Here is a 46,460-nt window from a genome sequence, read left to right on the forward strand (position 1 = left end):
GGCCCCGGCCGCGCCCGCCGTCCCGGCGCCCGCGGCGCCCGCGCCCGCCGCCCCGGCTCCGGCGGCGCCGCCCGGGCCGAGGGCGAGCGCGGTGAGCGGGAACAGCATCGACAGCGCGGCGGCCGCGCCCGCGAGCGTGCGGACGCCGCGCCCCTCCCAGTCGGCCCCGTACGCCCCCGCCGCGACCGACTCCAGCTCGGCGACGAACGCCGCGGCCCCCATCGGGCGGTCCCACGGGTTCTTGGCCATGCCGCGCTCGATCAGCGGGCGCAGCGGCTCGGGGACGTCCCCGGCCGGGACGGGCGCCGTGAGGTGCAGGCCCATGAGCCCGGCCCCGTCCGCGGCGGCGTAGGGGCGGCGTCCCGTCACGCACTCGAAGAACACGCACGTCGCCGCGTACACGTCGGTGGCGGGGGAGGCGGGCTCGTCCCGCCACTGCTCGGGCGCCATGTAGACGGGCGTTCCGGAGCGCCCCGACGCGCCCGCGTCCACGGCGATCCCGAAGTCGATCAGCTTGCTCAGCCCGTCGCCGCGCACGATGACGTTCGCGGGCTTGTAGTCGCGGTGGACGATCCCGAGGTCGTGCGCGGCGGCGAGCCCCAGCAGCGACCCCTTGAGGACCGCCAGGGCCGCCTCCGGCTCCAGCGGCCCCCGCTCGGCGAGGACCGCCTTCAGCGGCGCGCCGTCCACGGCCTCCATCACGATGGCCGCGCCCTCCGGCCTCTCGACCAGCCCGAACAGCTCGGCGACGAAGGGGTTGCGGAGCCGGCTCAGCAGTGCCGCCTCGGCCCGGAACCGCTCCCGGAACTCGGCGTCCCCCGCGAGCCGCTCCCCGAGGTACTTGATCGCCGCGGGCCGCCCGGTCGCGTCATGCCGCGCCAGCACGACCCGCCCCTGCGCCCCCTCGCCGAGCACGCGCAGCTCGCTGTACCCCGGAACGCGCCAACCGCCCATGAACCGCCCCCATCAGCCGCCGTGACCCATGGGGGTTATACCGGATCGCCGGCCCCGCCCACGAGGCGGTCAGGCGGCGATGGGCTCGGGCCGGGTGTCGTTCGGGTCGCCGGCCTCGGCCGGTGCGGGGACCGCGACGGCGGGGGCCGGGCGGAACCGGACGAACCGGGCGCCCGCGGCGATGAGGAGGGCGAGGACGACGACGGTGCCGACGCCGACGCGCAGGGAGGTGGCGTCCGAGAGGAAGCCGACCACGACCGGGCCGAGCAGCAGGCCGCCGTAGCCCATCGCGCCGACCTGGGCGACGGCCGCGGCCGGACGGTCCGGCGCGGCGGTCCCGGCCAGCGAGATCGTCGTCGGGACGACCGTGCAGACGACCAGCCCGGTCACGAAGAACCCGGCGATCGCGACGGCCGGGTTCGGCGCCAGCACGACGACGGTCATCCCGGCCGCGGTGCCGAGGCCCGCGCCGGTCAGCAGCCGGCGGGTGCCGACGCGCATCCGGACGCGGTCGCCGACCAGCCGGCCGAGCAGCATCGCCAGCTCGAACACCGGGTAGCCGACGGCGGCCACGGCCTCGGTGGCGCCCAGTTCGTCGTGCAGGAGCAGGCCGCTCCAGTCGGCGATCGAACCCTCGGTCATGAACGCGATGAAGCCGAGGACGCCGATGAGGTACACGGCGGCGGGCATGCGGCGCCCCCTGCGGCCCGTCCCGGGCGCGGCGGGCGCGGCGGGGTCGGGCAGGTAGGTGCGGCCGAGCGCGAGGCCGGCGGGCAGCGACAGCAGCGCGGCGGCCAGCACGGTCCCGGTGAACCCGAACCCGGCGGCGGCCGTGGCGACGCCGAACAGCCCGCCGCTCATCGCGCCGACGCACCAGCCGGCGTGCATGCCGCTCATGACGGACCGGCGGTACGCCTGCTCGACGACGCTGCCCTGCGCGTTCATCGCGATGTCGGTGATCCCGAACGTCATGCCGAACAGGGCGACGGCCGCGAGCAGCAGCCCGTAGGTGGGCGCGAGCGCCACCGCCGCGTACGAGAGCGCGGTCAGCGGCAGCGCCGCCCGCAGCACCGTGCGGCTGCCCGCGCGCGCCATGACGCCGCGCAGCGCCTGCATGGCCGCGATCGCGCCGAGACCCCAGACGAGGACGACGATGCCGATCTCGCCCTCGGTGGTCCCGAACTTCCCGGCCAGCGCGGGCATGCGCGCCACCCACACCCCGGTCAGCAGACCGGCCAGTGCGAAGGTCAGGAACGTCCCGGAACGGGCACGGAACAGCATGGTTCACCTCTTTCTGGTCTCGGCGGGGCGCACCCCGGTGGTGCCGCGCAGGCGTTCCTGCACGGCCGCTTCGTGCGGGTTCTCCGCGTGGTGGGAGTGCTCCGGGACTCGGGGGAGCCCGGAGGGGGCCGTGTGGCCCGGGTCAGCGCTCCAGCAGGGCGAGCAGCCGCTGTTTCAGCGCTTCGAGTTGTCGCTCGTCGTACAGGCCCGGGGCGTGGCTGACGACTTCCCAGAGCCCCTCGGCCGCGAGGCGGACGACCATCGCGATGCCGGGGTCGGGGTCCTCGGCGGGGTCGCGGCCGTGCCAGCGCCGCATCGCCTCGTTCAGCGGCTCGGCCTGCTCCGGGTCCGCCGCGGCGGCCGTGATGGCCGACCAGCGCCGGTAGGCGCGGGCCTCGCCGGTGAGGATCTCGAACGTCGCCTCGACGTAGGCGCGGGTGTAGGCGCCGGGCGCGCCGTCGCCGTAGGAGTCGATGTAGGTGGCGATCAGGTCGTCGAACTCCTCGATGACCCGGGCCACCATCGCCCGGACGAGGGCCTCCTTGGTGGGGAAGTGGTAGAGCAGCCCGCCCTTGCTGACGCCGGCGCGGTCGGCGACCGCGGTGAGCGTCAGCGCCTGCGTCCCCTGCTCGGACAGGACGGCCTCCGCGGCGTCCAGCAGCGCTTCCCTCGTCATGACCCCTCCACTGTACCGGCTGGACGGTACACCGGGTGAACCGGCCCGGTGGCGGCGCTATTCCCGGCCCGGCCCCCGGCATCCGCGCTACCGCGCGGGCAGCGGCGGGGAACAGCGGGGGCGCGGATACTGTTGACCGCGTGGTGACCTACCTCGACCATGCGGCGACGACCCCGATGCTGCCCGAGGCCATCGAGGCGATGACGGCGGAGCTACGCGAGCTGGGGAACCCGTCCTCCCTGCATGCGGTGGGGCGGCGCGCCCGCCGCGTCGTCGAGGAGTCCAGGGAGATCATCGCCGAGGCGTTCGACGCCCGGCCGAGCGAGGTCGTGTTCACCTCCGGCGGCACCGAGTCCGACAACCTGGCGGTCAAGGGGCTCTACTGGGCGCGGCGCGCCGCCGATCCGGCCCGCGTCCGCGTGCTGGCCGGCGCCATCGAGCACCACGCCGTCATGGACGCGGTGCAGTGGCTCGCCGACCACGAGGGCGCCAAGGTCGACTGGCTGCCGGTGGACGAGTTGGGCCGCGTCCAACCCGACGTCCTGCGCGAGGCGCTCGGCTCCGGGGACGACGTGGCGCTCGCCACGGTCATGTGGGCGAACAACGAGGTCGGCACCGTCCAGCCCGTCGCGGAGCTGGCCGCCGCCGCCCGCGAGCGCGGCGTCCCCCTGCACACCGACGCCGTCCAGGCCGCCGGGCACCTGCCCGTCGGCTTCGCGGCGAGCGGCGCGCAGGCGCTGACCGTCACCGGCCACAAGCTCGGCGGCCCGATCGGCGTCGGGGCGCTGCTGCTCGCCAAGCCCAAGGAGCCGGTGTTCCTCGACCCGGTGCCGCTCCTGCATGGCGGCGGGCAGGAGCGCGACGTCCGGTCCGGGACGCTCGACACCCCCGCCATCGCCGGGTTCGCCGCCGCCGTCCAGGCGGCCGCCGCGCACCGGGAGGCCGAGGCGCGCCGGCTGGCCGGCCTGCGCGACCGGCTGATCGAGGCCGTCCGCGCCGCGGTGCCGGACGCGGTCCTCAACGGCGACCCCGCCGACCGGCTGCCCGGCAACGCGCACTTCTCCTTCCCCGGCTGCGAGGGCGACGCCCTGCTCATGCTGCTGGACGCGCGCGGCATCGCGTGCTCCACCGGGTCCGCGTGCTCGGCGGGAGTCTCGCAGCCCAGCCACGTCCTGCTCGCGATGGGCGCGAGCCCCGAGCGCGCCCGCGGCTCGCTGCGCTTCACCCTCGGCCACACCTCCACCGAGGCCGACGTCAAGGCCCTCGCCGACGCCATCGGCCCGGTCGTGGAACGCGCGCGCCGCGCCGGTCTCAGCTGATCTGCCCAGGTTTGACCGTCCGTTGAACGGGGACAGCGTCGGCCGTGACGACGGACGTGCGCGACGGGATCAAGCAGGCGGCGGGACACCCCTGGTTCCACCGCATGTCGAGGGTGGGGCTGGTCGCCCGCGGCCTGCTCTACCTGCTCATCGGATGGATCGCCCTGCAGGTGGCCCTCGGCGGAGGCGGCGAGGAGGCCGACCGGCAGGGCGCGCTGCAGACCGTCGCCGGGAAGCCCGGCGGCCTGGTCGTCGTCTGGCTGATGGCCGCCGGTTTCGCCGCCCTCGCCCTCTGGCAGTTCGCCGAAGCCGTATACGGGCGTCCCGTCCCGGACGGCGACAAGCCCACCGAGCGGCTGGCCTCCGCGGCGCGCGGGATCGTGTACTCCGTCGGCTTCGCGGGGACGCTGGCCTTCGTCTTCGGGCACCACGGGAAGTCGAGCGACCAGCAGTCCAAGACCCTCACGGCGCGGCTGATGGGCGAGCCCGGCGGCCGCTGGCTCGTCCTGGCGGTCGCCGCCGGGTTCGTGGTCTGGGGCGCCGTGGTGATCGTCAGCAGCGTCCGCCGCAAGTTCCTGGAGGAGCTCAAGACCGCCGAGATGAGCGATGCGGCGCGCCGCGTCGTCCAGCCGCTCGGGATCGTCGGCAACGGCGCCCGCGGCGTCCTCGGCCTCGCCGTCGGCGCCTTCCTCGCCCACGCGGCCGTCACCTTCGACCCCGGGAAGGCCCGCGGCCTGGACGGCGCCCTGCGCGAGTTCGCCGACACCCCCGCCGGGCCGTGGGGCCTTGCCGCGGTCGCCGCGGGCGTCCTGACCTTCGGCCTGTACTCCTTCTGCGAGGCCCGCTGGCGCAAGGTCGACGCGACCCGCTAGGACCGCCCGCGAGGGCCGGCCCGCTAGGGCTGGTACGGGGCGAGGGCCTTCCAGCCGGGGTCGGCGGTGGAGGCGACCTTGGCCTTGCCCTCCGGCCACCCGGCCGCGAGCTGGTCGAGCTCGGACACGACGCCCGAGTCGGGGTCGGCGTACAGGTGGAAGACGCGCAGGCCGTCGCCGGTCTCCCGGACGGCGAGGACCGCGCGGTCGCCCAGCTTGGCGAGCTTCTTCTCGAACGCGCGCAGCGCGCCCGCCGACGGCTCGACCGGCAGCCGGTCGGGGTTGCTGTTGGCGTACGGGACGGTGATCGCCACGTGCAGGTCGCAGAGCGGGTAGTCCTGCCGGTGCAGCGGGAACCGGGCGCCGAGGCGGGCCGGGTGCCCGCGCGGGGTGCGGCCCTCCCCGGTCAGCCAGGCGGGCTCGGCGAACGGCTCGGCGACCTGCTCGACGACCGCGGGCAGCATCGACGGCGGCAGCGAGTCGATCGGCGCCTCCTCCGCGGTCGCGACCTCGCCGATCCAGCGGGCCACGTCGTCCTCGCCGAGCGCCCAGTACAGGACGTTCAGCGCCACCTGGAGCCGCTGCTCCTCGGCGACGAACAGGAAGTCGGGGTGGTAGGCGCTGATGTGCACGCGGGCGCGGTCGGTGTCGGCGCGCATGCCCAGCCGGACGTACTCCAGGTCGAACTCGTGGTCGCCGAGGATGAGGTCCTGGGAGAGCATCTCCGGGTCGGCCTGGCGCGCCGGGTGGAAGGTCCAGCCGCCGGCCGCGGCGCCGGCGGGCGCGGCGCGCGCCCACCGCTCGGTCACGCCGCGCAGCTCCGGGTCGCCACCGCCGGTCACGGTCAGTGACGGGTTCCGGTCGTCGGCGCCGCCGATCTCCCACTGCAGCCCCGGATGGATACGGTGGACGCGGCGGGACAGCTCCTCGATCGTCTCCGCCGACAGCCCCTCGCCGGGCACGGCGGACTCCGCCGCGGCGGGCTCCGGCCCGGCGGCCAGGGAGGCCTCGATCGTCGGGCGGGCCTGCGCCCACCACTCCCAGAACTCGCTGATGGCGGGCGGTACGATGGCGGACGCCTCGCGCGGACGGCGGAAGATTCCCATAGCGGCCCCAATCGTACGCGGAAATGCGGGCGGCGGACCGGGCCACGCCGCGTACCCTCGAAGGCACCATGACTCTTCGCGTTCTCGCCGCAATGTCGGGCGGCGTCGATTCCGCCGTGGCCGCCGCCCGCGCCGCCGAGGCCGGGCACGACGTCACCGGCGTCCACATGGCCCTGTCCAGCAACCCGCGGTCCTACCGGACCGGCGCGCGCGGCTGCTGCACCCTGGAGGACTCCCGCGACGCCCGCCGCGCCGCCGACGCCATCGGCATCCCGTTCTACGTGTGGGACCTCGCCGAGCGGTTCCACAAGGACGTCGTGGAGGACTTCGTCAGCGAGTACGCGGCCGGCCGCACCCCGAACCCGTGCCTGCGCTGCAACGAGAAGATCAAGTTCGCCGCGCTGCTGGACCGCGCCATGGCCCTCGGGTTCGACGCCGTCTGCACCGGCCACTACGCCCGCCTCGAGGACGGCGTCCTGCGCCGCGGCGTCGACCCCGCCAAGGACCAGTCGTACGTCCTCGCCGTGTGCACCCCCGAGCAGCTCGCGCACGCGATGTTCCCGCTCGGCGACACCTCCAAGGCCGACATCCGGCGGGAGGCGGAGCGGCGCGGCCTCCAGGTCGCCGACAAGCCCGACAGCCACGACATCTGCTTCATCGCCGACGGCGACACGCGCGCCTTCCTCGCCGAGCGGCTCGGCACCGCGAAGGGCCCGATCGTCGACACCGGCGGCAACCGCGTCGGCGAGCACGACGGCGCCTACGCCTACACGATCGGGCAGCGCAAGGGCCTGCGGATCGGCACCCCCGCGCCGGACGGGCGGCCCCGGTACGTCCTCGACATCTCCCCGGTCACGAACACCGTGACGGTCGGGCCGCGCGAGGAGCTGGACGTCCACGAGATCACCGGCGAGCGGCCGGTGCGGCTGAGCGACGTGCCGGACGGCCCGTTCGACTGCCAGGTCCAGCTGCGCGCGCACGGCGAGGTCCACGACTGCACGGCCGAGCTGCGCGGCGGCGAGCTGCGCATCAGCCTCGCCGCCCCGGCGCGCGGCGTCGCGGCCGGCCAGGCCGCCGTGCTGTACGACGGCGACCGGGTCCTCGCGTCGGCCACGATCTCCGTGGCCCGGCTCTCCTCCCTCGGGCGCTGAGCGCTCCGCCGTACCGTGCCCCCCGGGGGATCACATCGGGCCGGGGTGTCTTATGGTCGCGTAGGCGAGCATTGGGAGGCGTGTTGTGGAGTTCGGTGTTTCGACGTTCGTGACCGATGACGGGATCGGGCCGGCGGCCCTCGGGCGGGCGCTGGAGGAGCGCGGGCTCCGGTCGCTGTACCTGGCCGAGCACACCCACATCCCGGTGAAGCGGGAGTCGCCGTGGCCGGGCGGGGCGGAACTGCCCCGGATGTACTACCGGACGCTCGACCCGTTCGTGGCGCTGACCGCCGCGGCGGCGGTGACCGAGCGGCTCCGCGTCGGGACGGGCATCGCGCTGGTCGTCCAGCGGGACCCGATCATCCTGGCGAAGGAGACCGCCTCCCTCGACCTGGTCTCCGGCGGGCGCGCGGTGCTCGGCGTCGGCGCGGGCTGGAACCGGGAGGAGATGCGCAACCACGGCACCGACCCGAGGACGCGGATGCGGTTGCTCCGCGAGCGCGTGCTCGCCGTCAAGGAGCTGTGGACGAAGGACGAGGCCGAGTTCCACGGCGAGTTCGTCGACTTCGACCCGGTGTTCTCCTACCCGAAGCCCGTCCAGGACCCGCACCCTCCCGTGATGATCGGCGGGGCCGGGCCGACGACGTTCGACCGCGTCGTGGAGTTCGGCGACGGCTGGCTGCCGATCTACGGGCGCGACACCGGCGTGCTCGCCGCGAAGATCGCCGAGCTGCGCGAGCGGGCGGGCCGCCGGGTGCCGGTGACGGTGTTCGGGGCGCCGGGCAGGCGCGAGGCGATCGAGGAGCTGGCGGCCGCGGGCGTCGACGAGGTCCTGTTCAACCTGCGGACCGAGCCGGAGCCCGACACGCTCCGCTACCTGGACCGGCTCGCGGAACTGGTGTGATCACCGCGCCGCTAGGCTCTCCCGTGTGACGAGTTATCCCTGGCGGGCCGGGACGGCGACCGGCATCGGGTCCTACCCGGGGGACGACCCGGCGGAGGCGCTGCGGGTCGTCCTCGGCGAGCTGCCCGAGCTGCCGCACCTGCCGGAGCTGCCCGCGCGCGGGCCCGGCGCCGACCTGACCGGGCGGACGGCCGGGCTGCTGATCGACATGCCGGTGCGGGTGGAGCCCTCCGGATGGCGGTTCGCCGACCGCCCCGGCCGCGACACGATGCGCGCCCGCGACCACCTGGCCCGCGACCTCGACGCCCTGGAGGAGGTCGCGGGCGGTCACGACGGGCCGTTCAAGATCCAGGTGTGCGGGCCGTGGACGCTGGCGGCCACGATCGAGCTGCGGCACGGGGACCGCGCGCTGAAGGACCCGGGTGCCGTCCGCGACCTGGCCGCCTCGCTCGCCGAGGGCGTCGCCGCGCACGTCGCGGACGTCCGGCGCCGGCTGCCCGCGGCGGAGATCCTGCTGCAGCTGGACGAGCCCGGCCTGCCCGCCGCGCTCGCCGGCACCGTCCCGACCGCCAGCGGGTTCTCCCGGCTGCGCGCGATCGAGGAGCCCGTCGCGCAGGAGGCCCTGCGCGGCGTGATCGACGCTGTCGGCGCGTACACGGTCGTGCACTGCTGCGCCCGGAACGTCCCCTACGGGCTGCTGCGCGGCGCCGGAGCCCATGCGGTCTCCGTCGACCTGGCGCTGGTGCCGGAGCGCGACGACGACGCGGTGGGGGAGGCGATCGACGCCGGGACGGCCCTGTTCCTCGGCGCGGTGCCCGCCGCCGACGCCGCGCTGCCGTCCCTGCGGGCGACGGGCGAGCCGGTGCGGGAGCTGTGGCGGCGGCTCGGATTCCCGGCCGCGCGGCTGGCGGAACAGGTCGTGATCACCCCGGCCTGCGGCATGGCGGGCGCGTCGCCCCGGTACGTCCGCGACGCCCTCAAGCGCTGCCGGGACACGGCGCGGATGCTTTACGAAGCCGCCGCGTGAGGCGCGACGTAATGTCGGACCCGTTGGCGACAATAGGGGCATGACCATGAGCGACGGCGTTCCCACCGAGGCACGGCAGCGGCACCGCGAGCTGAGCGAGGAGCTCGAAGAGGCCAACTACCGGTACTACGTCCTCGACCAGCCGACGCTCACCGACGCGGAGTACGACCAGCGGATGCGGGAGATCCGCGCGCTGGAGGAGCGGTACCCCGAGCTCGTCACGCCCGACTCGCCGACGCAGAAGGTCGGCGCGCCGATCGTCACCGACTTCAGGACCGTCCAGCACCTGGAGCGGATGCAGAGCCTCGACAACGCGATGAGCGACGAGGAGCTGGTCGCGTGGGACGAGCGCGTCGTCAAGGAGGTCGGCGAGGTCGCCGGCTACCTGTGCGAGCTGAAGATCGACGGGCTGGCGATCGCGCTGACCTACGAGAACGGGCGGCTGACGCGCGGGGTCACCCGCGGCGACGGGCGCACCGGCGAGGACGTCACCAACAACGTCCGCACGATCGCCGACGTCCCCGACCGGCTGGCGGGGGAGGGCTGGCCGGACGTCCTGGAGGTCCGCGGCGAGGTCTTCCTGCCGGTCGACGGGTTCGAGCAGGTCAACGCCGCGCAGGTCGAGGCCGGCAAGGAGCCGTTCGCCAACCCGCGCAACGCGGCGGCGGGGTCGCTGCGGCAGAAGGACCCGCGCGTCACCGCGCACCGGCCGCTCGGCATGCTCGTCCACGGGTTCGGCGCCTGGCGCGGCGGCGAGCAGCCGGAGAGCCAGTCCGGGGCGTACGAGCTGATGCGCGGCTGGGGGCTGCCGATCAGCGACCGGTACAAGGTCGTCGGCGGGCTCGACGCCGTCCGCGAGTACATCGCCGAGTACGGCGAGAACCGGCATGACACCCCGTACGAGATCGACGGGGTCGTGGTGAAGGTCGACCAGTTCTCGCTTCAGCGGCGGCTCGGGTCGACGAGCCGGGCGCCGCGCTGGGCGATCGCGTGGAAGTACCCGCCGGAGGAGGTCAACACCAAGCTCCTCGACATCAAGGTGGGCGTGGGGCGCACCGGGCGCATCACCCCGTACGGCGTGATGGAGCCGGTGAAGGTCGCGGGTTCGACCGTCGACCGGGCCACGCTGCACAACGCGGGCGAGGTCAAGCGCAAGGGCGTGCTGATCGGCGACACCGTCGTGCTGCGCAAGGCCGGCGACGTTATCCCCGAGATCCTCGCGCCGGTGACCGCGCTGCGCGACGGCTCCGAGCGCGAGTTCGAGATGCCGACGCACTGCCCCGAGTGCGGGACGGAGCTGGCCTACGAGAAGGAGGGCGACGCCGACATCCGCTGCCCCAACGCGCAGTACTGCCCCGGGCAGCTGCGCGAGCGGGTCTACTTCGTCGCGAGCCGCAACGCCCTCGACATCGAGGCGCTCGGATACGTCGGGGCGACCGCGCTGACGCAGCCGCTGGAGCCGGAAGAGCCGCCGGTGAAGAACGAGGGCGACCTGTTCCACCTGACCGTCGACCAGCTGCTGCCGATCAAGAGCCTGGTGCTCGACCCGAAGTCCGGCACGCCCAAGATCGACCCGAAGACCGGCGAGCCGAAGGTCGTGTCGTTCTTCGCCACCAAGGACGGCGAGCCGAAGAAGACGGTCGAGATCCTCTTCGAGGAGCTGGAGAAGGCCAAGAAGCAGCCGCTGTGGCGGGTGCTGGTGGCGCTGTCGATCCGGCACGTGGGGCCGTCGGCCGCGCGCGACCTGGCCCGCGAGATGCGCTCGATGGACGCGATCGCGAACGCGACCGAGGAGGAGCTGGCGGCGGTCGACGGGGTCGGGCCGACGATCGCGGCGTCGATCAAGAAGTGGTTCGCGGTCGACTGGCACCGGGAGATCGTCGACAAGTGGCGGGCCGCGGGCGTCCGGATGGAGGACGAGGGCGCCGCCGGCCCGCGTCCGCTGGAGGGCGTCACCGTCGTGATCACCGGGTCGCTGGAGGAGTTCAGCCGCGACTCGGCGACCGAGGCGGTGCAGCGGCTCGGCGGCAAGGTGTCCGGCTCGGTGTCGAAGAAGACCGGATTCGTGGTCGTGGGCGACAATCCCGGGTCAAAGTACGACAAAGCCGTCAAGCTGGGCGTACCGGTCCTGGCGGAGGAGGGCTTTCGCGTGCTGCTCGCCGAAGGGCCGGATGCGGCCAAAAACGTGACTTTGCGCGCCGATGAATGACATGGCGTGATCGTGGGGGTTCCACCAGCGGCGCATTACTCAGGGGTACACTCCAATCACCCAACGGTGAGCGGGCGGTGCGGAACGGCATAACGGAACGTACGCAATCGGTTTCGCGAAGTTGAGCGGAGGCCGTACCCTCCCTCTCATCACGACCTGTACCTGAATCTCCGGACGTAACACCCGGGGGGCGTCCCCCGAGGTCGGGGACGCTCCGGTGCCGGGGGACGGCCCCCCGAACCCCCCGAGGATGTGATGAAGGACCCGAACAACACCCGGAACACGGCCCCGCGCCGTGGTTCCCCGTTGTGGATCTACTTCGTCGTGGTCATCCTGCTCGGCGTCGCGGCCGGCGGGGCCGCGTTCTCCGGGCTGACCGCCGCCGACCTGGACGCCCTCGTCAGCACGCCGGTGTTCTGGATCCTCGGCTGCTTCATCGTGTTCGGCGAGCTGCGCCCGATCATCACGCCCGGCTCCACCGAGAACAACGGCGCCACCACCTCCACCACGTTCTCGTTCGCCGCGCTGCTGTACGCCGGGCTGCCCATCGCCGCCGCCCTCCAGGCCATCGCCGTCGTCACCTGCGGGATCTTCCGCGGCCGCGCCCCGCACCGGATCGCCTTCAACGCCGCCCAGTACACCCTCAGCCTCGCCGCCGCCCAGCTCGTCCTCGCCCTGTCCGGCGACCTCGCCACCCCGTCCGACCTGTGGGTGCCGCACGGCTCCGACCTGCCCGCGATCGCGCTCGCCGGCGCCGTCTACTTCGCCTGCAACGACACCCTCGTCGGCTCCGCCGTCGCCCTGCACGCGCGGATCCCGCTGGTCAAGGCGCTCCGCACCGACCTCGCCTACCAGGTGCTCGTCCATCTGGCGCTGCTCGGCCTCGCCCCGCTGATGGTCGTCGCGATGGACCGGTCCGCCCTGTTCGTGCCGCTGATCGTCCTGCCGTTCATCGCGGTCTACATGAACGCGTCGGTGTCCGTCCGGCGCGAGCACCAGGCCCTGCACGACGGGCTGACCGGGCTGCCCAACCGCAAGCTGCTGATCGTCCGCACCGAGGAGGCCCTCGCCATGGCCCGCGGCGCGGAGCACCGGCGCCGCCTCGGCCGCCGCAAGGCCGCCGACCCGCCCGACCACCGCGCCGGGCTGTTCCTCCTCGACCTCGACCGCTTCAAGGAGGTCAACGACACCCTCGGCCACCCCACCGGCGACCGCCTTCTCCAGCTCGTCGCGCACCGGCTCACCCACAGCGTCCGCCCCGGCGACCTCGTCGCGCGGCTCGGCGGCGACGAGTTCGCCGTGCTGCTGCCGTCCGTCCGCGACGAGGCCGCCGCCCGCGAGGTCGCCGCCCGGCTGCGCGCCGCCCTCAGCGAACCCGTCCGGCTCGACGGCATGTCCTTCGACATGGAGGCCAGCGTCGGCATCGCGCTGTTCCCCGACCACGCGCCCGACTTCGAACTGCTCCTGCAGCGCGCCGACGTCGCCATGTACAACGCCAAGGAGGCCCGCACCGGCGTCGAGATCTACTCGCCCGGCAAGGACCGCAACTCCCCGGCCCGGCTCAGCATGCTCGGCGACCTGCGCCGCGCCATCGACCGCTCCGAACTCGAACTCTTCTACCAGCCGAAGGTCTCCCTGCGCGACGGCCACCTCGTCGGCATGGAGGCCCTCCTCCGCTGGCGGCACCCCGACGAGGGCGTCCTCGAACCCGAGGCGTTCCTGTCCATCGCCGAGCAGACCTACCTGATGCGCTCGATCACCCACCACGTCGTGACCGGCGCGCTCGCGCAGACCGCCGCCTGGTGGCGCGAAGACCTCCCCGTCCAGGTCGCCGTCAACGTCTCCGGCCGCGACCTCCTCGACACCGGCCTCGCCGAGACCATCGAAGAGGGCCTGCTGGCCCGCGGCCTGCCCGCCGCCGCGCTCCAGCTGGAGATCACCGAGCGGATCCTCATGAACGAGCCCGCCTACGCCTCCGACACCGTCGGCGCCCTGGCCGACCTCGGCATCCCCCTCAGCCTCGACGACTTCGGCACCGGCTACTCCTCCCTCGTCCGGCTCAAGCGCCTCCCCGTCGAAGAGATCAAGATCGACGCCTCCTTCGTCCGCCGCCTCGCCGAATCCCCCGACGACGCCGTCATCGTCCGCTCCATCATCGACCTCGTCCGCACCCTCGGCCTCCGCTCCATCGCCGAAGGAGTCGAAGACCCCGCCACCGCCGAAACGCTCCGCGACATGGGCTGCGACGCGGCCCAAGGCTGGCACTTCGGCCGCCCCATGGACGCCGCCACCGCCACCGACTGGCTGCGCCGCCACGCGCAGATAACACCGGAGCCTGCTGCTTGATTTGGGGGGGCGACCCCCCAATCCCCCCGTCAGCGACGCAGGCGATCCTCGCGCCGCTGTTGCGGTCGCTGTGCCTGTTGCGGTTTGTGGGGCGTCGCTGCGGTCGCCTGCGTCGCCGGGCATGCCCGCTCCGGGCGCTAGAGCGCCCTCCGCGTGCCTGCCCGTGGCGGTCGCTTCGGTCTGCGGCCAGGCTCGGGTCTGGTCCGAGAGGGTGTGAATTGTGCTCGTCCGAGGACCGGTCCACGGGTGCGCTGCGGCTCGGGTCGAGGGCGTGCGGGCGTGTTGTTGTCGTTGGGGACCCCGTGCGAGCCGGCCGGCCTTGTGCCACGGGTCGGTGTGCGGCTGTGGTCGGCCGGCTCGCCGGTCTGGGGGGTCAGTAGCCGCGGTGGCGGGGTTCGTAGTCGTCCTCGTAGTACTCCTCGCGTACGCGCGCTGCGGGGCGGCGCGTGGCGCGGCGGGCGGACGCTATGCGGACTATGCCTATGATCAGGCCGATCAGGCCGCCGATCATCAGGATCACGCCTACCAGGCGGATGTCGATGCCGCTGAGATCGTAGTTGACCGCATAGGCCAGGACCGCGCCGATGATGATCAGGGCGATGCTGCCGCCGATGGTCACGGCGGTCTCCTCTCGTCGTCCCGGGGGTGGACGTGAGGAGCGTTCCCCCTGTGCGGAGATGAAACGGCGCGCCGGGATCTCATGGCCGCGTAAACCGGTCGGGCGGCGGGGGGTGCGGCCCATAGGATGGCGGTGAACCCAATTCATCGCAGGAACGGTTTCTCTCATGTCCGCCATCACCCGTGACGAGGTGTCGCACCTCGCCCGGCTGTCCCGGCTGGCGCTCGGCGACGATGAGCTCGACCATCTCGCCGCCCAGCTCGACCAGATCATCTCCGCGGTCGCGCGGGTGCAGGAGGTCGCCGCGCAGGACATCCCGCCCACCTCGCACGCGCTCCCGCTGACCAACGTCTACCGGCCGGACGAGGTACGCCCGTGCCTCACGCCCGAGCAGGCCCTCTCCGGGGCGCCGGCCGCCGAGGAGCAGCGCTTCCGGGTACCGCGGATCCTGGATGAGGAGGCGTGATGGAGCTGGTCAGGAAAGGGGCGGCGGAGCTCGGAGAGCTGCTCGCCGCCGGCGAGGTGTCGGCCGTCGAGGTGGCCGAGGCGCACCTGGACCGGATCGCGGCCGTCGACGGGCAGGTCAACGCGTTCCTGCACGTCGACCGCGACACGACGCTGGCGCAGGCGCGGAAGGTGGACGAGCGGCGCGCGGCGGGGGAGGAGCTCGGCCCGCTGGCCGGCGTGCCCATCGCGCACAAGGACGTGTTCACCACCACCGACATGCCGACCACGGCCGGGTCCAAGATCCTTGAAGGGTGGCGGCCGCCCTACGACGCGACCGTGACCGCGCGGCTGCGGCAGGCCGGGCTCGTGATCCTCGGCAAGACGAACATGGACGAGTTCGCCATGGGGTCGTCCACCGAGAACAGCGCGTACGGCATCTCCAAGAACCCGTGGGATCTGGAGCGCATCCCCGGGGGCTCGTCCGGGGGGTCGTCGGCGGCCGTGGCGGCGTATGAGGCGCCGCTGTCCACGGGTACCGATACCGGGGGCTCGATCCGGCAGCCCGCCGCGGTCACCGGGATCGTCGGGGTGAAGCCCACGTACGGCGGGTCGTCGCGGTACGGAGTGATCGCGTTCGCGTCGTCGCTGGACACGCCCGGCCCGTTCGCCCGCAGCGTCCTCGACGCGGCGCTGCTGCACGAGGCGTTCAGCGGGCACGACCCGATGGACTCGACCTCGGTGGACGAGGCCGTCCCGCCGGTCGTGGAGGCCGCGCGGCACGCCGACGTCGACGGCCTGCGCGTGGGCGTCGTGAAGGAGTTCGCCGGCGAGGGGTACGAGGCGGGCGTCTCCGCCCGCTTCACCGAGGCGGTCGAGCTGCTGGAGTCGCTGGGCGCGAAGGTCGTCGAGGTCTCCTGCCCGCACTTCACCTACGCGCTGCCGGCGTACTACCTGATCGCGCCGTCGGAGTGCTCGTCCAACCTGGCCCGCTTCGACGCCATGCGGTACGGCCTGCGCGTCGGCGACGACGGCACCCGCAGCGCCGAGGAGGTCATGGCGCTGACCCGCGCCGAGGGCTTCGGGCCCGAGGTGAAGCGGCGCATCATGCTCGGCACCTACGCGCTGTCGTCCGGCTACTACGACGCCTACTACGGCAAGGCGCAGCAGGTCCGCACGCTGATCAAGCGCGACTTCGAGGCCGCGTTCGAGCAGGTGGACGTCCTGGTGTCGCCGACGACGCCGACCACCGCGTTCCCGATCGGCGAGCGCGCCGACGACCCGGTCGCGATGTACCTGGCCGACCTGTGCACCATCCCGGCGAACCTCACCGGCAACGCCGCGATCTCCGTGCCCTGCGGCCTGTCGGACGGCCTGCCCGTCGGCCTGCAGATCATGGCGCCCGTGCTCGGCGACGACCGCGTGTACCGCGTCGGCGCCGCCGTCGAGCGGGCACTTGAGGACCGCTGGGGCGGCCCCCTGCTGGCGAAGGCCCCGGAACTGGCGGAGGCGAAGTGACCACCGAGACGCTGATGGACTACGACGAGGCGCTGGCCAAGTACGAGCCGGTGCTGGGGATCGAGACCCACATCGAGCTGGGGACCGCGTCCAAGATGTTCTGCGGGTGCCCGACGGAGTTCGGCGCCGAGCCGAACACGCAGGTGTGCCCGGTGTGCCTCGGGCTGCCCGGGTCGCTGCCGGTGACGAACCGCGCCGCGATCGAGGGCATCATCAAGATCGGCCTGGCGCTGAACTGCGAGATCGTGGAATGGTGCCGGTTCGCCCGGAAGAACTACTTCTATCCGGACATGCCGAAGAACTTCCAGATCTCGCAGTACGACGAGCCGCTCTGCGTGGACGGGTACCTGGACGTCGAGGTCGACGGCGAGACGTACCGGATCGAGATCGAGCGCGTCCACATGGAGGAGGACACCGGCAAGTCGCTGCACGTCGGCGGCTCGACCGGGCGCATCCACGGGGCCGACTACTCGCTGGTCGACTACAACCGGGCCGGCATCCCGCTGGTGGAGATCGTCACCAGGCCGATCGTCGCGACCGGTGACAAGGCGCCGCTCGTCGCGCGGGCGTACGCGACCGAGCTGCGCGAGCTGGTGCGGTCCCTGGGCGTCTCGGACGTCCGCATGGAGCAGGGCTCGATGCGCTGCGACGTCAACGTCTCCCTGATGCCGCGCGGCGCGCGGGAGTGGGGGACGCGGACGGAGACGAAGAACGTCAACTCGCTGCGGTCGGTGGAGCGGGCCGTCCGGTCGGAGATCGAGCGGCAGGCCGGCGTGCTCGCCGGCGGCGGGCGGATCGTCCAGGAGACCCGGCACTTCCACGAGGACACCGGCCGCACCACGAGCGGGCGCAGCAAGGAGGAGGCGCAGGACTACCGGTACTTCCCCGAGCCCGACCTGGTGCCGATGGCGCCGTCGCGGGAGTGGGTGGAGGAGCTGCGCGCGTCGCTGCCCGAGCTGCCCGCGGCGCGGCGGCGGCGCATCCAGGCCGAGTGGAACCTGTCCGACCTGGAGCTGCGGGACGTCGTCAACGCCGGCGCCGTCGACCTCATCGAGGCGACGGTCGCGCAGGGCGCCGACCCGGCCGCGGCCCGCAAGTGGTGGATGAACGAGCTGTCGCGGCGCGCGACCGAGCAGGGCGTCGAACTGGCCGACCTGCCGATCACCCCGGAGCAGGTCGCGCGGGTGCAGGCGATGATCACCGCCGGGGAGCTGAACGACAAGCTGGCCCGGAAGGTGTTCGAGGGAGTCCTCGCCGGGGAGGGCACGCCGGACGAGGTCGTCGCCAAGCGGGGCCTGAAGGTCGTCAGCGACGAGGGCGAGCTGTCGTCGGTGATCGACCAGGTGATCGCCGACAACGCTGACGTGGCCGACAAGGTCCGGGCCGGGAAGGTCGCCGCCGCCGGCGCCCTGGTCGGCGCCGTCATGAAGGCGACCCGCGGGCAGGCCGACGCCGGCCGGGCCCGCGAACTGATCCTGGAGAAGCTCGGCGCGTCCTGACGCGCGGCCGCCGTCCCGCGGCCCGGCAGGGGCGGGACGGCGGTCACCCGACCGGGACGCTGAGGACGCGGTCGTCGTCCCGTGCGGGGTCGCCGCGGCCGTCGCGGTTGCTCGTGGTCACCCAGAGGGAGCCGTCCGGGGCCTTCACCACGGCGCGCAGGCGGCCGTAGTCGTTCTCGAAGTGCGCGACCGGCCGGCCCGCCTTGCCGTCGTCCAGCGGCACCTCCCAGAGGCGTTCGCCGCGCAGCGCGCCCGCCCACAGGGAGCCGTCCGCGAAGGCGAGCCCCGACGGGGACGCCTCGTCGGTCGTCCACGTCAGCAGCGGCTTCGTGAAGCCCTTGCCGTCCTCGGCGCCCTCGACCTCGGGCCAGCCGTAGTTCTTGCCCTTCTGGATCAGGTTGATCTCGTCGAAGCGGTTCTGCCCGAACTCCGTGGCGTAGAGGCGGCCCTCGTCGTCCCACGCGAGGCCCTGGACGTTGCGGTGCCCGTACGTCCAGACGCGGTTGCCGAACGGGTTGCCGGGGGCGGGCTTCCCGTCGGGGGTGACGCGAAGGATCTTGCCGGCGAGGGAGTCCCGGTCCTGCGCGAGAGGGCCGTCGCCCGTCTCGCCGGTGGTGATGTACAGCATCTTGTCGGGGCCGAACTTCAGCCGCCCGCCGTTGTGGTTGGGGCCCTTCGGGATGCCGGTGACGATCGGCTCCGGCGTGCCGAGGCGCCCGTCATAGGTGGCGCGGACGACACGGTTGTCCGACGCTGCCGTGTAGTACAGGTAGATCAGGTGGTCGGTCGCATACGACGGGGACACCGCCACGCCCAGTAGCCCGCCCTCGCCTTGCGGCTCCACGCCCGGCACCGTCCCCACCGCGGTCTTCTTCCCGGACGGCGCCACCCGCACCAGCCGCGCCGATTCGCGTTCGGTGACCAGCGCGTCGCCGCCGGGCAGGAACGCCACCGCCCACGGCACCTCCAGATCCGCGGCCACCGTGCGCGGCTTCCCGTCCGTCCGCGCGGGCGCGCCGGACGGGAGCGGCGGAGGTGTGCTCGCGCCGCCGCCGTCACCGTCCCCGCCGGACGAGGACGAGCAGCCCGCGAGGAGCACCGCGGCCGAGACCAGGACGATCGTGTGCAGTCGCATGAACGCCTCCCGTAGATAGTACGGATCCGGCGGGCAGGTCGTTCCCCGTCACCGAGCGTCATCCCGGGGCAAGTCTCCGATTCGGTGACGATCAGTTTTCGGACCTCCCAAACGGATCCGCGACAAGGTCGTTTGTCGCCGGGAGGAGGCTCAGCCTCAATCGCTCCGTGACCTACCGAACGTACATTGAGCGACACGGTGATCCCGTAGTGCAGCAATGTCGCTGATCCCAGGCACGCGGCCCGGCGGGCAAGCTCCCCCCGGCAGGCCGGTCCGCTCGCCGCCGCTCCGCGCCGACCCTGCGCGGGGCACGATCTTCGACCTCCCGGCCGTTGTACGAGCGGCGAGGGTCGCGGACCCACTCTCCCCCCGGCATGCGGCGTCACCGTCCACGGGGGCCGGTACGCCCCACCAGGGGGCAGGAAGGGACACGGCGCGATGAGCGGCGACTACGCCAGGCGGATACCGCCGCGCGCGCTGCCCGTCGCCCTGGCCGCGCTCGTCGGCGTGCTCTACGCGGCCGGTTCGCTGCTGGGCTGGGGCGGCCGGGCCTTCAACGCGTGGGCGGAGGCCGCCGCGGCGGGCGCCGCCGCGGTATCGCTGCTGCTGGCGTCCCGGCGGCCGGACGGGGTCCCGGCGGAGCCGGGCGTCCCCGGCGGGCTGTGGCGGGCGTCGCAGCGCTGGTTCGGGATCGCCGCCACGTCGTGGTTCGCCGGCGCGGTCGGCAGCGCCCTGTCGGACGGCGCAGGCCGCAGCGCCCTCTCCCTGTCGGTGCCCGACCTGTTCTACCTGGTCGCGCTGGTCGCGCTCGTCACCGGGCTGGTCGTGCCCATCAGGCTGCCCCGCGACGGCGGGACGTGGCTGCGCTACGCCGCCGACACCTACGTCTGCGCCTGCGCGCTGTTCGTGCTCGGCTGGGTCGCGCTGTTCGGCTCCCTGTACCACCGGTCGGGGGAGTCGCCCACCGAGTTCTCCCTCGAACTGCTGTACCCGCTGATCGACATCGTGTTCGTGTGCGGCGCGCTGCCGTTCGTCCTCGGCGCCGCCCGCGGGCACCGGCGGCTCGCCTGGATGGGGTACGGCGCGCTGACCGCGATCGCGGGCGCCGACATAGTGACGACGTTCGTCCGGCTGGACGGCGGCGGTCCGGGCGACGACCCGTCCGACATCCTGCGCCTCGCCGGGCTGCTGCTCCTGCTGCTGGTGCCGTGGACGGGCCCGGCCGCCGACCCGGACCTGCCCGTCGACGACATCCCCGAGGGCGTGGAGGTCGAGGGCGAGGAGTGCGGCCGCATGATCGGTCCGGGCATAGCGCCCGCCGCCGTCGCCGCCGCGGCGGCGCTGTTCATCGCCGGCCACTCCCTCACCGGGAAGAACGGCCTGGAGCCCGGCGTCTCGATCGCCGCGGGCTCGGCCGCGCTGGTCCTCATCGCGCGCCTCGCCGGGCTGCTGCGCGAGAACGACGCGCTGCGGCGGGCCGTGGAGACCGGCGAGGAGCACTTCCGGGCGCTGTCGGAGAGCATCAACGACGCGGTGCTCATCTGCGACCTCGACGCGACCGTCCAGTACGCCAGCGCGGGCGCGCTGCGCATGTACCACTACACGTCCGACGAGCTGCTCGGGCGGCCCCTGAACGATCTCGTCCACCCCGAGGACGTGCCGCACGTCCAGGCGGTGTTCACCGAGTTCCTGGACGAGCAGGCCGGCCTCGCCGGCCCCGACGACGTGCTGCGGGTGTCGTGCCGGGTCCGCGCGGCGGACGGCACCTGGCTGCCGACCGAGTCGACGATCTCGCGGTACAGCGGCTCCGACGGGACGCCCGCCCGGCTGCTGGTCACGACGCGGGACCTCAGCGAGCGGGCCGCGCTGCAGCGGCAGGTCGCGCACCTGACGTTCCACGACGGGCTGACGGGCCTGCCGAACCGGTCCTACTTCGAGGAGCGGACGCGGGAGGTGCTGTCCCGGCAGCCGTCCGGCGGCAGGGTCGCGGTCGTGTTCGTCGACCTGGACGGGTTCACCGCGGTGAACGACTCGGAGGGCCACGCGGCCGGCGACCAGGTGCTCGCGCAGGCGGCCCGGCGGCTGCGCGCGAACGTGCTGTCCGACGACACGGTGGCGCGCTGGGGCGGCGACGAGTTCGCCGTCCTCGTGCAGCTCCCGCCGGACGACGGTGAGACGCGCGCCACGGTCGAGCTCGCCGGACGGCTCCTGCGCGTCCTTTCGGCCGACCCTTACCAGGTCGGCGACAAGCACATCGTGCTGACCGCGAGTGTCGGCATAGCGTTCGCCGGGGACGAGGAGGAGCCCGCGGCCGACGCGGACGGGAGCCGCCGGATCCGCCGCACCGCCGCCGACCTGCTGCGCAACGGCGACCTGGCGATGGCCCGCGCCAAGGAGGTCGGCGGCGGGCGCGTCGAGGTGTACGCGCCGCACATGCACGCCGACGTCGTCCGGCGGCTCGAACTGGGCAGCGACCTGCAGGCGGCGCTGGCCGAGGAGCAGTTCGCGGTCGAGTTCCAGCCGGTGGTGGACCTCGCCACGTCCCGGGTGACCGGGGTGGAGGCGCTGCTGCGCTGGTGGCGCGGGAACGAGGCGGTGCCGCCGGAGGAGTTCATCGGCCCGGCGGAGGAGTCCGGCCTGATGATCCCGCTCGGCGACTGGGTGCTGCGGGAGGCGTGCCGCGAGGTCGCCCGCTGGCGCGGCGACTCCTGGGACGTGGGCGTCTCGGTGAACTTCACCGCCCGGCAGATCGCCGCGCCGCGCTTCGTGGAGTCGGTCGCGGCGGTGCTGGAGGAGACGGGGCTGCCGCCGAGCGCGCTCACGCTGGAGGTCCGCGAGGAGGTCCTCGTCGAGGACGCCGGGCAGAACGTGGCGCGGCTGTCGGAGCTGCGCGACCTCGGCGTCCGGCTGGCGATCGACGACTTCGGCACGGGGTACGCCTCGCTGGCCTACCTCGGCCAGCTGCCCGTGGACGTCATCAAGATCGACCCGTCGTTCGTGGCGGGCCTCGGCTCGGACGACACCCGGACGCTGCTCACCCGCACGATCGTCCGGCTCGGCAGCGACCTCGGGCTGACCGTGGTCGCGGAGGGCATCGAGCGGCCCGAGCAGCTGGAGCTGCTGCGGGAGATGGGCTGCCCCCGCGGCCAGGGCTTCCTCGTGGCGCGCCCGATGGCGGCCGGGCGGGTCGAGTCGCTGGTGCGGACGAACCTCGCCGGGCGCAACCGCCCGGGGGACGTCGCGCTGCCGCTGCCCGGGTGACGCACGCCACAGACGTCTCATATCCTGAGATTTACTGTCCACGGATTTGACCGTGGGCCGGACATCGGCGAAAGTAGGCCCGTGCAGAGCACTTCCACCATCCTCGTAGTACTTGGTCGGCGCGCAGGCTGACCAAGCTTCTCGTCCTGCGCGCCTCCCCTCGACCGCTTCACGGCGGCGGGGGTTTTTTGTTGCCCGGCGAGCCAAGACTCACTCCCCAAGGAACCGCAGAATCATGACGACCGAACAGATGACGGGAGCCCAGGCGCTGGTGCGCGCCCTGGAGAACGTCGGCGTCGACACCGTGTTCGGCATTCCGGGTGGCGCGATCCTCCCGGCGTACGACCCGCTGTTCGACTCCGAGAAGCTGCGCCACATCCTCGTCCGGCACGAGCAGGGCGCGGGCCACGCCGCCCAGGGCTACGCGATGGTGACCGGCAAGGTGGGCGTCTGCATGGCCACCAGCGGGCCCGGCGCGACCAACCTCGTCACGGCGATCTCCGACGCCTACATGGACTCGGTGCCGATCGTCGCGATCACCGGCCAGGTCGCGTCCTCCCTCATCGGGACGGACGGCTTCCAGGAGGCCGACATCGCCGGCATCACGATGCCGATCACCAAGCACAACTTCCTGATCACGAAGGCCGGCGACATCGCCCGCACGATCGCCGAGGCGTTCCACATCGCGAGCACCGGGCGCCCCGGCCCCGTCCTGGTCGACATCGCCAAGGACGCCCTGCAGGCCACCGTCGAGTTCGAGTGGCCCGTGCAGCTCCAGCTCCCGGGCTACCGGCCCGTCACCCGGCCGCACTCCAAGCAGGTGCGCGAGGCGGCACGGCTCATCGTCAACGCCGAGCGCCCCGTCCTGTACGTCGGCGGCGGCGTGCTCAAGGCCGGCGCGTCCGCCGAGCTGAAGGTCCTCGCCGAGCTGACCGGCGCGCCCGTCGTCACCACGCTGATGGCCAAGGGCGCGCTGCCCGACAGCCACCCGCTGCACATGGGCATGCCCGGGATGCACGGCGCCGTCGGCGCCGTCGGCGCGCTGCAGCGCTCCGACCTGCTGGTCGCCCTCGGCGCCCGGTTCGACGACCGGGTCACCGGCAAGCTGGACGGGTTCGCGCCGCACGCCAAGGTCGTGCACGCCGACATCGACCCGGCGGAGATCTCCAAGAACCGGCACGCCGACGTCCCGATCGTCGGGGACGCCCGCGAGGTCATCGCCGACCTGATCGTCGCCGTGCAGAACGAGCACGAGCAGGGCAACAAGGGCGACTACACCGACTGGTGGCGGCAGCTCAACGCCTGGCGCGAGACGTATCCGCTCGGCTACGACACGCCCGCCGACGGGTCGCTGTCCCCGCAGTACGTCATCGAGCGGATCGGGGAGATCGCCGGGCCGGACGCCTACTACGTCGCGGGCGTCGGCCAGCACCAGATGTGGGCCGCGCAGTTCATCAAGTACGAGCGGCCGGGAGCGTTCCTGAACTCCGGCGGCGCCGGGACGATGGGCTACGCGGTCCCCGCCGCGATGGGCGCCAAGGCGGGCGCGCCCGGCGCGACGGTCTGGGCGATCGACGGCGACGGCTGCTTCCAGATGACCAACCAGGAGCTGGCGACCTGCGCGCTCGAAGGCATCCCGGTCAAGGTCGCCGTCATCAACAACGGCAACCTCGGCATGGTCCGGCAGTGGCAGACGCTCTTCTACAACGAGCGCTACTCCAACACCAACCTGCACGCGGCGAAGCGGATCCCCGACTTCGTCAAGCTCGCCGAGGCGCACGGATGCGTCGGCCTGCGCTGCGAGCGGGCCGAGGACGTCGACGAGGTCATCAACAAGGCCATGGAGATCAACGACGCCCCGGTCGTGATCGACTTCGTCGTGCACGAGGACGCCATGGTCTGGCCGATGGTCGCGGCCGGCACCACCAACGACGACATCAAGATCGCGCGGGACATGGCGCCCGAGTGGGAGAACGGAGACTGAGCCCGATGAGCCTGCACACCCTCTCGGTGCTGGTGGAGAACAAGCCCGGCATCCTCGCCCGGGTCGCCTCGCTGTTCTCCCGGCGCGGCTTCAACATCGAGTCCCTCGCCGTCGGCGTGACCGAGCACCCCGACATCTCCCGCATGACGATCGTGGTGAACGTCGCCGACCTGCCGCTCGAACAGGTCACCAAGCAGCTCAACAAGCTGGTCAACGTCCTGAAGATCGTCGAGCTGGACCCCTCGGCGTCGGTCCAGCGCGAGCTGGTCCTGGTCAAGGTGCGCGCCGACGCCGAGACACGCTCGCAGGTCCTGGAGACCGTGAACCTGTTCCGTGCCAAGGTGGTGGACGTCGCGCCGGACGCGGTCACCATCGAGGCGACCGGCAACCGTGACAAGCTGGACGCGTTCATCAGGGTCCTGGAGCCGTTCGGCATCAAGGAACTGGTGCAGTCGGGCATGGTGGCCATCGGCCGCGGCGCCCGGTCCATCACCGACCGCTCGCTGCGGGCCATCGAGCGCAGCGCGTGAACCAACGGGAAACAACGAAAGGCGACAGCACTGTGGCTGAGATGTTCTATGACGACGCCGCCGACCTGAGCGTGATCCAGGGCCGGCACGTGGCGATCATCGGCTACGGCAGCCAGGGGCACGCGCACGCGCTCTCCCTGCGCGACTCCGGCGTGGACGTGCGGGTCGGGCTCCGCGAGGGGTCGGCGAGCCGGGAGAAGGCGGAGGCCGAGGGCCTGCGCGTCGTCACCCCGGCGGAGGCGGCCGAGGAGGCCGACCTCATCATGCTGCTGGCCCCGGACCACCACCACCGGGAGATCTTCGAGAAGGACATCAAGCCCGCGCTCGTCGAGGGCGACGCGCTGTTCTTCGGCCACGGCTTCAGCATCCGCTACGACCTCGTCCAGCCGCCGGAGGGCGTGGACGTGGCGATGGTCGCACCGAAGGGCCCGGGGCACCTCGTCCGCCGCCAGTTCGTCGCCGGGCGCGGCGTGCCGGTGATCGTGGCGGTGGAGAAGGACCCGTCCGGCAACGCGTGGCCGCTGGCCCTGTCGTACGCCAAGGCGATCGGCGGGCTGCGCGCGGGCGGCATCAAGACCACGTTCACCGAGGAGACCGAGACCGACCTGTTCGGCGAGCAGTCGGTGCTGTGCGGCGGCGTCTCCGAGCTGATCAAGACGGGGTTCGAGGTGCTGACCGAGGCCGGCTACCAGCCGGAGGTCGCCTACTTCGAGGTCCTGCACGAGATGAAGCTGATCGTCGACCTCATGTACGAGGGCGGCATCTCCAAGATGTACTGGTCGGTGTCCGACAACGCCGAGTACGGCGGCTACAGCCGCGGTCCGCGCGTGATCACGCCGGAGACCAAGGCCGCGATGAAGAAGATCCTCGGCGAGATCCAGTCCGGGCAGTACGCCAAGGAGCTGGTGGACGAGTTCGAGGGCGGCCAGAAGCAGTTCCAGCAGTACCGCGAGGAGCTGGCCGAGCACCCGATCGAGAAGACGGGCGCCGAGCTGCGCCCGATGATGAGCTGGCTGAACGACTGAGCCCGCTCCGCTGAGGCGCGGCGCCGCGAAGGCGCGGGGGCGGCCCGCCCCCGCGCCTTCGCGCGTCCGGGCGCCCCGCGCGTCCGGGCGCCCCGCGCGCGTCAGAGGCGGAACCGGCGCAGCAGCCTGGCCAGGGGCGAGGCGGCGCCGGGCGCCTCGGTCACGAACAGCGCCAGGTGGCCGCCCCTGGTGAAGTAGACGGCGACGTCCTTCTGCCCCGCCGCCCGCCGCTGCGGCCCGGTCCGCAGGCCCTCGGCGCGGACGGAGCCGAAGCGCGCCTCGCGGGTGACGCCGAGCGCGGTCGCCGCCACGTGCACGTCCCAGCGCCCCGGCTCCACGGCGGCGGGGTCGGCGACCGCCTCGAAACCGCGGCCGCCGTCCGGGCGGGGGCCGGCGGGGAAGCCGTGCTCCTTGCCGGACGTCCGCTCCCGCAGGACGACGTCCACGGCGGTGTGGTTCGTCTCGACGCGCTGCAGCGCGGCCACGCCGCGGATGCGCACCCTGCGCCCCTGCCAGGAGACCGCGTCGAGCCGGTGCTCCACGCCGACCTCGGCGGTGATGTCGGCGTCCTGCCTGGGGACGCCGCGCAGGTACGGGTACATCGCGTAGATCCGGCCGCCGACCACGACGGCGCCCGCCGGGCTGCCCTCCACCTCGTCCCGGATCAGCCGCTCCAGCTCCTCGCGCAGCCCGTGCTGGATGCAGAACGCCCGGAGCCGCGCGGACGCGGGCATGGCGGCGCGGGCGGCCTCGCTCAGCCCCTCCTCGCCGATGAGGCGGCGGGTGCCGTCCATGAGCCGCTCCCGCTGGGCGCGGTCGAGGCCGAGGTAGCGGTGGTCGTAGACGCGCAGCACGTCGCGCAGGACGCTGTCGAGGCTGTTCGGTGTCGGGGCGCGGTCGGGGGCGCGGTCCGAGGTGCGGTCCGAGGTGCGGTCCGTGGTCACGGGTCTCTCCTGATCGGCCGGGAACACCGGTCACGTTAAGGGTCCGGACCGTCGCGCACAGTGAAATCCCGGCGGTGTGTCCTGCCGGATGCATACTCGGTATTGCCAGGGGGATACCCGGTATGCATAGTTGGTGGGCATGTCGATCCGTCACGGCCTGCTGGCACTGCTGTCCCAGGGGCCCCGCTACGGCTACCAGCTGCGCGCCGAGTTCGAGTCCTTCACCGGCGCCACCTGGCCGCTCAACATCGGGCAGGTCTACTCCACGCTCTCCAGGCTCGAACGCGACGACCTCGTCACCCGCGTCGGCGCCGACGACGAGGGCCGCTTCGTCTACCGGATCACCCCGGCGGGCGAGGAGGACGTCCGGCGGTGGTTCGCCACGCCGATCGTCCGGAGCGACCGGCCCCGCGACGAACTGGCGATCAAGCTGGCGATGGCCGTCACCGCCCCCGGCGTGGACGTCGCCCAGGTCGTCCAGGCGCAGCGCACCGCCACGCTGCGCACCCTGCAGGACCTCACCCGGCTCAAGGCCGACGCGCCCGCCGTCCCCGCCGACCAGGGCGACCGCGCCTGGCGGCTGGTCCTGGAATCCATGATCTTCCAGGCGGAGGCCGAGGTGCGCTGGCTGGACCACTGCGAGACCTACGTCGTCGGCGCCGAGCCGCCCGACCCCTCCGCGCCCGCCGGGGCTCCCGCGAGCACCGACGAGCAGGCGCGGCGGTGAACGTCCTCTCGCTGCGGGACGTGTCCCGCGACCGCGGGAGCGGCGCGGGTACCGGGAAACGCGCGGTCACGGATGGCGCTCGCGCGGGCGAAACGCGCGGGCGAAACGCGCGGGACGGAACTCAGCCGCGCGCCGGGCGGGTGGTAGCGTCCGGCGCGTGGCCGAGGTCGTCGTGGCGCAGGGGCCCGCCCGCGAGGTTCCCGCAGGCGCCGGGGGAGGCACCCGGCGCCGCCGCCTGCTGCCGGCCGCGCTCACCGCGGCCGCCGCGCTGCTCTACGCCGCGTACTCGCTGATGCGGCTGCACGCGTTCCGGACCGGCAGCTACGACCTCGTGATCTTCGATCAGGCGGTCCGCTCCTACAGCCGCTTCGACCTCCCGGTCGCGATGGTGAAGGGCGTCCACAACGGCTTCGGGCCCGGCTTCTCCGTCCTCGGCGACCACTTCTCGCCGATCCTGGCGCTGCTGGCGCCGCTCTACTGGATCCACGCCGGCCCGGAGACGCTGCTCGTCGCGCAGGCCGTGCTGTTCGCGCTCGCGATCCGGCCGATCTGGCGGTACACCGAGCGCAGGCTCGGCCCCGGCGCCGCCTACTGCGCGGCCGGCGCGTACGCGCTGTCCTGGCCGATCGCCGAGGCGCTCGCGTTCGACTTCCACGAGGTCGCGTTCGTCCCGCTGCTGTCGGCGCTCCTCGTGGAGCGGTACGACGCGGGGCGGCGCGTCCAGGCGGCCGCGGCGGCGGCCGCGCTGCTGCTGGTCAAGGAGGACATGGGCCTCCTGCTCGCGGGCTTCGGCCTCTACCTGCTCACCCGCCCCGACGAGCGGGACGGCGAGCGGCGCCGCCTGCGCGACCTCCTGCCGCGCGGCGACCGGCGGGCCGGGCTCGCCTACGCCGCGGTCGGGCTGGTCGCCGCCTGGGTCGGCTCCCGCGTGCTCATCGCCGCGTTCGGCGGCGACAACGACTACTACTGGGCGTACGGCGCGCTCGGCCCGGACGTGCCGCACGCCGCCGTCCACGCCCTCACCCGGCCGTGGGACGTCGCGGCCGTGCTCGTCGACCCGCCGCAGAAGGTCGTGACGATGGCGCTGCTCGTCCTGCCGCTGCTCCTGCTGCCGCTGGCGTCCCCGCTGACCCTCACCGCCGTGCCGCTGCTGGCCGAGCGGATGCTCGCGAGCCGGTTCGGCAACTGGTGGGAGCCGCACTACCACTACAACGCGTTCGTCATCGCCGTGCTCGTCCTCGCGGCGGCGGACGGCGCCGCGCGGCTGCGCGGGCGGCCGCGGCCGGCGCGCCGGTTCCCGCCCGTCCTGCCGATGGCCGGGGTGCTGGCCGCCACGCTCGCCTGCGTGCCGTTCTTCGCGTACCGGCACCTGGCCGACCCGGCGCTGTGGCGGCAGAACGAGCGGGCCCGCGCGGCGTCGGCGGCCGCGGCGGTGATCCCCGACGGGGCGCTCGTCGAGGCGGCCAACGGCGTCGGGCCCGCGCTGACGTCCCGCGCCCGCGTCCTGCTGTGGGACGAGCGGCCGCGCGGCGCGCCCTGGGTGGTCGCCTGCGTCGGGCGGCTGGAGTTCCCGTTCGGGTCGGTCGCCGAGCAGCGGCGCCGGGTCGCCGGCCTGGAGGCCGCCGGGTACCGGCAGGTCTTCCGCCGGGACGGGTACATCGTGCTGCACCGGGACGTCCCCGACCCGTGGTGAGGACGCGCCGGGATCGCCGGACGCATTGTCCAGTGACTGATGGACGACAACGCGGTCAGAATGCCGGTGAAGGTACCGTTCGGATAAATATGCCTATCGTTTTCGGGTACGTTGCCTGATACTTGAAGAAAGCCGTGACGGCCGCGGCCCGTGCGGGTCGAACCTGCACGAACACCCTGTGACCGCTGCCGTGGCGGGTCTTGGGGCAGTGTGCATGAGTTGGGCGAGGCTGATCGAGGACGACGGAAGGTCACCGGCCGGGGACGGCGCGGAATTCCCTTCCGGTGCGGCATTGCCGCGGGCAGGTAAATCTCTGAATTACGGTGCGGAGTCATGACATGCCGGCGCAAGGGGACAAGGACGTCCGGCGCTGGGAGACGTGCGGGCAGGCGTGGATCGGCGTGCTCCGGCACGTGTGGGCGGCCGGCGAGGCGGGGCTGGAGGACGGCGGGCCCATCATCGAGGGGCCCCCGCTGGTGTTCGAGATCAACTCGCTGAGCTGGGAGGACCCCCTCCTCCACGAGCACGGCGACCGGGCGCGGCTGGTCCGGCGGGCCCAGGAGCGCACCCGGCGGGTCGTCCGCGGGCGGTACTGGCCGCGGCTGCACGACCTCGGCGGGCACGACCAGATCCGCTGGGTGGTGGACCTGCTGCGGGCCAGGCCGTGGACCACGAGCGCGTGGATCTCGCTGACGATCCCGGGCGAGCCGGCGGACGGGCTGCCCGCCCTCACCGCGCTGTCGTTCCGCATCCGCGGCTACCGGCTGATCATGACGGCGATGTTCCGGTCGCAGAACGTCCACCGGGGCTACCTGATGTACATCCCGCTGCGGGAGGTGCAGCTGGGCGTCGCCGAGGAGCTGGGGCTGCCCGCCGGGCCGCTGCGGGTGTTCGTGGACGTCCCGCACATCCACCTCGCCGACGCCGAGCGGGTGGCCACCGTGCTCGCCGCCGTGCCGGAACCGAACGCGGCCTGACATACGGGGCGCATCCGGCCGGAGCGGTAGTTACCGGTGAGTCTCTCCCTGCCGCGAACCGCCGCGGCCGGCGGGTTATAGACTCGGCTGCCGGGGGCGAGGGCCACGACGAGGTGACTCGCGACTTCACCTGCACGCAGCACACACCACTCTCACATTCCGAAGGACTGTTTTCCCTTGAGCAAGCCCGTCGTCCTCGTCGCTGAAGAACTCTCGCCCGCCGGCATCGCCGTGCTGGAGAACGACTTCGACGTCCGGCACGCCGACGGCAGCGACCGCGAGCAGCTGCTCCCGGCCGTCGCCGACGTCGACGCGCTGATCGTGCGGAGCGCCACCAAGGTCACCGCCGAGGTCTTCCAGCACGCCAAGAAGCTGCGGGTCGTGGCCCGCGCCGGCGTCGGCCTCGACAACGTCGACGTGGAGGCCGCCACCAAGGCCGGCGTCATGGTGGTCAACGCGCCCACGTCCAACATCGTCACCGCCGCCGAGCACGCGATCGCGCTGCTCCTCGCCACCGCGCGCAACGTGCCGCAGGGCCACGCCGCGCTCAAGCGGGGCGAGTGGAAGCGCTCGAAGTACACCGGCGTCGAGCTGCAGGGCAAGACCGTCGGCGTGCTCGGCCTCGGCCGCATCGGCGTGCTCGTCGCGCAGCGCCTCGCCGCCTTCGACATGAACGTGATCGCCTACGACCCGTACGTGCAGGCGGCCCGCGCCGCGCAGCTCGGCGTGAAGCTCGTCACGCTGGAGGAGCTGCTCCGCGAGAGCGACTTCATCACCGTCCACCTGCCGAAGACGCCCGAGACCCTCGGCCTCATCGGCGACCGCGAGCTGCAGCAGGTCAAGCCGTCCGTGCGGATCGTCAACGCCGCCCGCGGCGGGATCGTCGACGAGGAGGCCCTCGACCTCGCGATCAAGGACGGCCGGGTCGCCGGCGCCGGCATCGACGTGTTCAGCACCGAGCCGTGCACCGAGAGCCCGCTGTTCCACCACGACAACGTCGTCGTCACCCCGCACCTCGGCGCCAGCACCCACGAGGCGCAGGAGAAGGCGGGCACCCAGGTCGCCCGCTCGGTGAAGCTGGCCCTGTCCGGCGAGTTCGTGCCGGACGCCGTCAACGTCCAGGGCGGCGCCGTCGCCGAGGACGTCAAGCCCGGCCTGCCGCTCGCCGAGAAGCTCGGCCGCATCTTCACCGCCCTCGCCGGCGGCGTCCCCGTCCGCCTCGACGTCGTCGTCCGCGGGGAGATCGCCGAGCACGACGTGAAGGTCCTCGAACTCGCCGCGCTCAAGGGCGTCTTCGTGGACGTCATCGAGGAGGCCGTGACGTTCGTCAACGCCCCCCTCCTCGCCCGCGACCGCGGCGTCGAGGTCACCCTCACCACCTCCGAGGACAGCCCCGACTGGCGCAACGTCGTGCAGGTCCGCGGCACCATGGCCGACGGCGAGGTCGTCTCGGTCTCCGGCACGCTCACCGGCCCCAAGCACGCCGAGCGGATCATCGAGATCAACGGCTACAACATGGAGCTCGTCCCGACCGAGCACATGGCGTTCTTCTCCTACGTCGACCGCCCCGGCATCGTCGGCGCCGTCGGCAAGCTGCTCGGCGACGAGCAGGTCAACATCGCCGGCATGCAGGTCGGCCGGGACGTCAAGGGCGGCAAGGCGCTGATCGCGCTCACCGTCGACTCGGCCATCTCCCCGCAGCTCGTCGACGCCATCACCCGGGAGGTCGGCGCCGACATGGGCCGCCGCGTCGACCTCGACGGCTGACCCCGCGGGCTGAGACCCCTTCCGTCACGGGCGGGCGCGCTTCCGGTGCGCCCGCCCGTGACGTACGCCACCCCAAACCTGTCTCAAATGACGAGATACCCGGCCACGGGTCGGGACAACCCCGCCGGACCGGGGGTAATCTCGCAGGTAGTCATGCGGCGCTTCGTGGTAATCCTTCGCTGCCGCAGCGGGGCCTGATCATCGGCAGGCCGGCACCCGCTGCGGAGGCTCTGCCTGGCCGTGAGTCCGATGTCCAGCCGGATCGCGCGAACAACGCCCGTCCGGCCGCCCTCTCGCCACAGCTCAGCGAATCTGGAGCATTCCCATGAACGAGACCTGGACCAACGCGCCCGCGGACGACGCCGAAGAGGAAGCCGCCCGCGCCCTGCAGACCGCCCTGGACCGGCGCGCCGACTAGCCGTCCGCCCCGCGATCGGGTTCTCGCAGGCCCGAACCCGCCTCCGGACGCGATCGCGACGATCGAGGTGGTCGTGCGGCCGGGCCGGCGGCTGGCGTCGTCGCGCCGGCCCGGCCGCGCTCGCCGCTCAGCGCCCTGTCGGGCATGTGACACTGAGGCTTATGCCGGTCGACGTCACCCCTGCCGAGGTCGCGGGGGTGCTGCGGGACCTCGCCCGGCTCGGGCCGTACTTCGAGATCATCACCGCGGGGCTCGACGGGCCCGAGTGGCGGCCGTTCGGCGGCGACACCACGCGGTTGCGCGCGCTGACAGGGGATTACGCAGAGCGGCTCGGGACGGGGGAGCGGCGGGTCGCGGCCTCCCTGGTGTTCCAAGGGCTCGCGGCGCGGCTGTGGTCGCCCGTCGTCGCCGCGGCGGCGGTCGGCATCGTCCCCGACGTGAGCGGGTTGCGGTGGCGGTGGGCGCCGGGCGAGCCGATCGCGCTGGGGCTCGCGGAGCCCGGTGGACGGCGGGTCGAAGGCGCCGCCGAGGCCGCCGGGCTCGTGCACCCCATGGTGGTGGACGGGCATCTCCGGCCCCTGCAAGAGACCATGGCCGGCTTCGTGAACCTCGCGGACGGTCTCGTCTGGGGCAACGCGGCCTCCGCGCTGGCCGGCAGCCTGAACGTGGGGCCGGCCGACCCCGCGCGGGCCGCGCTGGTGCGGGCGCTGCTGGCGCGGGAGCCGCTGGCCGGGACGGGGGAGTTCGGGCCGGACGGGTTCGTCCGGAAGAGCTGCTGCCTGTACTACCGGGTGCCCGGAGGCGGGATGTGCGGGGATTGCGGACTCTTGCCCGGATCGTGAGACGAGAGCCCACGCACTGAGACGTTTGCAGTAGAGTGCGCGCATGGCTTCGCGCAGCATTCGTCTGGCCGTCATCCCCGGCGACGGGATCGGCCCCGAGGTGGTCGCCGAGGGCCTCAAGGTCCTCGACGCCGTGTCCGGCGACTTCACGTTCGAGCAGACCACCTACGACCTCGGCGCCGCGCGCTGGCACCGGACGGGGGAGACGCTGCCCGACTCGGTGCTGGCCGAGCTGCGCGAGCAGGAGGTCATCCTGCTCGGCGCGGTCGGCGACCCCAGCGTGCCCAGCGGGACGCTGGAGCGCGGGCTGCTGCTGCGCGCCCGGTTCGAGCTCGACCACTACGTCAACCTGCGGCCGGTGAAGCTGTTCCCAGGCGTCGAGACGCCGCTGGCCGGCGTGACCGCCGATGACATCGACATGGTGGTCGTCCGGGAGGGGACGGAAGGGCCGTACACGGGCGTCGGGGGCGTGCTGCGCAAGGGCACGCCGCACGAGGTCGCCACGCAGGAGAGCGTGAACACCGCGTACGGGGTCGAGAGGGTCGTCCGGTACGCGTTCGAGGTCGCGGCGTCCCGCCCGCGCCGGAAGCTCACGCTGGTCCACAAGGACAACGTCCTGACGTTCGCCGGCGACCTCTACCAGCGGGTCCTCAAGCGGGTCGGCGAGGAGTACCCGCAGGTCGCCACGGACTACGTCCACGTCGACGCGGCCACCATGTTCTTCGTCAACCAGCCGCAGCGGTTCGACGTGGTCGTCACCGACAACCTGTTCGGCGACATCATCACCGACATCGGCGCCGCCATCGCGGGCGGGATCGGGCTCGCCGCGTCCGGCAACGTCAACCCCGACCGCACCGCCCCGTCGATGTTCGAGCCGGTGCACGGCAGCGCGCCCGACATCGCCGGGCAGGGCAAGGCCGACCCGACCGCCACGATCCTGTCCGTCGCGATGCTGCTCGACCACGTCGGCGAGGGCGACGCCGCCCGCCGCGTCGAGCAGGCCGTCTCGGACGACCTGGCGGAGCGCGCCGGGCTCGGCGCCCGTTCCACGTCCCAGATCGGCGACGCGATCGCCAAGCGAGTATCCGGATAGGGCACGCCGCCTGTCCGGCCGGACCGGGCGTGCCCCCGCGGCGCGCCCGGTCTTCCGTATGCGCCGCGTGGAGGAGCAGGACTAGACGAAGTACGACAATAGGGACTAAGGAAGCCACAGCGGCGATGGGGCCGCCCGGCGATCCGCGAGAGGACGAACCGCGATGAGCGACACCCTGGAGTTCGAGATCACGCGCACCGAGCGGCCCGCGAGCGCCGACGAACGCGCGGCGATCCTGGCCGACCCCGGCTTCGGCCGGCACTTCACCGATCACATGATCACGATCAGGTACTCGGCGGAGCGCGGCTGGCACGACGCGAAACTCGAACCGTACGGGCCGATCCCGATGGACCCTGCCTCGCAGGTGTTCCACTACGCCCAGGAGCTCTTCGAGGGTCTCAAGGCCTACAAGCAGCCGGACGGGTCGATCGTCACCTTCCGCCCGTACATGAACGCGGCCCGGATGAACCGGTCGGCGAAGCGGATGGCGATGCCGGAGATCCCCGAGCAGCTGTTCGTGGACGCGATCGAACTGCTCGTCCGGACGGACAAGGACTGGGTCCCCGACGCCGAGGGCCACAGCCTCTACCTGCGCCCGTTCATGTTCGCCACGACCCGCGCCCTCGGCGTCAACAGCCCGGCGAACGAGTTCCTGTTCATGGTCATCGCGTCGCCGTCCGGGCTGTACTACCCGCGCGGCATCAAGCCGGTCACGGTCTGGCTGTCGCAGGACTACACCCGCGCGGCGCCCGGCGGCACCGGCGAGGCCAAGTTCGGCGGCAACTACGCGGCCTCGTTCGCCGGGCAGGCCGAGGCCGTCGCGCAGGGCTGCGACCAGGTCGTCTGGCTCGACGCGGTGGAGCACCGCTGGGTCGAGGAGGTCGGCTCGATGAACCTGATGTTCGTCTACGGGTCCGGCTCCCAGGCTCGGCTGCTCACGCCCGCGCTCACCGGGACGCTGCTCGCCGGCGTCACCCGCGACTCGATGCTGAAGCTGGCCCCGGACCTCGGCATCCCCGCCGAGGAGGGCAAGATCAGCATCGACGAGTGGCAGGAGGGCTGCGCGTCCGGCGAGATCACCGAGGTGTTCGGCTGCGGCACCGCCGCGATCATCAGCCCGGTCGGCCGGGTCAAGGGCCGGGACCGGGAGTGGACGATCGGGGACGGCGAGCCCGGCGAGATCTCGATGCGGCTCCGCGAGGAGCTGGTCGGCATTCAGTACGGCACCCGTTCCGACCCCTACGGCTGGGTCCACAAAATCATCTGACCTGCGGGTTCGCGAGCTCCGGCGCACCGTGCGCCGGGGCCGTCCCGTCTCAGGATCTGAGACGGATGTCCCAGGCGCGCGAAGCGTGTGGCAGACTGAGAGCATCATGCGCAACAGCCTCGTCATTATCGGCTGGCGCGCCGGCAGCTAACGGGACAACGCCGGCGCGCAGACCTCTCACGTCCGTGAGAGGTTTTTTTGTGCCCTGGCGCCACCCTCTGGGGGTTCTCACCAATGCAACGCGACGCGTTCCACGTCTACGACACCACCCTGCGCGACGGGGCGCAGCAGGAGGGGCTCAACCTCTCCGTGCCCGACAAGCTCGCGATCGCGCGGCATCTCGACGACCTCGGCGTCGGCTTCATCGAGGGAGGCTGGCCGGGCGCCAACCCCAAGGACACCGAGTTCTTCAGGCGGGCTCGAACCGAGCTCGACCTGAGGCACGCGCAGCTCACCGCGTTCGGCGCGACCCGCCGGGCCGGGGTGAAGGCGGCCGACGACCCCCAGGTCGCCGCCCTGCGCGAATCCGGCGCGTCCGTCGTGACCCTGGTCGCCAAGAGCCACGACAGGCACGTCGAGCTGGCCCTCCGCACCACCCTGGAGGAGAACCTCGCGATGATCCGCGACACGGTCTCCCACCTGCGTGCGGAGGGCCAACGGGTCTTCCTGGACGCGGAGCACTTCTTCGACGGCTACAAGGCCAACCGCGCCTACGCGCTGGAGGCCGTCCGCACCGCCGCCGAGGCGGGCGCGGACGTCGTCGCGCTCTGCGACACCAACGGCGGCATGCTGCCGGACGAGCTGGCCGAGGTCGTCCACGAGGTCGTCGGGTACGGGGTCCGGGTCGGCATCCACTGCCACGACGACTCCGGCTGCGCGGTCGCGAACACGCTCGCCGCGGTGAAGGCCGGCGCCACGCACGTGCAGGGCTGCGCGAACGGGTACGGGGAGCGCAGCGGCAACGCCAACCTGTTCACCGTCGTCGGTAACCTGCAGCTCAAGCGGGGCATGAGCCTCGTGTCGGACGCGCAGCTCGCCGAGATGACCCGGATCGCGCACGCCGTGTCGGAGGTCACCAACATCGCTCCCGGCTCGCAGCAGCCGTACGTGGGCGTGTCCGCGTTCGCGCACAAGGCGGGGCTGCACGCGTCCGCGGTCAAGGTCGACCCAGACCTGTACCAGCACATCGACCCCGCCGCCGTCGGCAACGACATGCGGATGCTGGTGTCGAGCATGGCCGGGCGCGCGTCGGTCGAGCTGAAGGGCCGCGAGCTGGGCTACGACCTGTCCGGCGAGAAGGCCAAGGCCGTCGTCGCCAGGGTCAAGGAGCTGGAGAACACCGGCTACACCTTCGAGGCCGCCGACGCCTCGTTCGAGCTGCTGCTGCGCGAGGAGCTGACCGGCGTCCGGCAGCGGCACTTCGAGGTCGAGTCGTGGCGGTCGATCGTGGAGCGCCGCCCGGACGGCTCCATGGTCAGCGAGGCGACCGTCAAGCTGCACGCCAAGGGCGAGCGGATCATCGCGACCGGCGAGGGCAACGGCCCCGTCAACGCCCTCGACAACGCGCTGCGCATCGCGCTCGGTCGGCTCTACCCGGAGCTGGCGCGGCTGGAGCTGGTCGACTACAAGGTCCGCATCCTGGAGGGGGCGCACGGCACGGACGCGCGGACACGGGTGCTGATCGAGTCCGGCGACGGCGAGCGCGAGTGGGGCACCGTCGGCGTCGAGGACAACGTCATCGCCGCGTCCTGGCAGGCCCTGGAGGAGGCCGTCACGTACTGCCTGCTCCGCGCCGGCTACGACGCGGGCTGACCGGGAATCTCTCGCGCCCGCTGGGCATTTACCCGGGCATGAGCACCGAGATCACCGACAACGCCGAGAAGAGCCGCTACGAGATCAGGGTGGACGGCGACCTGGCCGGCTTCGTCGAATACGAGCGGGAGGGCGACGCCGTCGTCCTCATCCATACGGAGGTCGACCCGGCGTTCGAGGGGAAGGGCGTGGGGAGTTCGCTGGCCCGCGGCACGCTGGACGACATCCGCGGCAAGGGCGGCTCGGTCGTCCCCGTGTGCCCGTTCATCAAGAAGTGGATCGGCAAGCACCCCGATTACCAGGATCTGGTCGCGGAGTCCTGACCGTCACACGGCGCGGAGCCGGGACGCGCCGCCCTCCAGCATCAGCCACGCCGACAGCGACGCCTCCTTCACCCTGACCCGGACCCGCGAGTAGCGGCTCGGGTCGATCAGCCCCGGGGCGGGCCTGATCACCGTGTCGTACACGAAGTCGGACGTGACGAACGCCAGGTCGGCGCCCGTCTCGGCGACGCGCCGCTTCACCGCCGGGGCGTCCACCATCCGCCGCGTCGTGATGATGGAGCCGCCGGCCACGCCCTTCGGGCCGCGCTGCACGGGACCGACGTGCAGCGCGGCCCGCAGCTGCAGCCGGGTCGCCTCGGCGGCGCGCCGGTTGTGCCGCCGCAGCGACGCCGCCAGGTGCGCGAGCATCGGGTCGACGACCTTGTCGGTCGGCGTGGTCGGCGGGACGACGACGAGCGCGCCGTCGCCGCGGTCCTCCTGGTAGAGGCGGCCGAAGTCGAGGCCGGACGCGGTGAACGCCTCGCCCATCAGGTCGTACATCGCGCCCAGGACGTACCCGCGGTCGGCGTCGGTGCGCACCGGCGAGCTGAACCGGGTGATGTCGGTGATGAGGATCGAGCAGTTGCCCCGCACGGCCTGGAAGCCGGGCTTCTCGATCTGCCGCCGGTAGACCTGCTGCTCCAGGACGCCCCGCACGCGCGGGTGCGCGTCCAGGAAGGCGCCGAAGTCGTGGGCGTCGATCCGGAGCGCCTGGACGTCGCCGTCGGCCGTCACGGTGGCGGACCGGTCCCGGATCATCAGCGCCGCGCGCTCCCCGACCAGCTCCCCGGCGCCGCGGAACGCGATGATCCGCTGCTCGGGCCCCTCCCAGACCCACACCCGCGTCCACCCGGACAGGATCACCACGACCTCGCCCGCGACGCCGCCCTCCCGGCACAGCACGTCCTCCGCGCGGTACAGATGCCGGCGGGCCCGCGCGATGAAGTCGCGCCGCTCCACGGGGGTCAGCGCGTCCCAGAACGTCAGGGCCTCCCGCGAGACCACCCGGTCGGAGACCGGTGCCAGGGCGGACGGCGCGGACGGGACCGCCACCGCCGCCGATGGCGGCCCGGACGTCTCCTGCAGCGTGTCCGCCTTCAGATACTGGACGACCGCGTTCGTCACGGCCACCGCGGGGAGCGTGAGGAAGGCCAGGACGCCGCTGATCGCGGCGGTGCCCGGACCGTCCAGCGCGTACCCCAGCACCACGGCCCCGAGCGTCACCGGGGTCATGACCTTCGCGTTCACCGGCCCCGAGCCGGCGGTGGGCGCCGCGCGCCCCCGCAGCCGCGCCGCCCAGCGGTTCAGTCTCACGGAGTCTTCCTTCCCCCGGGAGGGCCCGCAGCCTCCCGGTGTTCGTCCGTGCCCCACTCCGCATTCAAAATACATACGAAAGCCATACGAAGACTGCTGCTAGAATGGTGAACGTCTTCTTACCTGATGGCAAGGAGGAGCTGTCGGAGGTTTCCGGCGGCGAAGACGAGGGAACCTCTGTCGTGCATGCTGTACACCCGGCATGGATTTGCTGACGGAGGGCTGTATGGGCGCCTGACCGGATGAGGCTTCCGGTCAGGCGCCGGAACGCAGGGGGTGGGCCGGGCTCCGCGCCCCGGATTGGAGTGAGCGCTCATGACGGACTCTCGGGCATCCTCCGAGGCCCAGGACGCGAAGGATCCCGGCCGCCGCGCCGACACCGCCCCGACGAGCGACCGCGTCACGGTCAACCTGACCGGCAAGGCCGTCCAGGCGCTCCAGCGCCTCCAGTACCTGACCGGCTACAACAAGACCGACTGCATCAACCGCGCCCTGATCATCGCCGGCGAGATCGAAGAGATGTCCCGCGAACCGGGCGCCTTCTACTGGCGCGAAACCCCCGACAGCGACCTGATGCTCGTCCGCTTCGTCTGACCCCGCCGACCCCTGGGTCAGCGTTCGCGCAGCGCGTTGAAGAGCCCGTCCCGCGCGTCGGGCTTGCGGGAGATCACTGGAAGCGAGGCACCGCCTCTGGCAGTGCTTCCCCTGGTGCGAGCCTCCCGTCCTCGATCCGGCCTTGAAGATCCTGGGCGATCTCGACGTACATGGGGGTTCGTGCCATGGGGGTTCCTCAGAGGTCGGCTCCTTCCTCAATGATGCGCTGAGGACGACCAGGCCGGGCGGTGGTCAGAGGCCTTTCGAACAATGCGCCCGAGGGCGTCCTGTCCTTGGTGCGGCGCGTCGCGACGTACCTGAAACCCAGGCCGCGGTAGTAGTCGTGGAGCGCGTTGTTGTCGGTCCAGACGTCGATGCGGATGAGTGCCGCGTTCCGCTGCTGGGAGGCGCCCTCGCGACCGGCCCAGTCGATCAGCTCGGCGCCCAGCCCGAGTCCCGCGTAGTCCCGGTGGACGACGAGGCGGTGCAGGTAGACGGCCTCGACCTCGCGCTCTTTCGCGGTCCAGAGCTCCTCGTGACCCATCGTCTTGATGGAGACGGTGCCGATCGCGCGCCCCCTGTCGAACAGGAGCCAGGTCTCGCCGTTGGCGAGAGCCTCGTAGACCCGCTTCTCCCGGCCTTCCGGACTGGGCCACGGCTCGGCCCACTGCGTCGTCGTCTTCTTCTTCCGCAGCCATTCGGCCGCGTGGTCGATGAGCCCCAGGACGACGTCGATCTCGTCCGGCCGGGCCAGGCGGATGGGGTAGGTGGGATGAGCGGCCCTGCTCGGTTGAAGGGCCTCGGTGTCTGTATCCACGTGCTCCTGACTCCGGAAAGATCAAGACCCCTCCTCCCGGCCGGGTGAACGGGGGCGCGAAGGCTCCCGTCCGGTCGGGAAGGGGGGCATATGGACTGGTGTGTGACGGCCGCCGTGGTCGGCGGCGGCCGGCTATCCGCTTCCGGCGTCGCCGTCCGGCGAGGACGTGGGCGGAGAGTCGTCGTTGGGGGCCAGGCCGGGCGTCCTGAGGACGGCGTCGGGGACCTTTCCGTCGTTGTAGTGCAGCCGTGTGCGGTTGGCGGGCCAGACCGTCACGGTGACCCGGAACGGGTTGCCGTCGGCCGAGTAGGCGGTCCGCACCGTTTCGAAGACGATGCCGGCCGCCGACTCGCCGAGGCTGAAGAACCGCTTCTCGTTCTCGTCCGGTACACGGGCCCTGATCTCGTCGTGGAAGCCGACCTCGCGATAGCCGAGGGCCTCGCCGAGGTAGGCCACGGCCCCCTCGGGGATGTCGCGGGGGAGGAGAAGGCGGGACGCGCCGCTGGTGGCGAACTCCAGCGGATAGAAGGAGGTCTGCAGCACCCAGGGCTTCTCGTCGAGGAAGATCTCCTGGTGGCGGGAGATGAACTCCGAGCCGCTCTTCGTCCGCAGGTACCGGGCGATGACCTTGGTGCCCTCCTGGATCTCGACCTTGACCTGCGACACCGTCGCGTTCCGGTCGGCGGGGATGGCGGCGTCGCGGTTGTACCACTCGTCCGACACGGCGCCGGGTGCGAGCCCCAGCTCGACCGCGCGCAGCGTGACGTCGACGATGTCGGGCTCGGGTACGACGAACGTCCCCTTGCCCTGTTCGGAGACGACGTATCCCTGCTGCCGGAGCCAGGCGAGCGCGTCTCGGACGGTGTTGCGGGAGGCGCGGTACTGCTGCTCCAGCTCCTTCTCGGGAGGCAGCGGCCGTCGCTCGGACGAGCCCTTCTCGCTCGCGAGATCTCCCGATTCGATGCGCCGGCGCAGGTCATCGGCGATATCACGCCAGCGGAGAGGCGTCGTGCGAGCCATCGGATCCGCTCCCTTCCGGCCTGCCCGTCCCGGTTCGTACCGACCGCCGTACCTGCGGAACATTGCACAGAACCGGACTTCTGAACAAGTTCTTCCCATCCTATGTGTTTGCAATCCCAAAAGAGGGTACAAGCTGGATAGCAACTTGTTGGGACAAGTCTCACCAGCTGAAAACTCTGACAACACTAGCAGCAGGATGTTCTGGATGTAAGGGATATCGCGAACTCCCCGGAGGAGGTTCAACCATGACCCCGATCATGCTTTGGGTCCTCGTTCCCACGGCGCTCTTCCTGGCCACGGTCTTCTACGTCGTCAGCATCGGCTTCCGGACGAGGCACGCGGATCTCCGCAGCGAGCCGCCCGCGCCGGTGGAGACCGGCCGCTGGCCCTCGCTGGTCACCGTCCGGGGGCTGAACGGGCCGAGAACATGACCTCCGGTCGCCGCGGAGCGGACCGCTGACCTTAAGGAGAGTTCGAGGTGGAAGACCGGATGGACGCGGCGTCGAGCACGCCGGAGCAACGGATCACGCGGCACTCCGGGCGGGCCGGCCTCGGCGGACCGGCCGGGCCCGGTGCCCTGGGCGAGCCGGTCGTGGACGAGCCCGGCCCGGCGGCCGTCCCGGTGCTGCAGCTGACGCCGGTGCCGCCGGCGGCGCGGCAGCCGTGGGCCGGCGCCGAGCAGGCGGCGGTCGCCGGCGCCGCGGTCCTGGTCATCACCGCCGAACTCGGCCGGCGGGCCGGGGCGCCGGGGCGGCTGACGGCGCTCTACTCGGCGGGGGCGTGCGCCGCGGTCCTCGCTCCCTGGCTCGCCTCGTACCTCATGCCGGAGTTCGCCTCGCGGCTCGCCGCACGAGCCGTACCCCGGACCGCCCCGCCCCGGGCGGTCTGAGCCGCGAAGAGACGAGAGAGAAGGGAGTTGTGTGGCGAAGGGGGCTATTTGGCCTGCCTTCAGCCAGATTTCTCCCTTCCAAACGGGACAAACAGGATCATCTTCCCTCATACTTCGTAAAGAACTCGAAGAGAGGGATGAATCAGTGATCGACCGCCTTCGGCCCCTGCCTCACTCGGATCCCTTCGTCGATGTCATCCGCGGCTACGTCACCTGCGTCGGCGACGCGCTCCAAGCCCAGGGGGCGCCGCTCTCCAAGGTCTGGCTGGACCCGGCCAACCCGCGCGACGCGACGTTCGTGCTCGGGCTCCGGGCCCTCGTGTGGAACGAATCCGAGGGGTTCGTGCTCGGCGAGTTCGTCTCCGGGGAGCCCGGTGTGCGGACCGTGCTGCGCGATCCCGTCCGGCTCGGCGGCGGCGTGCTGCCCGAGCCCCGCTCCGTCCCGCACCTGCTGGAGCGCGGGGCGGTGGAGGCGCCGGCCGCGGTGCGGGCCGTCGACGCAGGACACGACGGGTTCGAGGACGCCCTGCTCCGCTTCCGGGCCGCCTGAAACCGGTCGTTCGAAAGAACGACGTTGTTTCCGTCGGTATCGGTACGGTTACGCAGAAATTTCGCCAAATGCGGCGAAAGCGGTGGCGGATTTCGGTTGAAGCGTCCACTATGGGGACCTGCACGGCATGCGTGGCGTTCCTGCATGCCGTCCCATCGAACCGACCTGCCGGAGTGATCCTATGCCCGTCCGACCGTGGACTCCCGAGGACCTTGGGCGTCCGACGGACGGCACCTGGGCTGACATGGCGTTCGGGCTCGGCGAGGTCTACGAGCGCGAGGGCGATCTCGACCAGGCCGCCGGCTGGTACCGCCGGGCCGCCGAGTCGGGCAGCGCCGACGCCGCGCTGCGCCTCGGCGCGCTGCTGGGGCGGATGGCCGACGCGGGGCCCGAGGGGGAGTCGGCCGAGGAACTGCTCGCCGAGGCCACCCGCTGGCTGAGCGGCGCCCTCGACGCGACCGGTCCGGACGCGATCGAGCTCATCACCGACATGCTGAACCGGCAGCTGAGGCAGGCCGCGCGGCGCGGGCTCGAGCCTGCGCCGGCCGGCTGACGCATTCCGGACACCTCCCGGTTTCGGGCTGAACCGAACCGCTTCGCCCGTCGTCGGACTCCATGAGATCGACGACAGCGGAGGGTGGACGAGTTGAGCGGCGAGGACTCCGGGTACGTGCCCCCGGACCACAAGACGACCGCCGAGTTCCGCGTTCCCGGCCGGGCCGCCGCGCCGGACGCGGGCACCGCGGCCGATTCGACCGTCGTCGACGACCTCGCGGACGCGACGGTCCAGGACTTCCCGGCCGACGACCCCGAGGACGCTCCGGAAGTCACCCTCCGCGACCTTCCGGCCGACGACCCCGAAGACGACCCGCAGGCGACCTCCCAGGACCCTCCGGACGACCCGGGCGCGACCTCCCGCGATGCGCCGGAGAAGGCGTCCGCGACCGTCACCGACATCCGGCTCGGCGAGCCCGCCCCTCCTCAGGAGGAGGCGGCGGCGTTCGCGCAGGGCGCGGTGCCGGCGCCGGCGCCCTCGCCGGTCGTGGGAGAGACGCCGTGGACGGAGCAGTTCGGGGCCGAGTCGGCGTCCACGGACGCCGGCGCTCCGGCATTCCCGCTCGCGATGCCGTCAGGGCCGGCTCCCCAGCACGGCGCGACCGCTCCGGTGATGCCGTCCGGGGGAGTGCCGCCGAGGCGGTCCCGGCGCCCGCTGATCCTCGTGGGGGCCGTCGGCGTGGTGCTGCTCGTCGCCGCCGCGGCGGTCGTGGCGCTCCTGCTCACCAGGGGCGGTTCGGACGGCGGGAGCGCGGCGCCCCCGTCGTCGCCCCCGTCGCCGCCTGGCGCGTCGGCGCCGGCGGGAGCCGGCGGGCCGACGGGCGGACCGACCCCCGGCGGGCCCGCGCCGAGCGAGGCGCCCGCGGCGGGGCAGCCGCCCGCGCAGCAGCCGGGCGCGCCCGGCACGCCGCCGCCGGCGACCACCGCACCGATCGGCCCGCTCGTGCGGGGCAAGGGGATCACGTACCAGCTCGTCCAGCAGGACGAGGGGTACTTCGAAGGCAGGATGGTCATCACCAACCGCACCGACCGCCCCATGAAGACGTGGAAGCTGACGTTCCGCGCACCCGGCGCGGACGTCAAGAACATCTGGGGCGCGCGGCTCGTCCGCGGCGGCGAGAAGGTGGAGATCAGGAACCTCGACGGCGCCCCGGCGATCCCGCCCGGCGGCACGTGGGAGATCCAGTACGGCGCGGCCGGGCGCGCGTCCACGCCGAAGGGGTGCGAGCTGAACGGCGGGGCGTGCGGCTTCTGACGGGAGTACTAGGCTCTCGAACATGCGTATCGCCAGGTTCTCCACCGACGACGGCATGTCCTTCGGAGTGGTGGAGGAGAACACCGTCGCCGTCATCGCGGCCCACCCGTTCGGGGAGCTGACGTTCACCGGGCAGCGCCTGCCGCTCGCCGACGTCCGGCTGCTCGCGCCGATCCTGCCCAGCAAGATCATCGCGATCGGGAAGAACTACGCCGACCACGCCCGCGAGATGGGCGGCGAGCCGCCCGCCGAGCCGGTGATCTTCTCCAAGCCGTCCACCGCCGTGATCGGCCCCGGCGAGGCGATCGCCTACCCGCGGAAGCTGTCCGACCGCGTCGACTACGAGGGCGAGCTGGCCGTCGTCATCGGCCGGATGTGCCGCGAGGTGCCCGCGTCCCGCGCCGCCGAGGTCATCCTCGGCTACACCTGCGCGAACGACGTCACCGCCCGCGACCTGCAGAAGAAGGACGGGCAGTGGACGCGGGCCAAGGGCTTCGACACGTTCTGCCCCCTCGGCCCGTGGATCGAGACCGAGGCCGACCCCGCCGACCTGGCCATCTCCACGGCCGTCAACGGGGACGTCCGCCAGGACGCCCGCACCTCCCTGCTCCTGCACGACGTCCCGACCCTCGTCGAGTACGTCAGCCAGGTCATGACCCTGCTGCCCGGCGACGTCATCCTCACCGGCACCCCCGCCGGCGTCGGCCCGCTGGAGATCGGGGACGAGGTGACCGTCGACATCGAGGGCATCGGCCGCCTCACCAACCGCGTCATCGAGCGCGACTGAGCCATGGCGTTCCGCGGTTTCACCGGCGAGGCGTTCTCCTTCTACGAGGGCCTGCTGGCCGACAACAGCAAGTCCTACTGGACGGCCCGCAAGGAGACCTACGAGCGGCATGTGCGCGAACCGCTGACCGAGCTGTGCGCCGAACTCGAAGAGGAGTTCGGCGCGGTCAAGCTCTTCCGCCCGTACCGGGACGTCCGGTTCAGCAAGGACAAGTCTCCTTACAAGACGCACCAGGGCGCCCACACCGGAGAGGGCTTCTACATCCAGATCGACGCGGACGGCCTCATGGTCGCGGGCGGCATGTACGCGCCCACCCCCGACCAGCTCCGCCGCTACCGCGAGGCCGCCGGGTCCGACACCTACGGCGGCGAACTCCAGGCCATCGTGGACGACCTCCGGTCCGCCGGCATGGAGATCGCCGGCGACCGCCTCAAGACCCGCCCCCGCGGCACCGCCCCCGACCACCCGCGCCTCGACCTGCTGCGGCACCGCTCCCTCTACGCCCACACCGGCTGGCCCGCCGACCCGTGGACCGCCGATCCCGGCGAGGTCGTCACGCGGGTACGGACGTCCTGGCGGCGCCTGCGCCCCCTCGTCGACTGGGGCCGGACCCACATCGGACCGCCCGACTTCACCCGCTGACCGCCGTTCCGGCCAATCGTTTTGGCCGTTCTCGCAAGGTCCTGTATTCTCATCGAGGCGCGAGCGACCGGGCTGGAAACGGCACGGAAGCCCGTACCTCACTGGGGTATGGTGTAATCGGCAGCACGAGTGATTCTGGTTCACTTAGTCTAGGTTCGAGTCCTGGTACCCCAGCTGCGTCCGCCGCACGCGGACACACGCCCCCGTCGTCTAGTGGCCTAGGACGCCGCCCTCTCAAGGCGGTAACGGCGGTTCGAATCCGCTCGGGGGTACGTGGCGGGCCCGCATGCTCGGTGCCTTCCGGCACCTTCGCC

At 72.5% G+C, this 46,460-nt stretch carries 41 protein-coding genes and 2 tRNA genes; 33 read left to right on the forward strand and 10 right to left on the reverse strand.

All coding sequences use genetic code 11. From position 1 onward, the window contains the following. The 3 genes from ACIWVC_RS00975 to ACIWVC_RS00985 form a co-directional block, all read right to left on the reverse strand. Nucleotides 1–954, reverse strand: a 954-nt coding sequence (locus ACIWVC_RS00975) for a serine/threonine-protein kinase (RefSeq protein WP_396453723.1), incomplete at its 3' end; no start/stop codon positions are given. Nucleotides 955–1,023: 69 nt separating this feature from the next. After that, entirely contained in the window at nt 1,024–2,235 is a 1,212-nt protein-coding gene (locus ACIWVC_RS00980) for an MFS transporter (RefSeq protein WP_396449286.1), read from the reverse strand. Between the two features lie 142 nt (nt 2,236–2,377). Beyond that, the gene (locus ACIWVC_RS00985; protein ID WP_396449285.1) at nt 2,378–2,911 is read right to left on the reverse strand and encodes a TetR family transcriptional regulator; all 534 of its coding nucleotides are present in this window, start codon (nt 2,909–2,911) and stop codon (nt 2,378–2,380) included. Nucleotides 2,912–3,054: 143 nt separating this feature from the next. Between ACIWVC_RS00985 and ACIWVC_RS00990 the strand changes: the two genes are divergently transcribed. Both ACIWVC_RS00990 and ACIWVC_RS00995 read left to right on the forward strand, forming a co-directional pair. Further along, entirely contained in the window at nt 3,055–4,230 is a 1,176-nt protein-coding gene (locus tag ACIWVC_RS00990) for a cysteine desulfurase family protein (RefSeq protein ID WP_396449288.1), read from the forward strand. 44 nt (nt 4,231–4,274) lie between these two features. Continuing rightward, a complete protein-coding gene (locus tag ACIWVC_RS00995) occupies nt 4,275–5,102 on the forward strand; it encodes a DUF1206 domain-containing protein (protein WP_396449284.1) in 828 nt (275 codons plus the stop codon). Between the two features lie 23 nt (nt 5,103–5,125). On the opposite strand, the gene ACIWVC_RS01000 is transcribed toward ACIWVC_RS00995, so the two are convergent. After that, nucleotides 5,126–6,208 carry a DUF695 domain-containing protein gene (locus ACIWVC_RS01000; RefSeq protein WP_396449283.1) on the reverse strand — a complete coding sequence of 361 codons (1,083 nt, stop codon included), beginning with the start codon at nt 6,206–6,208 and terminating at the stop codon, nt 5,126–5,128. 68 nt (nt 6,209–6,276) lie between these two features. On the opposite strand from ACIWVC_RS01000, the gene mnmA reads away from it, so the two are divergent. From mnmA to ACIWVC_RS01025, 5 genes are all read left to right on the forward strand, one after another. Then, a complete protein-coding gene (gene mnmA, locus ACIWVC_RS01005; RefSeq protein ID WP_396449282.1) occupies nt 6,277–7,359 on the forward strand; it encodes a tRNA 2-thiouridine(34) synthase MnmA in 1,083 nt (360 codons plus the stop codon). Between the two features lie 85 nt (nt 7,360–7,444). Continuing rightward, complete coding sequence (locus ACIWVC_RS01010; RefSeq protein ID WP_396449281.1) at nt 7,445–8,263, forward strand: LLM class F420-dependent oxidoreductase; 819 nt, start codon at nt 7,445–7,447, stop codon at nt 8,261–8,263. Between the two features lie 25 nt (nt 8,264–8,288). After that, nucleotides 8,289–9,290 (forward strand): methionine synthase, encoded by a 1,002-nt coding sequence (locus ACIWVC_RS01015; protein WP_396449280.1) that lies wholly within the window; start codon nt 8,289–8,291, stop codon nt 9,288–9,290. A 40-nt stretch (nt 9,291–9,330) separates the two neighbouring features. Further along, complete coding sequence (gene ligA, locus ACIWVC_RS01020; RefSeq protein ID WP_396449279.1) at nt 9,331–11,499, forward strand: NAD-dependent DNA ligase LigA; 2,169 nt, start codon at nt 9,331–9,333, stop codon at nt 11,497–11,499. 255 nt (nt 11,500–11,754) lie between these two features. Further along, a complete protein-coding gene (locus tag ACIWVC_RS01025) occupies nt 11,755–13,845 on the forward strand; it encodes a putative bifunctional diguanylate cyclase/phosphodiesterase (protein WP_396449278.1) in 2,091 nt (696 codons plus the stop codon). 373 nt (nt 13,846–14,218) lie between these two features. Here the strand turns inward: ACIWVC_RS01025 and ACIWVC_RS01030 are convergent, their stop codons facing one another. Further along, nucleotides 14,219–14,464, reverse strand: a complete 246-nt coding sequence (locus tag ACIWVC_RS01030) for a DUF6458 family protein (protein WP_396449277.1) — start codon at nt 14,462–14,464, stop codon at nt 14,219–14,221. Nucleotides 14,465–14,630: 166 nt separating this feature from the next. On the opposite strand from ACIWVC_RS01030, the gene gatC reads away from it, so the two are divergent. The 3 genes from gatC to gatB are packed head-to-tail and all read left to right on the forward strand — an operon-like array spanning nt 14,631 to nt 17,925. Beyond that, on the forward strand, nt 14,631–14,930 hold the full coding sequence (gene gatC, locus ACIWVC_RS01035; RefSeq protein WP_396449276.1) for an Asp-tRNA(Asn)/Glu-tRNA(Gln) amidotransferase subunit GatC: 300 nt from the start codon (nt 14,631–14,633) through the stop codon (nt 14,928–14,930). Further along, nucleotides 14,930–16,426 (forward strand): Asp-tRNA(Asn)/Glu-tRNA(Gln) amidotransferase subunit GatA, encoded by a 1,497-nt coding sequence (gene gatA / locus ACIWVC_RS01040; protein WP_396449275.1) that lies wholly within the window; start codon nt 14,930–14,932, stop codon nt 16,424–16,426. Before gatC ends, gatA begins: the two co-directional genes overlap by 1 nt. Continuing rightward, nucleotides 16,423–17,925 (forward strand): Asp-tRNA(Asn)/Glu-tRNA(Gln) amidotransferase subunit GatB, encoded by a 1,503-nt coding sequence (gatB, locus tag ACIWVC_RS01045; protein WP_396453724.1) that lies wholly within the window; start codon nt 16,423–16,425, stop codon nt 17,923–17,925. The genes gatA and gatB overlap by 4 nt, the downstream gene beginning before the upstream one ends. Nucleotides 17,926–17,968: 43 nt before the next feature. On the opposite strand, the gene ACIWVC_RS01050 is transcribed toward gatB, so the two are convergent. After that, the gene (locus ACIWVC_RS01050) at nt 17,969–19,060 is read right to left on the reverse strand and encodes a PQQ-dependent sugar dehydrogenase (protein WP_396449273.1); all 1,092 of its coding nucleotides are present in this window, start codon (nt 19,058–19,060) and stop codon (nt 17,969–17,971) included. Between the two features lie 438 nt (nt 19,061–19,498). Between ACIWVC_RS01050 and ACIWVC_RS01055 the strand changes: the two genes are divergently transcribed. From ACIWVC_RS01055 to ilvC, 4 genes are all read left to right on the forward strand, one after another. Further along, nucleotides 19,499–22,321: a putative bifunctional diguanylate cyclase/phosphodiesterase gene (locus ACIWVC_RS01055; RefSeq protein ID WP_396449272.1), complete on the forward strand. Its 2,823-nt coding sequence runs from the start codon at nt 19,499–19,501 to the stop codon at nt 22,319–22,321. A 112-nt stretch (nt 22,322–22,433) separates the two neighbouring features. Then, nucleotides 22,434–24,305, forward strand: coding sequence for an acetolactate synthase large subunit (locus tag ACIWVC_RS01060; protein WP_396449271.1), 1,872 nt, complete (start codon nt 22,434–22,436; stop codon nt 24,303–24,305). Between the two features lie 5 nt (nt 24,306–24,310). Then, complete coding sequence (gene ilvN, locus ACIWVC_RS01065) at nt 24,311–24,835, forward strand: acetolactate synthase small subunit (RefSeq protein WP_396449270.1); 525 nt, start codon at nt 24,311–24,313, stop codon at nt 24,833–24,835. Between the two features lie 32 nt (nt 24,836–24,867). Further along, a complete protein-coding gene (ilvC, locus tag ACIWVC_RS01070) occupies nt 24,868–25,860 on the forward strand; it encodes a ketol-acid reductoisomerase (RefSeq protein ID WP_396449269.1) in 993 nt (330 codons plus the stop codon). Between the two features lie 101 nt (nt 25,861–25,961). Here ilvC and ACIWVC_RS01075 read toward each other — a convergent pair whose 3' ends face one another. Beyond that, nucleotides 25,962–26,804 carry a hypothetical protein gene (locus tag ACIWVC_RS01075; protein WP_396449268.1) on the reverse strand — a complete coding sequence of 281 codons (843 nt, stop codon included), beginning with the start codon at nt 26,802–26,804 and terminating at the stop codon, nt 25,962–25,964. A gap of 139 nt (nt 26,805–26,943) precedes the next feature. Between ACIWVC_RS01075 and ACIWVC_RS01080 the strand changes: the two genes are divergently transcribed. From ACIWVC_RS01080 to ACIWVC_RS01120, 9 genes are all read left to right on the forward strand, one after another. Beyond that, complete coding sequence (locus ACIWVC_RS01080; RefSeq protein WP_396449267.1) at nt 26,944–27,531, forward strand: PadR family transcriptional regulator; 588 nt, start codon at nt 26,944–26,946, stop codon at nt 27,529–27,531. Nucleotides 27,532–27,688: 157 nt separating this feature from the next. Then, complete coding sequence (locus ACIWVC_RS01085) at nt 27,689–29,224, forward strand: DUF2079 domain-containing protein (protein WP_396449266.1); 1,536 nt, start codon at nt 27,689–27,691, stop codon at nt 29,222–29,224. A 338-nt stretch (nt 29,225–29,562) separates the two neighbouring features. Continuing rightward, entirely contained in the window at nt 29,563–30,201 is a 639-nt protein-coding gene (locus tag ACIWVC_RS01090; RefSeq protein WP_396449265.1) for a hypothetical protein, read from the forward strand. Between the two features lie 177 nt (nt 30,202–30,378). Next, entirely contained in the window at nt 30,379–31,968 is a 1,590-nt protein-coding gene (gene serA, locus ACIWVC_RS01095; RefSeq protein WP_396449264.1) for a phosphoglycerate dehydrogenase, read from the forward strand. Nucleotides 31,969–32,547: 579 nt separating this feature from the next. Further along, entirely contained in the window at nt 32,548–33,228 is a 681-nt protein-coding gene (locus tag ACIWVC_RS01100; protein WP_396449263.1) for a (2Fe-2S)-binding protein, read from the forward strand. Between the two features lie 43 nt (nt 33,229–33,271). Next, the gene (locus ACIWVC_RS01105) at nt 33,272–34,321 is read left to right on the forward strand and encodes a 3-isopropylmalate dehydrogenase (protein WP_396449262.1); all 1,050 of its coding nucleotides are present in this window, start codon (nt 33,272–33,274) and stop codon (nt 34,319–34,321) included. Nucleotides 34,322–34,484: 163 nt separating this feature from the next. Continuing rightward, nucleotides 34,485–35,588, forward strand: a complete 1,104-nt coding sequence (locus tag ACIWVC_RS01110; protein WP_396449261.1) for a branched-chain amino acid aminotransferase — start codon at nt 34,485–34,487, stop codon at nt 35,586–35,588. A 234-nt stretch (nt 35,589–35,822) separates the two neighbouring features. Beyond that, on the forward strand, nt 35,823–37,400 hold the full coding sequence (gene cimA, locus ACIWVC_RS01115) for a citramalate synthase (protein ID WP_396449260.1): 1,578 nt from the start codon (nt 35,823–35,825) through the stop codon (nt 37,398–37,400). 38 nt (nt 37,401–37,438) lie between these two features. Then, nucleotides 37,439–37,723: a GNAT family N-acetyltransferase gene (locus tag ACIWVC_RS01120; RefSeq protein WP_396449259.1), complete on the forward strand. Its 285-nt coding sequence runs from the start codon at nt 37,439–37,441 to the stop codon at nt 37,721–37,723. A 3-nt stretch (nt 37,724–37,726) separates the two neighbouring features. Here the strand turns inward: ACIWVC_RS01120 and ACIWVC_RS01125 are convergent, their stop codons facing one another. Next, nucleotides 37,727–39,037, reverse strand: coding sequence for a Crp/Fnr family transcriptional regulator (locus ACIWVC_RS01125; protein ID WP_396449258.1), 1,311 nt, complete (start codon nt 39,035–39,037; stop codon nt 37,727–37,729). Nucleotides 39,038–39,352: 315 nt separating this feature from the next. Here ACIWVC_RS01125 and ACIWVC_RS01130 point away from each other — a divergent pair, with 315 nt between their 5' ends. Then, a complete protein-coding gene (locus ACIWVC_RS01130) occupies nt 39,353–39,631 on the forward strand; it encodes a hypothetical protein (protein WP_396449257.1) in 279 nt (92 codons plus the stop codon). Between the two features lie 196 nt (nt 39,632–39,827). Here ACIWVC_RS01130 and ACIWVC_RS01135 read toward each other — a convergent pair whose 3' ends face one another. Continuing rightward, complete coding sequence (locus ACIWVC_RS01135) at nt 39,828–40,448, reverse strand: GNAT family N-acetyltransferase (RefSeq protein WP_396453228.1); 621 nt, start codon at nt 40,446–40,448, stop codon at nt 39,828–39,830. Between the two features lie 132 nt (nt 40,449–40,580). Beyond that, nucleotides 40,581–41,468: a GntR family transcriptional regulator gene (locus tag ACIWVC_RS01140; RefSeq protein WP_396453226.1), complete on the reverse strand. Its 888-nt coding sequence runs from the start codon at nt 41,466–41,468 to the stop codon at nt 40,581–40,583. A 245-nt stretch (nt 41,469–41,713) separates the two neighbouring features. Between ACIWVC_RS01140 and ACIWVC_RS01145 the strand changes: the two genes are divergently transcribed. The 9 genes from ACIWVC_RS01145 (at nt 41,714) to ACIWVC_RS01185 (ending at nt 46,418) form a co-directional block, all read left to right on the forward strand. Beyond that, entirely contained in the window at nt 41,714–41,899 is a 186-nt protein-coding gene (locus ACIWVC_RS01145; RefSeq protein ID WP_396453224.1) for a hypothetical protein, read from the forward strand. Between the two features lie 47 nt (nt 41,900–41,946). Next, the gene (locus tag ACIWVC_RS01150; protein WP_396453222.1) at nt 41,947–42,357 is read left to right on the forward strand and encodes a hypothetical protein; all 411 of its coding nucleotides are present in this window, start codon (nt 41,947–41,949) and stop codon (nt 42,355–42,357) included. Nucleotides 42,358–42,502: 145 nt separating this feature from the next. Further along, nucleotides 42,503–42,907 carry a DUF6292 family protein gene (locus tag ACIWVC_RS01155; RefSeq protein WP_396453726.1) on the forward strand — a complete coding sequence of 135 codons (405 nt, stop codon included), beginning with the start codon at nt 42,503–42,505 and terminating at the stop codon, nt 42,905–42,907. A 244-nt stretch (nt 42,908–43,151) separates the two neighbouring features. Then, nucleotides 43,152–43,460, forward strand: a complete 309-nt coding sequence (locus ACIWVC_RS01160; RefSeq protein ID WP_396452489.1) for a hypothetical protein — start codon at nt 43,152–43,154, stop codon at nt 43,458–43,460. A gap of 93 nt (nt 43,461–43,553) precedes the next feature. Continuing rightward, a complete protein-coding gene (locus tag ACIWVC_RS01165; protein WP_396452491.1) occupies nt 43,554–44,717 on the forward strand; it encodes a cellulose binding domain-containing protein in 1,164 nt (387 codons plus the stop codon). Nucleotides 44,718–44,739: 22 nt separating this feature from the next. Continuing rightward, entirely contained in the window at nt 44,740–45,504 is a 765-nt protein-coding gene (locus tag ACIWVC_RS01170; RefSeq protein ID WP_396452492.1) for a fumarylacetoacetate hydrolase family protein, read from the forward strand. Nucleotides 45,505–45,507: 3 nt separating this feature from the next. After that, the gene (locus ACIWVC_RS01175; protein WP_396452494.1) at nt 45,508–46,146 is read left to right on the forward strand and encodes a DUF2461 domain-containing protein; all 639 of its coding nucleotides are present in this window, start codon (nt 45,508–45,510) and stop codon (nt 46,144–46,146) included. Nucleotides 46,147–46,248: 102 nt separating this feature from the next. Beyond that, nucleotides 46,249–46,320, forward strand: a tRNA-Gln gene (locus ACIWVC_RS01180). Nucleotides 46,321–46,345: 25 nt separating this feature from the next. Continuing rightward, nucleotides 46,346–46,418 (forward strand) — tRNA-Glu (locus tag ACIWVC_RS01185). Nucleotides 46,419–46,460: the final 42 nt, after the last annotated feature.

The organism is Actinomadura sp. (assembly GCF_044508335.1).
Taxonomy (GTDB): domain Bacteria; phylum Actinomycetota; class Actinomycetes; order Streptosporangiales; family Streptosporangiaceae; genus Spirillospora.

What these genes read in the sequence shown, in the direction of transcription:
- ACIWVC_RS00980 (WP_396449286.1), bottom strand. Translation starts at nt 2,235, where the DNA reads ATGCTGTTCCGTGCCCGTTCCGGGACGTTCCTGACCTTCGCACTGGCC.
- ACIWVC_RS00985 (WP_396449285.1), bottom strand. Translation starts at nt 2,911, where the DNA reads ATGACGAGGGAAGCGCTGCTGGACGCCGCGGAGGCCGTCCTGTCCGAG.
- ACIWVC_RS01000 (WP_396449283.1), bottom strand. Translation starts at nt 6,208, where the DNA reads ATGGGAATCTTCCGCCGTCCGCGCGAGGCGTCCGCCATCGTACCGCCC.
- mnmA (WP_396449282.1), top strand. Translation starts at nt 6,277, where the DNA reads ATGACTCTTCGCGTTCTCGCCGCAATGTCGGGCGGCGTCGATTCCGCC.
- ligA (WP_396449279.1), top strand. Translation starts at nt 9,331, where the DNA reads ATGACCATGAGCGACGGCGTTCCCACCGAGGCACGGCAGCGGCACCGC.
- ACIWVC_RS01025 (WP_396449278.1), top strand. Translation starts at nt 11,755, where the DNA reads ATGAAGGACCCGAACAACACCCGGAACACGGCCCCGCGCCGTGGTTCC.
- gatC (WP_396449276.1), top strand. Translation starts at nt 14,631, where the DNA reads ATGTCCGCCATCACCCGTGACGAGGTGTCGCACCTCGCCCGGCTGTCC.
- gatA (WP_396449275.1), top strand. Translation starts at nt 14,930, where the DNA reads ATGGAGCTGGTCAGGAAAGGGGCGGCGGAGCTCGGAGAGCTGCTCGCC.
- ACIWVC_RS01050 (WP_396449273.1), bottom strand. Translation starts at nt 19,060, where the DNA reads ATGCGACTGCACACGATCGTCCTGGTCTCGGCCGCGGTGCTCCTCGCG.
- ACIWVC_RS01055 (WP_396449272.1), top strand. Translation starts at nt 19,499, where the DNA reads ATGAGCGGCGACTACGCCAGGCGGATACCGCCGCGCGCGCTGCCCGTC.
- ilvN (WP_396449270.1), top strand. Translation starts at nt 24,311, where the DNA reads ATGAGCCTGCACACCCTCTCGGTGCTGGTGGAGAACAAGCCCGGCATC.
- ACIWVC_RS01080 (WP_396449267.1), top strand. Translation starts at nt 26,944, where the DNA reads ATGTCGATCCGTCACGGCCTGCTGGCACTGCTGTCCCAGGGGCCCCGC.
- ACIWVC_RS01090 (WP_396449265.1), top strand. Translation starts at nt 29,563, where the DNA reads ATGCCGGCGCAAGGGGACAAGGACGTCCGGCGCTGGGAGACGTGCGGG.
- ACIWVC_RS01100 (WP_396449263.1), top strand. Translation starts at nt 32,548, where the DNA reads ATGCCGGTCGACGTCACCCCTGCCGAGGTCGCGGGGGTGCTGCGGGAC.
- ACIWVC_RS01105 (WP_396449262.1), top strand. Translation starts at nt 33,272, where the DNA reads ATGGCTTCGCGCAGCATTCGTCTGGCCGTCATCCCCGGCGACGGGATC.
- ACIWVC_RS01110 (WP_396449261.1), top strand. Translation starts at nt 34,485, where the DNA reads ATGAGCGACACCCTGGAGTTCGAGATCACGCGCACCGAGCGGCCCGCG.
- cimA (WP_396449260.1), top strand. Translation starts at nt 35,823, where the DNA reads ATGCAACGCGACGCGTTCCACGTCTACGACACCACCCTGCGCGACGGG.
- ACIWVC_RS01120 (WP_396449259.1), top strand. Translation starts at nt 37,439, where the DNA reads ATGAGCACCGAGATCACCGACAACGCCGAGAAGAGCCGCTACGAGATC.
- ACIWVC_RS01130 (WP_396449257.1), top strand. Translation starts at nt 39,353, where the DNA reads ATGACGGACTCTCGGGCATCCTCCGAGGCCCAGGACGCGAAGGATCCC.
- ACIWVC_RS01140 (WP_396453226.1), bottom strand. Translation starts at nt 41,468, where the DNA reads ATGGCTCGCACGACGCCTCTCCGCTGGCGTGATATCGCCGATGACCTG.
- ACIWVC_RS01145 (WP_396453224.1), top strand. Translation starts at nt 41,714, where the DNA reads ATGACCCCGATCATGCTTTGGGTCCTCGTTCCCACGGCGCTCTTCCTG.
- ACIWVC_RS01160 (WP_396452489.1), top strand. Translation starts at nt 43,152, where the DNA reads ATGGCGTTCGGGCTCGGCGAGGTCTACGAGCGCGAGGGCGATCTCGAC.
- ACIWVC_RS01170 (WP_396452492.1), top strand. Translation starts at nt 44,740, where the DNA reads ATGCGTATCGCCAGGTTCTCCACCGACGACGGCATGTCCTTCGGAGTG.
- ACIWVC_RS01175 (WP_396452494.1), top strand. Translation starts at nt 45,508, where the DNA reads ATGGCGTTCCGCGGTTTCACCGGCGAGGCGTTCTCCTTCTACGAGGGC.